The organism is Pseudomonas neuropathica, from assembly GCF_051174785.1.
GTDB lineage: Bacteria > Pseudomonadota > Gammaproteobacteria > Pseudomonadales > Pseudomonadaceae > Aquipseudomonas > Aquipseudomonas neuropathica_A.
Genome location: NZ_CP195111.1, coordinates 1885872 through 1942676, shown reverse-complemented (window position 1 = coordinate 1942676; position 56805 = coordinate 1885872). Strand labels below are relative to the sequence as shown.

At 58.9% G+C, this 56805-nt stretch carries 54 protein-coding genes, 1 tRNA gene and 1 pseudogene (2 of these 56 running past the window's edge); 32 read left to right on the top strand and 24 right to left on the bottom strand.

From position 1 onward, the window contains the following. Together purU and ACRRSD_RS08850 are read left to right on the top strand one after the other, a co-directional pair. On the top strand, positions 1-400 hold the 3' portion of the coding sequence (purU, locus tag ACRRSD_RS08855; protein WP_007912774.1) for a formyltetrahydrofolate deformylase. 449 nt of this gene lie to the left of the window's left edge; 400 of the gene's 849 nt are visible here — the last part of the coding sequence; the start codon falls outside the window, past its left edge; the stop codon is at positions 398-400. A gap of 85 nt (positions 401-485) precedes the next feature. Continuing rightward, positions 486-665, top strand: coding sequence for a hypothetical protein (locus tag ACRRSD_RS08850; RefSeq protein ID WP_034153438.1), 180 nt, complete (start codon positions 486-488; stop codon positions 663-665). Here ACRRSD_RS08850 and ACRRSD_RS08845 read toward each other — a convergent pair. From ACRRSD_RS08845 to ACRRSD_RS08825, 5 genes and pseudogenes are all read right to left on the bottom strand, one after another. After that, entirely contained in the window at positions 649-1647 is a 999-nt protein-coding gene (locus ACRRSD_RS08845; protein WP_435037828.1) for a lysylphosphatidylglycerol synthase transmembrane domain-containing protein, read from the bottom strand. The two genes, ACRRSD_RS08850 and ACRRSD_RS08845, sit on opposite strands and share 17 nt — an antisense overlap. Continuing rightward, entirely contained in the window at positions 1644-2420 is a 777-nt protein-coding gene (locus ACRRSD_RS08840; RefSeq protein ID WP_435037827.1) for a DUF2334 domain-containing protein, read from the bottom strand. The genes ACRRSD_RS08845 and ACRRSD_RS08840 overlap by 4 nt, the downstream gene beginning before the upstream one ends. Continuing rightward, complete coding sequence (locus ACRRSD_RS08835; RefSeq protein ID WP_435038489.1) at positions 2413-3525, bottom strand: glycosyltransferase family 4 protein; 1113 nt, start codon at positions 3523-3525, stop codon at positions 2413-2415. The genes ACRRSD_RS08840 and ACRRSD_RS08835 overlap by 8 nt, the downstream gene beginning before the upstream one ends. A 512-nt stretch (positions 3526-4037) precedes the next feature. After that, positions 4038-4802, bottom strand: a complete 765-nt coding sequence (locus tag ACRRSD_RS08830; RefSeq protein WP_371043227.1) for a methyl-accepting chemotaxis protein — start codon at positions 4800-4802, stop codon at positions 4038-4040. A gap of 93 nt (positions 4803-4895) precedes the next feature. After that, positions 4896-5927, bottom strand: a pseudogene (locus ACRRSD_RS08825) (HAMP domain-containing protein); the annotation flags it as partial. A gap of 189 nt (positions 5928-6116) precedes the next feature. Between ACRRSD_RS08825 and ACRRSD_RS08820 the strand changes: the two are divergent. Continuing rightward, complete coding sequence (locus tag ACRRSD_RS08820; RefSeq protein ID WP_435037826.1) at positions 6117-7604, top strand: helicase HerA-like domain-containing protein; 1488 nt, start codon at positions 6117-6119, stop codon at positions 7602-7604. A gap of 123 nt (positions 7605-7727) precedes the next feature. Here the strand turns inward: ACRRSD_RS08820 and ACRRSD_RS08815 are convergent, their stop codons facing one another. After that, positions 7728-8183 (bottom strand): DUF721 domain-containing protein, encoded by a 456-nt coding sequence (locus ACRRSD_RS08815; protein ID WP_435037825.1) that lies wholly within the window; start codon positions 8181-8183, stop codon positions 7728-7730. Between the two features lie 308 nt (positions 8184-8491). Here ACRRSD_RS08815 and secA point away from each other — a divergent pair, with 308 nt between their 5' ends. From secA to ACRRSD_RS08795, 4 genes are all read left to right on the top strand, one after another. After that, positions 8492-11227, top strand: a complete 2736-nt coding sequence (gene secA / locus ACRRSD_RS08810; protein WP_435037824.1) for a preprotein translocase subunit SecA — start codon at positions 8492-8494, stop codon at positions 11225-11227. Positions 11228-11349: 122 nt separating this feature from the next. Continuing rightward, on the top strand, positions 11350-12567 hold the full coding sequence (gene argJ / locus ACRRSD_RS08805) for a bifunctional glutamate N-acetyltransferase/amino-acid acetyltransferase ArgJ (RefSeq protein WP_435037823.1): 1218 nt from the start codon (positions 11350-11352) through the stop codon (positions 12565-12567). Between the two features lie 153 nt (positions 12568-12720). Continuing rightward, on the top strand, positions 12721-13353 hold the full coding sequence (locus tag ACRRSD_RS08800) for a glutathione S-transferase family protein (RefSeq protein ID WP_435037822.1): 633 nt from the start codon (positions 12721-12723) through the stop codon (positions 13351-13353). Continuing rightward, positions 13350-14297 carry a Nudix family hydrolase gene (locus tag ACRRSD_RS08795; RefSeq protein ID WP_435037821.1) on the top strand — a complete coding sequence of 316 codons (948 nt, stop codon included), beginning with the start codon at positions 13350-13352 and terminating at the stop codon, positions 14295-14297. The genes ACRRSD_RS08800 and ACRRSD_RS08795 overlap by 4 nt, the downstream gene beginning before the upstream one ends. Positions 14298-14410: 113 nt before the next feature. Here ACRRSD_RS08795 and ACRRSD_RS08790 read toward each other — a convergent pair whose 3' ends face one another. From ACRRSD_RS08790 to ACRRSD_RS08780, 3 genes are read right to left on the bottom strand one after another with little or no spacing between them, the layout of a single operon-like run. Beyond that, the gene (locus ACRRSD_RS08790; protein WP_435037820.1) at positions 14411-14995 is read right to left on the bottom strand and encodes a cob(I)yrinic acid a,c-diamide adenosyltransferase; all 585 of its coding nucleotides are present in this window, start codon (positions 14993-14995) and stop codon (positions 14411-14413) included. A gap of 3 nt (positions 14996-14998) precedes the next feature. Beyond that, positions 14999-17035, bottom strand: a complete 2037-nt coding sequence (locus ACRRSD_RS08785) for a sensor histidine kinase (protein WP_435037819.1) — start codon at positions 17033-17035, stop codon at positions 14999-15001. A 45-nt stretch (positions 17036-17080) separates the two neighbouring features. After that, a complete protein-coding gene (locus ACRRSD_RS08780) occupies positions 17081-17998 on the bottom strand; it encodes a putative 2-dehydropantoate 2-reductase (protein WP_435037818.1) in 918 nt (305 codons plus the stop codon). 140 nt (positions 17999-18138) lie between these two features. On the opposite strand from ACRRSD_RS08780, the gene ACRRSD_RS08775 reads away from it, so the two are divergent. Together ACRRSD_RS08775 and ACRRSD_RS08770 are read left to right on the top strand one after the other, a co-directional pair. Then, complete coding sequence (locus ACRRSD_RS08775; RefSeq protein WP_008080210.1) at positions 18139-18624, top strand: YajQ family cyclic di-GMP-binding protein; 486 nt, start codon at positions 18139-18141, stop codon at positions 18622-18624. A 181-nt stretch (positions 18625-18805) separates the two neighbouring features. Next, positions 18806-19648, top strand: a complete 843-nt coding sequence (locus ACRRSD_RS08770; protein WP_034153426.1) for a mechanosensitive ion channel family protein — start codon at positions 18806-18808, stop codon at positions 19646-19648. A gap of 119 nt (positions 19649-19767) precedes the next feature. On the opposite strand, the gene ACRRSD_RS08765 is transcribed toward ACRRSD_RS08770, so the two are convergent. Further along, on the bottom strand, positions 19768-21132 hold the full coding sequence (locus ACRRSD_RS08765; RefSeq protein ID WP_435037817.1) for an OprD family porin: 1365 nt from the start codon (positions 21130-21132) through the stop codon (positions 19768-19770). An 892-nt stretch (positions 21133-22024) separates the two neighbouring features. Here ACRRSD_RS08765 and ACRRSD_RS08760 point away from each other — a divergent pair. Together ACRRSD_RS08760 and ACRRSD_RS08755 are read left to right on the top strand one after the other, a co-directional pair. Further along, complete coding sequence (locus tag ACRRSD_RS08760; protein WP_435037816.1) at positions 22025-22450, top strand: HIT domain-containing protein; 426 nt, start codon at positions 22025-22027, stop codon at positions 22448-22450. A 3-nt stretch (positions 22451-22453) separates the two neighbouring features. Then, positions 22454-22660 (top strand): SlyX family protein, encoded by a 207-nt coding sequence (locus ACRRSD_RS08755; RefSeq protein ID WP_038366649.1) that lies wholly within the window; start codon positions 22454-22456, stop codon positions 22658-22660. 71 nt (positions 22661-22731) lie between these two features. Here the strand turns inward: ACRRSD_RS08755 and ACRRSD_RS08750 are convergent, their stop codons facing one another. Then, positions 22732-23334, bottom strand: a complete 603-nt coding sequence (locus ACRRSD_RS08750; protein WP_008080216.1) for a cold-shock protein — start codon at positions 23332-23334, stop codon at positions 22732-22734. Between the two features lie 311 nt (positions 23335-23645). Here ACRRSD_RS08750 and ACRRSD_RS08745 point away from each other — a divergent pair, with 311 nt between their 5' ends. From ACRRSD_RS08745 to nadA, 19 genes are all read left to right on the top strand, one after another. After that, positions 23646-24116 (top strand): Dps family protein, encoded by a 471-nt coding sequence (locus ACRRSD_RS08745; RefSeq protein WP_435037815.1) that lies wholly within the window; start codon positions 23646-23648, stop codon positions 24114-24116. Between the two features lie 185 nt (positions 24117-24301). Beyond that, the gene (locus ACRRSD_RS08740; RefSeq protein ID WP_435037814.1) at positions 24302-24640 is read left to right on the top strand and encodes a ribbon-helix-helix domain-containing protein; all 339 of its coding nucleotides are present in this window, start codon (positions 24302-24304) and stop codon (positions 24638-24640) included. A gap of 131 nt (positions 24641-24771) precedes the next feature. Beyond that, positions 24772-24993, top strand: coding sequence for an FmdB family zinc ribbon protein (locus ACRRSD_RS08735; protein WP_007912741.1), 222 nt, complete (start codon positions 24772-24774; stop codon positions 24991-24993). 99 nt (positions 24994-25092) lie between these two features. Next, entirely contained in the window at positions 25093-26868 is a 1776-nt protein-coding gene (gene aspS, locus ACRRSD_RS08730) for an aspartate--tRNA ligase (RefSeq protein ID WP_160041557.1), read from the top strand. Between the two features lie 128 nt (positions 26869-26996). Continuing rightward, positions 26997-27743 (top strand): YebC/PmpR family DNA-binding transcriptional regulator, encoded by a 747-nt coding sequence (locus ACRRSD_RS08725; protein WP_007912738.1) that lies wholly within the window; start codon positions 26997-26999, stop codon positions 27741-27743. A 159-nt stretch (positions 27744-27902) separates the two neighbouring features. Beyond that, positions 27903-28430 carry a crossover junction endodeoxyribonuclease RuvC gene (gene ruvC / locus ACRRSD_RS08720; protein WP_007962095.1) on the top strand — a complete coding sequence of 176 codons (528 nt, stop codon included), beginning with the start codon at positions 27903-27905 and terminating at the stop codon, positions 28428-28430. A gap of 114 nt (positions 28431-28544) precedes the next feature. Beyond that, positions 28545-29153: a Holliday junction branch migration protein RuvA gene (ruvA, locus tag ACRRSD_RS08715; RefSeq protein ID WP_003227522.1), complete on the top strand. Its 609-nt coding sequence runs from the start codon at positions 28545-28547 to the stop codon at positions 29151-29153. Then, positions 29154-30215 carry a Holliday junction branch migration DNA helicase RuvB gene (ruvB, locus tag ACRRSD_RS08710; protein ID WP_435037813.1) on the top strand — a complete coding sequence of 354 codons (1062 nt, stop codon included), beginning with the start codon at positions 29154-29156 and terminating at the stop codon, positions 30213-30215. 127 nt (positions 30216-30342) lie between these two features. Next, the gene (gene ybgC, locus ACRRSD_RS08705; RefSeq protein ID WP_435037812.1) at positions 30343-30810 is read left to right on the top strand and encodes a tol-pal system-associated acyl-CoA thioesterase; all 468 of its coding nucleotides are present in this window, start codon (positions 30343-30345) and stop codon (positions 30808-30810) included. After that, positions 30800-31495 carry a protein TolQ gene (tolQ, locus tag ACRRSD_RS08700; protein WP_008080223.1) on the top strand — a complete coding sequence of 232 codons (696 nt, stop codon included), beginning with the start codon at positions 30800-30802 and terminating at the stop codon, positions 31493-31495. Before ybgC ends, tolQ begins: the two co-directional genes overlap by 11 nt. A 23-nt stretch (positions 31496-31518) precedes the next feature. Next, positions 31519-31971 (top strand): protein TolR, encoded by a 453-nt coding sequence (gene tolR / locus ACRRSD_RS08695; RefSeq protein ID WP_161806672.1) that lies wholly within the window; start codon positions 31519-31521, stop codon positions 31969-31971. Next, positions 31971-33050 (top strand): cell envelope integrity protein TolA, encoded by a 1080-nt coding sequence (tolA, locus tag ACRRSD_RS08690; protein WP_435037811.1) that lies wholly within the window; start codon positions 31971-31973, stop codon positions 33048-33050. Before tolR ends, tolA begins: the two co-directional genes overlap by 1 nt. Positions 33051-33067: 17 nt before the next feature. Beyond that, entirely contained in the window at positions 33068-34348 is a 1281-nt protein-coding gene (gene tolB / locus ACRRSD_RS08685; protein WP_016983828.1) for a Tol-Pal system beta propeller repeat protein TolB, read from the top strand. Positions 34349-34400: 52 nt separating this feature from the next. Beyond that, entirely contained in the window at positions 34401-34898 is a 498-nt protein-coding gene (pal, locus tag ACRRSD_RS08680) for a peptidoglycan-associated lipoprotein Pal (protein ID WP_003178634.1), read from the top strand. Between the two features lie 6 nt (positions 34899-34904). Then, a complete protein-coding gene (gene ybgF, locus ACRRSD_RS08675; RefSeq protein ID WP_435037810.1) occupies positions 34905-35738 on the top strand; it encodes a tol-pal system protein YbgF in 834 nt (277 codons plus the stop codon). A gap of 166 nt (positions 35739-35904) precedes the next feature. After that, positions 35905-36552, top strand: a complete 648-nt coding sequence (gene queE, locus ACRRSD_RS08670) for a 7-carboxy-7-deazaguanine synthase QueE (protein WP_008080230.1) — start codon at positions 35905-35907, stop codon at positions 36550-36552. Position 36553: 1 nt separating this feature from the next. Beyond that, entirely contained in the window at positions 36554-37246 is a 693-nt protein-coding gene (gene queC, locus ACRRSD_RS08665; protein WP_435037809.1) for a 7-cyano-7-deazaguanine synthase QueC, read from the top strand. 62 nt (positions 37247-37308) lie between these two features. After that, a tRNA-Lys gene (locus ACRRSD_RS08660) sits at positions 37309-37384 on the top strand. Positions 37385-37655: 271 nt separating this feature from the next. Next, on the top strand, positions 37656-38714 hold the full coding sequence (gene nadA / locus ACRRSD_RS08655) for a quinolinate synthase NadA (protein WP_003227499.1): 1059 nt from the start codon (positions 37656-37658) through the stop codon (positions 38712-38714). 134 nt (positions 38715-38848) lie between these two features. Here the strand turns inward: nadA and ACRRSD_RS08650 are convergent, their stop codons facing one another. The 12 genes from ACRRSD_RS08650 to arcD (ACRRSD_RS08595) form a co-directional block, all read right to left on the bottom strand. Then, positions 38849-39337 carry an RDD family protein gene (locus tag ACRRSD_RS08650; RefSeq protein ID WP_435037808.1) on the bottom strand — a complete coding sequence of 163 codons (489 nt, stop codon included), beginning with the start codon at positions 39335-39337 and terminating at the stop codon, positions 38849-38851. Positions 39338-39433: 96 nt separating this feature from the next. Continuing rightward, complete coding sequence (locus ACRRSD_RS08645) at positions 39434-39646, bottom strand: cold-shock protein (protein WP_003227496.1); 213 nt, start codon at positions 39644-39646, stop codon at positions 39434-39436. A 403-nt stretch (positions 39647-40049) separates the two neighbouring features. After that, complete coding sequence (gene gcvT / locus ACRRSD_RS08640; RefSeq protein ID WP_435037807.1) at positions 40050-41174, bottom strand: glycine cleavage system aminomethyltransferase GcvT; 1125 nt, start codon at positions 41172-41174, stop codon at positions 40050-40052. 51 nt (positions 41175-41225) lie between these two features. Continuing rightward, positions 41226-42602, bottom strand: a complete 1377-nt coding sequence (locus tag ACRRSD_RS08635; protein WP_435037806.1) for an L-serine ammonia-lyase — start codon at positions 42600-42602, stop codon at positions 41226-41228. 205 nt (positions 42603-42807) lie between these two features. Continuing rightward, complete coding sequence (gene gcvP / locus ACRRSD_RS08630; protein ID WP_435037805.1) at positions 42808-45660, bottom strand: aminomethyl-transferring glycine dehydrogenase; 2853 nt, start codon at positions 45658-45660, stop codon at positions 42808-42810. An 11-nt stretch (positions 45661-45671) separates the two neighbouring features. Further along, positions 45672-46055: a glycine cleavage system protein GcvH gene (gene gcvH, locus ACRRSD_RS08625; protein ID WP_435037804.1), complete on the bottom strand. Its 384-nt coding sequence runs from the start codon at positions 46053-46055 to the stop codon at positions 45672-45674. Positions 46056-46492: 437 nt separating this feature from the next. Then, positions 46493-48001, bottom strand: coding sequence for a sigma-54-dependent transcriptional regulator (locus ACRRSD_RS08620; RefSeq protein ID WP_435037803.1), 1509 nt, complete (start codon positions 47999-48001; stop codon positions 46493-46495). Positions 48002-48406: 405 nt separating this feature from the next. Then, positions 48407-48769 (bottom strand): DUF5064 family protein, encoded by a 363-nt coding sequence (locus ACRRSD_RS08615; RefSeq protein ID WP_435037802.1) that lies wholly within the window; start codon positions 48767-48769, stop codon positions 48407-48409. 62 nt (positions 48770-48831) lie between these two features. Further along, complete coding sequence (arcC, locus tag ACRRSD_RS08610) at positions 48832-49761, bottom strand: carbamate kinase (protein WP_034153407.1); 930 nt, start codon at positions 49759-49761, stop codon at positions 48832-48834. Positions 49762-49952: 191 nt separating this feature from the next. Then, positions 49953-50963, bottom strand: a complete 1011-nt coding sequence (locus ACRRSD_RS08605; protein WP_008086805.1) for an ornithine carbamoyltransferase — start codon at positions 50961-50963, stop codon at positions 49953-49955. 69 nt (positions 50964-51032) lie between these two features. Next, positions 51033-52289: an arginine deiminase gene (gene arcA / locus ACRRSD_RS08600; protein ID WP_095112273.1), complete on the bottom strand. Its 1257-nt coding sequence runs from the start codon at positions 52287-52289 to the stop codon at positions 51033-51035. A gap of 33 nt (positions 52290-52322) precedes the next feature. Continuing rightward, entirely contained in the window at positions 52323-53750 is a 1428-nt protein-coding gene (arcD, locus tag ACRRSD_RS08595) for an arginine-ornithine antiporter (RefSeq protein ID WP_435037801.1), read from the bottom strand. A 427-nt stretch (positions 53751-54177) separates the two neighbouring features. On the opposite strand from arcD (ACRRSD_RS08595), the gene arcD (ACRRSD_RS08590) reads away from it, so the two are divergent. Beyond that, entirely contained in the window at positions 54178-55605 is a 1428-nt protein-coding gene (gene arcD, locus ACRRSD_RS08590) for an arginine-ornithine antiporter (protein ID WP_122606648.1), read from the top strand. Beyond that, a complete protein-coding gene (locus ACRRSD_RS08585) occupies positions 55602-55796 on the top strand; it encodes an AlkA N-terminal domain-containing protein (RefSeq protein ID WP_435037800.1) in 195 nt (64 codons plus the stop codon). The genes arcD (ACRRSD_RS08590) and ACRRSD_RS08585 overlap by 4 nt, the downstream gene beginning before the upstream one ends. A gap of 354 nt (positions 55797-56150) precedes the next feature. Here the strand turns inward: ACRRSD_RS08585 and ACRRSD_RS08580 are convergent, their stop codons facing one another. Beyond that, on the bottom strand, positions 56151-56805 hold the 3' end of the coding sequence (locus ACRRSD_RS08580) for a CoA transferase (RefSeq protein ID WP_435037799.1). The gene runs 695 nt beyond the window's last position; the window shows 655 of its 1350 coding nt (coding positions 696-1350); its start codon lies off the right edge, out of view; it ends in the stop codon at positions 56151-56153.

Sequence of the window (56805 nt, the reverse complement as noted above, 5' to 3'; positions counted from 1 at the left end):
CTTCGACGAAGTGTCGCGCCTGGTCAAACAGCACGATGCCGAAGTGGTGGTGCTGGCGCGCTACATGCAAATCCTGCCGCCGGACATGTGCCGCGAATACGCGCACAAGGTCATCAACATTCACCACAGTTTCCTGCCGTCGTTCGTCGGCGCCAAGCCGTATCACCAGGCGTCGCTGCGTGGCGTGAAACTGATCGGTGCGACCTGCCACTACGTGACCGAAGAGCTGGACGCCGGCCCGATCATCGAACAGGACGTGGTCCGCGTCAGCCACAGTGACAGCATCGAAGACATGGTGCGTTTCGGCCGTGATGTCGAGAAGATGGTGTTGGCTCGGGGCCTGCGTTATCACCTCGAAGACCGCGTGCTGGTACACGGCAACAAGACTGTGGTGTTCTGATTCAAATCACGCAGGCTTGAAAAACCAAGGGTCTGGGCGTTCAATCGTCCAGGCCCTTGTTCGTTCAAGCCCCGAGGAAACCTTCATGAGTGATCCACTGGACAAAGCCACTTCCAAAGCACCGGCGACTTTGGGCGAGGGGTGTTTGAGTCGATATGATCCCGAGGACATGAGCCCGGAGGATGGTACCGAGTTTCCCGGCGCTGCCGAGTTGTGGGAACAACTCAAAGAACAGGAGCAGGACGACGTCAAGAAGCCTGTCTGACGTTCATCAGCTTCTTCAACAGCGGCCGCCCCAGCATCAATAGAAACACCGGGCCACCCACCAGCAGGTAAAAGTAATACGTCACCACCCGCCAGATCAGGATCGCCGCCGCTGCGGTGGATTTCCCCACCATCGGCGCCAATAAGGCCGCCGATGTCAGCTCCGCCGCCCCCGCACCGCCCGGTAGCAGACTGAATTGCCCGGCGCCCAGCGACAGCATCTGCACCAGAAAACTCCAGGCCCATTGCAAGTCTGCGCCCAGGCCGCGCAACGCCAGATACAACACGCTGTAACGCAGCAACCAATGCACACACGTCAGGGCGAAGACTTTGCTCAGCGTCTGCCAGGGCAACTTCAGCGTGTCGGTGAACGCGGCGAGAAAGTGCAGCAACTTGCGCGCCCAGCGGCGTCGGGTGCTGGCCTTGACGTTCATTCTGGCTAACAGGCGCCCGCTCAGGCGAATCAATGCGCGGTGATAACGCGCGAGCAATACACAACTGAACAAGCCACCGAACAACGAAACGGCGCTGACCGTCAGCAGCCACTCCAGCCGATCGCTGAGGTGTTGAAACAACGCATAAATCAGGATACCGCTGAGGGCACAGAGAAAAAACAGCAGGTCACTCAGCTGATCCATGGCAAACACTGCGCTGCCTCGCGCCGGGCGCACACCTGATCTGGCCAGCAGGGCCATGATCGTCAGTGGTCCGCCGCTGCCACCGGGTGTCGCGCAATAGGCGAATTCGGCGGCCATGACCACGCCAAGACTCTTCATCGGCGTGACGCGATCGCACTGATCGCCGAGCAGCAAACGTAAGCGCAAGGTATTGATGCCCCAGCACAGCAGGATCATGCCGAACATCACCAGCAGCCAGTGCAGCGGAAAGCTTTGCAGGCGCGCCCAGGTTTCGCTGCCGCCGAGCACCACCGGAATCAGCACGGCCGCGAGCAGGCCGATCAGCAGCAGAATGCCGCGACTCATGCGGCGCGCTCCCATTGGCTGCGCTGTTGCGCCAGCCAGTCGATTTTAGTCATCGGTACGCGTCCTTCCGCCAGCAGTCGTTCAAGGGTTTTCAACCAGTAATCACGGGAGAAACGGTGGCGCATGTCCACCGGGTGCAAGCCTAGACGAATCACCGGCGCCTGGCACCAGCGCTGTTCCCGCTGCTCGCAGACTAACTTTGACAAGCCTCGGCGCCAGGCACTGCGGGCACTCCAGACCAGACCTGGAGCATTGATGGCGGTGAACTCCGGCAACCGATACAGATGCTGCGGATCACTGGTATAGCTCAGCGGCAACTCACTCAGGGCCTGGCGGGTGCCGTCACTCATCAGCCAGGCAGGGGCGACGAAACCGTACAGGGGCCAGTTGTAGCGCTGGAATACATCGATACCCGCGCGCAGACGGGTGAAGGCGGACTCGCGGGACAAACGGTAGAACTCGCCTTCATGGGTGTAGACCCGGCGCATGAACCAGTCGCGCGGAGATGTCGGGCCGGGCTCCTGATCATCATGGAAGTAACCGTGCAGAGCCAGTTCATCGCCACGGGCAACGCGTTCATCGAGCAATCGGCGAAACGCCGGGTGAGCATTGAGGGCGTTTTGCCGATGGAAATCCGGCACCACCAGCCACGTCATCGGCACTTGTCCCAATGCGTCGACCGCTGCGACAAACGGTTGGTAATCCGCCCAAGTCGAGGGCGCCACGTCGTGCAGCACCAGCAGCACAGCCGGGAGATTCGTCGATTCAGCCATTGGCGACTCGTGGCAGTGTGTGGCCGAGGACGGCGTGATAGTGATCGAGCAGACTGTCGACCACCGTGTCCCACGCGTAATGCTGTTCAACATGCTCGCGCGCCTGTTGGCCGAGTTTCACGCAGCCGCGACTAAACAGTTCGCGCACGGCATTGGCCATCGCTTGCGGGTTGTTCGGCGCGCAGAGCAAGCCACAGGACTCGCTGATGATTTCCTCGAAGGCACCCGCGGCCACGGCGACCACCGGAATGCCACAGGCCATGGCCTCAAGAATCACCAGGCCGAAGGTTTCCTGATCACCGGCATGGACCAACGCGTCTGCGCTGGCCATCAATTGCGCGACTCTGTGTGGTGGGCAGAACTCATCGATCACACTGACGTTGTCCGGTACGGCGGCGGGCATTGATGAGCCGACCAACAGCAGGTGATAACGCGGGCCAAGGCGTTTCATGCAATTGAGCAGTACTGGCAGGTTTTTCTCTTTCGAACCGCGCCCGGCGAAAATCAACAGGCGCGTCTCTTCGGCGATGCCCAGTTCCGCGCGCAGATTGCGGTTGCCCGCGTCTGGATGAAAGGTCTGCAGGTCCACGCCCAATGGCTGCACGAAAACATTGCGCACGCCGAGTCCGCTGAGCTTGTCAGCCATGACCTGACTGGGCGCCAGGACCCGGTCGAAGTTGCCGTAGAGCCGGGTGACATAGGCCTCGATATTCGGCTTTACCCAATGGCCCATGCGATTGCCGACCAGCAAGGGCAGATCCGAGTGATAGAAACCGATCACCGGCACGTCCAGCTGCCGCCGCGCATCCAGCGCAGCCCAGGCGGTCAGATAAGGATCGCCGACTTCGATCAGATCGGGCTGCAAATCCTGCAGGACATTGCGCCATGGCGCGAGGCGTACAGGGAAGCGGTAACCTTTGCCGAACGGCAGGGCAGGGGCGGGAACCGTGTAAATACCGTCGTGTTCGCCGAAATGCGCGCCGGGAATCAACAGACTGTGGCGAATGCCGGTTTTGACCCCGAGCCGGCGGTGTTTTGCATCCAGATAAGTGCGCACGCCGCCGCTGGCCGGGGCGTAGAACATGGTGATGTCGGCGATATGCACAGTGATCAACCCTCCGCTGCGTGGTTCTCCCTTGGTTGACCTTTATCAAGAATAGATGTTCGGTCGGAATTGCGCGCTAAAGCAGAAGAGCGCCCTCACCCTAGCCCTCTCCCGGAGGGAGAGGGGACTGACCGAGGCGTTTGGGCTTGATACATCGACCTGAAAGTCTTCAGTCGAACTCAGGTTCTGAACAGCATGAAGATCGGCTCCCTTTCTCCTTCGCCCTTTTGAGGGAGAGGGGACTGACCGAGGCGTTTGGGCTTGATACATCGACCTGAAAGTCTTCAGTCGAACTCAGGTTCTGAACAGCATGAAGATCGGCTCCCTTCCCCCTCGCCCTTTTGAGGGAGAGGGGACTGACCGAGGCGTTTGGGCTTGATACATCGACCTGAAAGTCTTCAGTCGAACTCAGGTTCTGAACAGCATGAAGATCGGCTCCCTTCCCCCTCGCCCCCTTGGGGGCGGTCCGACGTTTCGGGAGGGCTGGGGTGAGGGGGTAACGCTCTTGATCTTCAGATCCGGAAACTACCCACAAGCTGTTTCAGACGCGAAGCCTGCTGCTCCAGATCCGAACACGCCCGCAACGTCGCCTGCAAGTTCTCCACGCCTTCCTGGTTCAGCGTATTGATCTCGGTAATATCGACGTTGATCGATTCCACAACAGCGGTCTGCTCCTCGGTCGCCGTGGCCACCGACTGGTTCATCCCGTCGATCTCGCCAATGCGCTGCGTCACGCTGTTCAGGCGCTCCCCGGCGAGGTTGGCAATCTCGACGCTGTCCTGACTGTGGCGCTGGCTGTCGCTCATGGTACTCACCGATTCTCGGGCGCCGACCTGTAGCTCCTCGATCATCGTCTGCACTTGCTGCGCCGATTCTTGCGTGCGGTGCGCCAGATTGCGCACCTCATCCGCGACCACGGCAAACCCACGGCCGGCCTCACCGGCACGCGCCGCTTCAATCGCCGCGTTGAGCGCCAGCAGGTTGGTTTGCTGGGAAATGCTGGTGATCACTTCGAGAATCTGGCCGATGTTCACGGTTTTGCTGTTCAGCGACTCGATGTTGCTGCTTGACGCGCTGAGCATGCTCGAGAGTTGGTTCATCGCCTTGATACTGCGATCCACCACTTGCTGGCCGTCTTCAGCCAGACCCCGTGCGTCGCTGGCCTGATTCGAAGCCTGGGCGGCGTTGCGGGCGATTTCCTGCGCGGCGGCACCGAGCTGGTTGATCGCCGCGGCCACGCTGCTGGTGCGCGAGGCTTGCTGATCGGAGTTGTACATCGACGAGTTCGACGCAGCGACCACGCGCAGGGCGACTTCGTTGACTTGTCCGGTCGCCGAAGACACTTCGCGGATCGAACCGTGAATACGCTCGACGAAACGGTTGAACGCGGTACCGAGGATGCCGAATTCATCGTTATTGACGATGGTCAAGCGTTTGGTCAGGTCGCCCTCGCCATCAGCGATATCTTCCATGGCGCGGGTCATCACGTGCAGCGGCTGGATCAGCAGGCGGATCAGCATGCCGAGCAGGGCAATAATGATCGCCACGGCAATCACGGTCGCGATCACTGCCGAGGTGCGGAATTCGCTGAGCATCGCAAAGGCCTGATCCTTGTCCACCGACAGGCCGATGTACCAGTTCACCGACGGCAGGCCTTTGATCGGCGCGAAGGTGACGATGCGGGTCTTGCCGTCGACGGTGACTTCACTGAAGTCGCTGCTGATGCGCGGGGTGTCCTGCGGATAGGCTTCTTTCAGTGATTTCATTACCAACGCCTTGTCCGGATGCACAAGGATCTTGCCGTCGGCGCTGACCAGGAACACATAACCCATGCCGTCGAAATCGCGGGCGGCGAGGGTGTCGACCAACGATTGCAGGCTCAAGTCGCCGCCAACCACACCCACGCTCTGACCGGCCTTTTTCGAGGCGGTGGCGATGGAAATGATCAACTGGCCGGTGGCGGCGTCGATGTACGGCTCGGTCAGGGTCGAGGTGCTGCTGCTTTCGGCACCTTTATACCAAGGGCGCACCCGTGGATCGAAACCGTCCGGCATCTTCGCATCCGGGCGGATGGTGAAGTGGCCGGTGGCATCACCGAGGTAGGAAGCCATGAACGTCGACGTCAGGGCTTTTTGTTCCAGCAAGCTGGCGACGTTGGCAGGTTCGGGATTGATAGCGATGTTCTGGGCGGCGTTCTCGATCAGCAGAATGCGGCCGCTGAGCCAGGTCTGGATATTGCCGGCAGTGACCTCGCCCATCTCGTTGAGGTAGTTGTTCAGGTCATCGCGGATCGCATTGCGCTGCAACCAGTCGTTGTACAGCGTAAACGAGGCGAAGGCAGCGATGACGATGAGGGCGGCGGCAAGCAAAATTTTATGGCTGAAGCGCAGATTTTTGTTCATGGCTTGGGGTTCCGCTAAGGTCTTAATGTCCAGGGCGTGCTTTTATAGAAGCGCGCAAAATGGGCAAGGGTGAAAACAAGCTGATATTTCCGTCTCTCCTTAGGGAAATGTCCGGCCTGACTTGTGGTCGGGTCTCTCACTCTTCTTTATCGGCCATGCAGAATCAAAGATTAACCATTGGGTGACAAAATGCCTGACTCCTCGCAACTCGTAATTGGCGCTGATCTCGCAGGCCAGCAGATTGCTCAGGCCATGCGCCTGGCGAACCGCCACGGACTGGTCGCCGGCGCCACCGGTACCGGTAAAACCGTCACCTTGCAGCGTTTGGCCGAGGCGTTCAGCGACGCCGGCGTCGCGGTGTTTGCCGCTGACATCAAGGGCGATCTGTGTGGCCTCGGTGCCGCAGGCAATCCGCAGGGCAAGGTGGCCGAGCGCATTGCCGGAATGCCGTGGCTCAACCACAAGCCGCAAGCCTATCCGGTGACCTTGTGGGATATCCACGGTGAGTCCGGTCATCCATTGCGTACCACGTTGAGCGAAATGGGCCCGCTGCTGATCGGCAGCCTGCTGGAGCTGACCGACAGTCAGCAGTCTGCGCTCTACGCAGCGTTCAAAGTCGCCGACCGCGAAGGCCTGTTGCTGCTGGATCTGAAAGACCTGAAAGCGCTGCTCAATCACCTCAAGGACAATCCGCAGCTATTGGGTGATGACGCGGCACTGATGACCACCGGCTCCAGTCAGGCGCTGTTGCGCCGCCTGGCGATCCTCGAACAGCAGGGCGCGGAGGCCTTGTTTGGTGAACCGGCCCTGCAACTCGAAGACATTCTGCAACCGACTGCCGATGGCCGTGGGCGCATTCATTTGCTTGATGCCAGCCGTCTGGTGCATGAAGCGCCGAAGGTCTATGCGACGTTCCTGTTGTGGCTGCTGGCTGAGTTGTTCGAACAGTTGCCGGAGCGCGGCGATGCCGATAAACCGCTGTTGGCACTGTTTTTCGATGAGGCGCATTTATTGTTTGGCGATACGCCCAAGGCCTTGCAGGAGCGCCTCGAGCAAGTGGTGCGCCTGATCCGCTCCAAAGGCGTTGGCGTTTATTTCGTCACACAGTCGCCGGCGGATTTGCCCGATGACGTGCTGGCGCAGCTTGGCCTGCGCATCCAGCATGGCTTGCGCGCGTTTACCACCAAAGAGCAGAAATCCCTGCGCGCGGTGGCCGACGGCTTCCGGCCGAATCCGGCGTTCGACAGTCTGTCGGTGTTGACTGAACTGGGGATTGGCGAGGCGCTGGTGGGGACGCTGACGGAGAAAGGTACGCCGGAAATGGTCCAGCGCGTGCTGGTGGCGCCACCGCAATCGCGGATCGGGCCGCTGACCGAGACCGAACGCACGCTGCTGATCGCGGGGTCGCCGTTCAAGGGCCGCTATGACAAGCCGATTGATCGCGAGTCGGCGTATGAAATTCTGATGGGGCGCAAGGGCCTGGCGCCTGAAGCCGAGGCACCCGCCGGAAAGCCTGCGCCTGAAGAGCCGAGTCTGGCCGACAGGGCTGGGGAGTTCCTCGGCACCGCCGCCGGCCAAGCGCTGAAATCGGCGATGCGCCAGGCTGCCAATAACCTTGGCAAACAACTGGTGCGCGGCTTGATGGGCTCTTTACTCGGTGGCAGCAAACGCCGCTAAACCCTGTGGGAGCGAGCTTGCTCGCGAAGGCGGCCAGTCATCCGACATTGATGTCGTCTGACACGACCTCTTCGCGAGCAAGCTCGCTCCCACATTGGAAATGTGTACACATTTATCTAGAAGTCAGGTTTTGTTTTTGGCGTGCGCCGCCAGTCGTTCGAGCGCCGCGCGCAACCCCGGATCAGTGATCCCGTCTGCCGTCGCCTGAATCGTCGCCGCCGCATCCGTGGACAAATCCATCGTGTGCCCGGTTGCCCCGCGCTGTACTGTCGGTGGCTGCACCTTGAACAGAATCCGCGTCAGACTGGCGAACTCGTCGAACATCTGCAATTGCCGCTGCAAGCGTTTTTGCTGGTAACGCAGGCGTGTGGCCCAGTGGCCATCAGTGACAATCAGCAACAGACTGCCCTCACGCCATGAAGCGACATGGCAGTGTTCGCGGGCGGCAGGTTGCAGTTGGCTTTCGAGCAGGCGTTGCAAATGCCCCAGTCGCTGGGCATGGCCGAGGATGGCTTTGAGCGGCTTGGCTTCGCGCAGGAGAACGGCGGGTGCTCTGGCCGTAAGAGGGCGGAATGCCATGATCGAACACCTGAAGTAACAGAAACGCCATGGTAGCAGAAAGGCCGAAATCACTCGCCCATTGCTTTTGCCCCCGCTTTACCCATTAAATCAACGACTAACTTCTGCCTTGTATGACTTGAAGTTGAGCAAAACGCCCCTATTTTAAGTGAGCCCCGTCAAAGCGCAGTGCCAGCATCGTGGAACATCGCCACTTTCCTCACTTCCGTTTCCGGGTAGAATGCTCGTTCGCATGCGGCCATGAGGGCTGCACGGGCGACGCTCACGGGGCCGCCCTCCATCCCTTTAGTGTGGAAGATCCTGCCGATATGTTTGCGCCTTTGTTAAAGAAACTTTTTGGAAGCAAGAACGAGCGTGAAGTCAAACGCATGCTCAAGACGGTGCAGCTCGTCAATGCCTTCGAAGAGCAAATGGTGGCCCTTTCGGACGATCAGTTGCGCGCCAAGACCGATGAGTTCAAGGCTCGCATCGCCAAAGGGGAAACCCTCGACAAGCTGTTGCCAGAAGCCTTTGCGGTCGCCCGCGAAGCCGGCAAGCGCATCATGGGTATGCGCCACTTCGACGTGCAACTCGTCGGTGGCATGACCTTGCACGAAGGCAAGATCGCCGAAATGCGCACCGGTGAGGGTAAAACCCTCGTAGCGACCCTGGGTGTTTACCTCAACGCACTGTCCGGCAAGGGCGTGCACGTTGTGACGGTGAACGACTACCTGGCGCGTCGTGACGCCAACTGGATGCGTCCGCTGTATGAATTCCTCGGCCTGACCGTCGGCGTCGTGACGCCGTTCCAGCCGCCGGAAGAGAAACGTCAGGCCTACGCCGCCGACATCACCTACGGCACCAACAACGAATTCGGCTTCGACTACCTGCGCGACAACATGGCGTTCAGCATGGAAGAAAAATTCCAGCGCGAACTCAACTTTGCCGTGATCGACGAAGTCGACTCCATCCTTATCGACGAAGCCCGTACCCCGCTGATCATTTCCGGTCAGGCCGAGGACAGCTCCAAGCTGTACATGGAGATCAATAAACTGATCCCGCAGTTGGAACTGCACGTCGAAGAAGTCGAAGGCGAAGTCACCAAGGCTGGCCATTACACCGTCGACGAGAAGACCCGTCAGGTCGAACTCAACGAAGCCGGTCACCAGTTCATCGAAGACATGCTCACCCGCGTTGGCCTGCTGGCTGAAGGCGAGAGCCTGTACTCGGCGCATAACCTGGGCCTGTTGACCCACGTGTATGCCGGTCTGCGTGCGCACAAGCTGTTCAATCGCAACATCGAATACATCGTGCAGGACGGCCAGGTCGTACTGGTCGACGAACACACCGGTCGTACCATGCCCGGCCGTCGTCTGTCCGAAGGCCTGCACCAGGCCATCGAAGCCAAAGAAGGTCTGAACATCCAGGCCGAGAGTCAGACCCTGGCCTCGACCACGTTCCAGAATTACTTCCGTCTCTACACCAAGCTGTCCGGCATGACCGGTACCGCTGATACCGAGGCGTTCGAATTCCACCAGATCTACGGTCTGGAAGTCATGGTCATCCCGCCGAACAAACCGTTGGCGCGTAAAGACTTCAACGACCTGGTGTTTCTGACCGCCGAAGAGAAGTACGCGGCGATCGTTGCGGACATCAAGGAAAGCATGGCGGCCGGTCGTCCGGTGCTGGTGGGTACTGCGACCATCGAAACCTCCGAGCACATGTCCGCATTGCTCGTGAAGGAAGGCATCGAACACAAGGTTCTCAACGCCAAGTTCCACGAAAAAGAAGCCGAGATCATCGCGCAGGCCGGTCGTCCGGGCGCGCTGACCATCGCTACCAACATGGCCGGTCGTGGTACTGACATTCTGTTGGGCGGTAACTGGGAAGTGGAAGTCGCGTCGCTGGAAAACCCGACCCCTGAGCAGATTGCCCAGATCAAGGCCGACTGGCAGAAGCGTCACCAGCAAGTGCTGGAATCCGGCGGTCTGCAAGTGATTGCGTCCGAGCGTCACGAATCGCGCCGTATCGACAACCAGCTGCGTGGTCGTGCCGGCCGTCAGGGTGACGCCGGTTCGAGCCGCTTCTACCTGTCGCTGGAAGACAGCCTGATGCGCATTTTCGCCTCTGACCGGGTGAAGAACTTCATGAAAGCCCTGGGCATGCAGCCAGGCGAAGCGATCGAGCACCGCATGGTGACCAACGCGATCGAGAAGGCGCAGCGCAAGGTTGAAGGCCGTAACTTCGACATCCGTAAGCAACTGCTCGAGTTCGACGACGTCAACAACGAACAGCGTAAAGTGATCTATCACATGCGTAACACGTTGCTGGCCGCCGACAACATCGGTGAAACCATCGTCGATTTCCGTCAGGACGTGCTCAACGCTACCGTCAGCGCGCACATTCCGCCGCAATCGCTGCCAGAGCAGTGGGACGTGGCCGGTCTGGAAGCGTCGATTGCCAGCGATTTCGGCGTGACACTGCCGATCCAGCAATGGCTCGACGAAGACGATCACCTGTACGAAGAAACCCTGCGCGAGAAGCTCATGACCGAGCTGATGGCGGCGTACAACGAGAAAGAAGACCAGGCCGGTGCCGAAGCACTGCGCTCGTTCGAGAAACAAATCGTGCTGCGCGTGCTGGACGATCTATGGAAAGACCACCTGTCGACCATGGACCACCTGCGTCACGGCATCCACCTGCGTGGCTACGCCCAGAAGAACCCGAAGCAGGAATACAAGCGCGAGTCGTTCACGCTGTTCTCCGAGCTGCTCGATTCGATCAAGCGCGACTCGATCCGTGTGTTGTCGCACGTTCAGGTGCGCCGCGAAGATCCGGAAGCCGAAGAGCAACGTCTGCGTCAGGAAGCCGAAGCACTGGCCGCCCGCATGCAGTTCGAGCACGCCGAAGCGCCAGGTCTGGAGCAGCCGGAAGTACTCGGTGAAGAGGTCGATGTGGCCCTCGCCACTGCCCCGGTTCGCAACGAGCAGAAGCTGGGCCGCAACGAACTGTGCTACTGCGGTTCGGGCAAGAAATTCAAGCATTGCCACGGGCAGATCCAGTAAAACCCGTTTCAACTGCTGAAATACCCGCGCCGCGACCGGCTTCTGCCGTCGCGGCGTTTTGCCATTTAAACCACCGTTGCTGCGCGTGACGGTGCTGACATCATTGAGTAAGGAGCGCATTCATGGCTGTTGGTCTTGGTCCTTTGCCAACGTTGTACCCGGTTGCCGGTTTTGAACTCGGTATCGCCTCCGCCGGCATCAAGCGCCCGGGGCGCAAAGATGTCGTTGTGATGCGCTGCGCCGAAGGCTCGACCGTGGCGGGCGTGTTCACCTTGAACGCCTTTTGCGCCGCGCCGGTGATCCTGGCGAAGAAGCGCGTACAGAATGCCGTGCGTTATCTGCTGACCAACACCGGTAATGCCAACGCCGGCACTGGCGAGCCGGGCCTGGCCGCTGCCGAGCGCACCACCGCCAAATTGGCCGAGCTGACCGGCGTCGATGCCAGCCAGATTCTGCCGTACTCCACAGGTGTGATCGGCGAGCCATTGCCGGTCGAGAAGATCGAAAGCGCGCTGCAAGCCGCGCTGGACGACCTCTCGGAAAACAACTGGGAAGCCGCTGCCACCGGCATCATGACCACCGACACCCTGCCGAAGGGTGCCAGCCGCCAGTTCGAGCATGACGGCGTGACCATCACCGTCACCGGTATCAGCAAGGGCGCAGGCATGATCCGTCCGAACATGGCGACTATGCTCGGCTACATCGCCACTGACGCCAAAGTCTCCCGTGACGTCCTGCACAATTTGATGCTCGATGGCGCGAACAAGTCGTTCAACCGCATCACCATCGACGGCGACACCTCGACCAACGACTGCTGCATGCTGATTGCCACCGGCAAAGCTGCACTGCCGGAAATCACCCGTGCCGAAGGCGAGCTGTTCGCCAAACTGAAGCAAGCGGTGTTCGAAGTGTGCATGGACGTGGCCCAGGCCATCGTGCGCGATGGCGAAGGCGCGACCAAGTTCGTGACGGTTGAAGTGAATGGTGGTGGCAATCATCAGGAATGCCTCGACGTCGGCTATACCGTGGCGCACTCGCCGCTGATCAAGACCGCGCTGTTCGCCTCCGACCCGAACTGGGGCCGTATCCTCGCCGCTGTCGGCCGTGCTGGCGTGCCGGATCTGGACGTGAGCAAGATCGACGTGTTCCTCGGCGAAGTGTGCATCGCCAGCCGTGGTGCCCGTGCTGCCACCTACACTGAAGCGCAGGGTTCGGCAGTGATGCAGCAGGAAGAGATCACCATCCGCATCGAGCTGGGTCGCGGCGATTGCAGCGAAACCATCTGGACCACTGACCTGTCGCATGAATACGTGAAGATCAACGCTGAATACCGCACCTGATCCAAGACCGGGTCGCTTCTTTCGCGAGCGGCTCGCTCCCACAGAGGATTTGTGGCAACACGATCCAATGTGGGAGCGAGCCTGCTCGCGAAGACGGCAGCTCAAAGAATGTAAGTCTCCAGGTTTCTCCACTGACGAAAAGGCGCCACACCCATGTCCCTGCACCTGATCATCGGCGACAAACTGCTTTCCTCCTGGTCCCTGCGTGCCGCCCTGGCGCTCGAACTGACCGGCGCACCCTACAGCGAAGAACTGATCAAACTCGGCAAGCCCGACACCCGCGAGCTGTTGCTCAAGCATTCACCGACCGCCAAAGTCCCGCTGCTGCAAACGGCGCGCGGCACCATTGCCGACTCACTGGCAATTGCCGAATACCTCGCTGAACAGTTTCCGTCCGAGCAGCTCTGGCCGAGCGATATTTTCGCCCGTGCCCAGGCACGATCGGCCTGCGCACAAATGCACAGCGGCTTCTTCGCCATGCGCAATCACATGCCGTTCAACCTCAACCATGACGCACCGCTGAACCCGGTACCGCCAGAGGTGAAGGTCGACATCGAGCGCATGCTCGCGCTGTGGGCCGAATGCCGTGCCGCCGCGACCGAAAGCGGGCCGTATCTGTTTGGTCGTTTGAGTCTGGCCGATGCCTTCTTCGCGCCGATTGCCGTGCGCCTGCGCACCTATCAGGTGAAACTGCCGGCCGCCGACGAAGCCTATGTTGAAACCGTCTACCAATGGCCCGCCTTCAAAGCGTGGCAAAAGGCTGGACTGGAGGAGTTGAATCCGTGAAACGTGTACACGTCGCCGCAGCAGTCATTCGTGATGACAGTGGCAAAATCCTCATCGCCCGCCGTGCCGACACCCAGCATCAGGGCGGTCTGTGGGAGTTTCCCGGTGGCAAGGTCGAGGCTGACGAGTCGGTTGAAAGCGCGCTGGCACGTGAGCTGCACGAAGAGTTGGGCATCGTCGTTGGCGCCGCCCGACCGCTGATCAAAGTGCGTCATGATTACCCGGACAAACAGGTGTTGCTGGATGTCTGGGAAGTCTCGGCATTCACCGGCGAACCGCACGGTGCTGAAGGGCAGCCGTTGGCCTGGGTCTCGGCGAAGGAACTGGCGAGCTACGAATTCCCGGCCGCGAACCAGCCGATCGTTGCGGCGGCGCGTTTGCCGGCGGAGTACCTGATCACTCCTGAAGACCTGGAAACCCCGGCTCTGCTGCGCGGAATCCAGAAGGCGATTGCTGGCGGGATCAAACTGATCCAGCTGCGTGCGCCGAACGGCTATGACCCCAAGTATCGCGATCTGGCCGTCGATGCGGCCGGCCTGTGTGCCGGCAAAGCGCAGTTAATGATCAAAGGGCCGTTCGAATGGCTCGGTGATTTCCCGTCTGCCGGTTGGCACATCACCTCTGCACAATTGCGCAAATACGCGGCGGCTGGGCGTCCGTTGCCGGCGGAGCGCTGGTTGGCGGCGTCGTGTCACAACGCTGAAGAGCTGGCGTTGGCCGAGCAGATGGGCGTGGATTTCGTCACGCTGTCACCGGTGCAGCCGACGCTGACTCACCCGGAGGCGCAGCCGCTGGGCTGGCAGCAGGCTGAGGAGTTGATTGAAGGCTTCAGTAAACCGGTGTTTCTGTTGGGCGGGGTTGGTCCGGCTGAGCGGGACAAGGCCTGGAATGTTGGCGCGCAGGGTGTCGCGGGGATTCGCGCGTTCTGGCCGGATTCTATGTAAAGGCTGCTGGCCTCATCGCGAGCAAGCTCGCTCCCACATTTGACTGCATTCCAACTGGATGAACCCAATCAACTGTGGGAGCGAGCTTGCTCGCGAAGGCGGACTGTCAGGTGCTACTTTTCTGCAGGCTTGACCGCCGGTTGCCAAAGAATCTCCGCAACCCCCTGCCGCCGCGCAATCAACCGCGCCGCGACAAACAGCAAATCCGACAACCGATTGATATACGCCAGCCCAACCCCGGCCAACGGCTCGATCGCATTCAAATGCTGACAACGCCGCTCGGCACTCCGCGCCAGGCTCCGGCATACATGTGCCTGCGCAATCAACATCGAACCACCCGGCAAAATGAAGTTCTCCAGCGGCCCCAATTCCTCGTTCCACACATCGATCGCGGCTTCCAGTCGGTCGATCTCAGCCGCATTCAACGCCTGATACTCCGGCATCGCCAACTCGCCACCCAGATCAAACAAGCGGTGCTGACAAGGCGCCAACACCTCGATCAGTTCATTCAACCCCGGATAGACCTCACGCTCGGCAATCAATCCGGCCAATAGCACGCCGACCTGACTGTTCAGCGTATCGACCTCACCAATCGCTTCGATGCGCGGGTGATCCTTGGGCACGCGGCGGCCGTCACCCAGGCCGGTTTCACCTTTGTCGCCGGTGCGGGTGTAGATTTTCGACAGGCGAAAGCCCATGGGTTACCTCGATAATTGATTGGTTTCGGCAGCGATGGGCAGCGGTTGCGACAACGGCAGGCGCAAGGTGAAACACGTGCCTTGGCCCGGTGCTGACTGCACCTCCATCTGCCCTTTGTGATTATTGGTGATGATGAAGTACGACACCGACAAGCCCAGCCCGGTGCCCTGGCCGATTTCCTTGGTGGTGAAGAACGGCTCGAAGGTACGCTTGCGCACGTTCTCGCTCATGCCGATGCCGTTATCCTCGACCTGAATCTCGGCCCACGGTGGATTGAGTCGGGTGCGCAGAATGATTCGCCCCGGCTCGCTGTCGTCTTCACGCTGATGGATGGCCTGCGCGGCGTTTTTCAGCAGGTTGAGCAGCACTTGCTCAAGTTCGTTGGCGGTGCCTGGCACCGGACCGAGCGCCGGGTCGAACTGGCGGATGATCGCCTGGCCCTTGAAGTCGAAACCGATGGCCAGATCGAAGTCGTTGCCAGCGATTTCTACGGCTTGATCGATCAGCGCCGGCAAGTCGCACGGCGCCATTTGTCGGGTGCTGCGACGGCTGAAGCTGAGCATGTGGGTGACGATTTTCGCCGCGCGAGCGCCGGCCTGTTGAATACCATCGAGCAATTGCGGGACTTCGCGGCCCTGCAAGTAGCGGTTCACGGTGTCCAGCTCGATGCCCAGTTGCTCGGCGGTTTCGAGGTTCTTTGGCAAATCTGCGGACAGGCGTCGGCGGATGTTCTGCACGTTGTGCAGGATCGCCCCCAGCGGGTTGTTGATTTCATGGGCCATGCCGGCGGCGAGGCCACCGACGGAGAGCATTTTTTCCGATTGCACCATCATTTCTTCCAGCGACAGGCGCTGGGTGATGTCATCGATACGGATCACCACACCACGCCCGGCGCCGCCCATCAACGGGTAGAAGGTCAGCGCGTAATGCTTCGGTTCATCGTCCTTGAACCACGTCACTCGCTCGATTTTCGCCACGGTGTGCTGTTCGACGGTCTGCTTGAGCTGCGGCAGAAACGGCTTGAGCGGTTCGAAGGCGAGAAAGATCGGCTGATTCAGCGCCTCGTCCAGCCGAGTGCCGGAAAGGGCGCTGGCCTCCTGGTTCCACTGGGTGACGTAGAGCTGCTCGTCGAGAGCGATCAGCGCCGAGGGCATTGAGTCGATGATGCTGTTGAGGTAGTTCTGGAAACCGGTGAGCTTCTTCTCGATCTTGCTGCGCACCTGGACTTCCAGTTCCAGCTTGCGGTTGGTGTGGCGCGTTTCCTCGGCCAGCCCCTGGGCCTGATCGTAGGCGGCTTGCGAGTCATCACGGGCGCGTTTGAGCTGCTGCTCGCGAGCTTCGATGCGCGACAGCATGGTATTGAACGCCTCGGCGAGGCTGCCGATTTCGTCGTGGTTGCCGCGTGAGGCGCGCAGGGCGTAGTTCTCCTCGCGGGTGACCTGACGCGAGAGCTCTTCCAACTGATGAATCGGCCGGGTAATCAGACGTTTGATCTGCCGGGCAATCACCAGCCACAACAGCACGCTGAAAATCAGAATGCCGAGGCTCGCAGTCAGGGTGCCGGTGTAGAAGGCCATCGGCAGTTCGCTGCTGGCCACCAGCAACAGATGGCCCGGCGCAGTGCCGGGGCGGGGCAGGGTGATCAACTGGTTGCTGCGAAACTCGGTCAGTTGCCACGCCTCGATGTGCCGATAACGTTCCGGCAGGCTGAGTTTTTCACCGCGCTGCACTTGCGCCAGGCGTTCGCCCTTGCCGTCATACAGTGCGGCGGCGCGCAGCGGTGAGTAGCTGTCGAGTTCTTTGAGCAGGCGCTCGGCGCTTTGCGGCGATTGCAGGGCTTCGCTGACCAGACTCGGGTTGGCAATCAATCGGCCGATGGTCTGCAAGGCCTGCGGCGCCATGCTTTCCTGGGAGATGTAATAGGCGGCGCTGATAAAGGTCAGGTTGGCGACCAGCAGAACCGTGGTCAACAGCACCAGCAGGGCGGCCAGCAGTTTCTGGCCGACCGGCAGGTTTTCGAGGCGCTGGCGCAATGGCATCAGGTTTATCGCAGCAAAGGAACAAGAGGCCAGCGTAGCCGCTGCTCAGTCGCTGGGCAATCCGAGGTTGCGCAGATGAGCGACCAGTCGTTGCTGCAATTGACTGAGGTGCGGCAGGTTCAACTGATGGCGCGCTGCGACTTTGCAGGCGTGGCCCAATAGATAGCTGATTTCTGTACGGCGCTGGTTGGCGACGTCCTGGTACATCGATGAGTAATTGGCGGCGGTGGCGTGGATCACCCGTTCGACTTCCTGCTGCAGATTGTCGGCGGCGTCGGGTTGACCGCAACGCTCGAGTAACTCGGCCAGCTCAGCGCACAACGTAGCGACTTCGCAGTGATGCTCCTGCAGTCCGCCATTACGGCAGTCATGCAGCACGGTGAGCGGATTGATCGCGCAGTTGAGTGCGAGTTTGCGCCACAGACGCGTAAGGATATCGGTGCTCCATTCGTGGGGGATTTTCGCCGCATCCAGATCGTCCAGCCAGATCGGCGCGACCGGATGGCCCGCATCGCCTAGCCAAGTGAATCCGTGACCGGCGAACACCACACGCCAGTCGCCATCGCGAAACGCACCCTCGGTGCTTGAAGCGCTGATGCACCGTGCCAGTGGTACCCGGTTGGCGACGGCGTCCTGACTGCCGAGGCCGTTTTGCAGAAGGATCAGTTCGGCGTCCGCTGTCAGTCGTGGGGCGAGGCGGGCGACGGCGTTTTCGGCATCGTAAGCCTTGCACGCCACCAGCAAGCGGCGAATCGGCTCGGGGCTGTCGGGCGTTTCCCCCGGCACCGCGTAGGTGCTGGCCTGGCCTTGTTCAACCAGCGTCAGCCCGCCCGCAGCCGTATAGCTGCGCAAGCGCTCGGCGTCACGCACGATCAGCCTGACCGGCAGACCCGCGCGGGCCAGACGTGTGGCCCACAGCGTGCCGAGACTACCCGCGCCAAGTACATGCCAGGTGGTGGCCATCAGTTTTTTGCTCGATTGCGTACAGGCATGTGCGGCTCGCCGTGTCGGTAGGAAAAGACCCGTTATAATGAGCCCGATTTTAACCGCAAGCCAAGCGCGCTCCATCCACATCGAGCGCGCCTTTTTATTGGAGAGATTACATGCCGTCGTTCGACGTGGTATCCGAACTGGACAAACACGAACTCACCAACGCGGTCGAGAACGCCGTGAAGGAACTCGATCGTCGTTATGACCTGAAAGGCAAAGGCAGCTTCGAGTTCAAGGAAAAGGACCTCACCGTCAGCCTGACCGCTGAAGCCGGGTTCCAGCTCGAAGCAATGATCGAAATCCTCAAGCTGGCGCTGGTCAAGCGCAAGATCGACGTGCAGTGCCTTGAGGTCAAGGACGCCTACGCATCGGGCAAGCTGATGAAACAGGACGCCATCCTCAAGGAAGGCATCGACAAGGAACTGGCGAAGAAAATTGTCGGCCACATCAAGGACGCCAAACTGAAAGTGCAGGCCGCCATTCAGGGCGAGCAAGTGCGCGTGACCGGCAAGAAGCGTGACGACCTGCAAGAGGCCATCGCTGCGCTGCGGGCCAAAGAGTTCGGCATGCCGCTGCAGTTCAACAACTTCCGCGACTAAACTCGGTCAGATGACCTGTGGGAGCGAGCCTGCTCGCGAAGGCGGTGTGTCAGTCAACTCATTGCTGAATGACACGGCGCCTTCGCGAGCAGGCTCGCTCCCACATTGTTTTGTGTACACCCGGCGGATTTTTGCCGCTTATTTTTCGCGTGCCGAATGGCCGGAAATCAGGAGATAGAACATGGATTTGAATGCTGAGGTGGACAACCTGGTCAAGGCATCCCAGGCGTGGATCCCGATGATCATGGAATACGGCAGCCGCGTTTTGCTGGCGGTCATCACCCTGGCCATAGGCTGGTGGCTGATCAACAAGGTCACGCAAAAGCTCGGCGGTCTGCTGGCCCTGCGCAATGCCGATCTGGCCCTGCAAGGCTTTATCAGCAGCCTGGCGAACATCATTCTCAAAGTGCTGCTGATTGTCAGCGTCGCGTCGATGATCGGTGTTGAAACCACCTCGTTCGTTGCTGCGATCGGTGCTGCCGGTCTGGCCATCGGTCTGGCCTTGCAAGGCAGCCTAGCGAACTTCGCCGGCGGCGTGCTGATTCTGCTGTTCCGTCCGTTCCGTATTGGTGACTGGATCGAAGCGCAAGGCGTATCGGGTACGGTCGACAGCATCCAGATTTTCCACACCGTACTGCGTACCGGCGACAACAAAACCATCATCGTACCGAACGGCAACCTGTCGAACGGCATCATCACCAACACCAACCGTCAGCCGACTCGCAAGGTTGTGTTTGATGTCGGTGTGGATTACGAAGCTGACCTGCAGAAGGCGCGTCAGGTGCTGCTGGATCTGGCCAAGGATGAGCGCGTGTTGCAGGATCCTGCCCCGCAGGCAGTGATTTCGACCTTGGGCGACAGTTCGATCACTGTTTCCCTGCGTGTGTGGGTTAAAACTGCAGATTACTGGGACGTGATGTTCATGTTTAACGAACAGTCGCGTGATCGTTTAAAGACTGCCGGCATTGATATTCCTTTTCCGCAACGCGTGATTCGCGTGGTGCAGGAATCGGCAACACAATGATAGGTTGCTAATTAATTGCCTGACTTGTCGGTCAGGCAACTATTGCAAGTGACAGGTAATAAAAAAGGCCCATCGCAAGATGGGCCTTTTTGTTGTTACCGCAAACTAGTGTTTGGCGATTACAAGATCGACAGTGGGTAGTCGACGATCAGGCGGAACTCTTTAACGTCGCCTTCACCCTCGTCGGCGTTAGCAGTGTGCCAAGCTTGACGAATGCGGAACGAAAGATCCTTGGCCGGACCATTCTGAACTACGTATTTGACTTCCAGGTTGGTCTCGTGGTGTTTGCCATCTTCGCCGTAGAGCGGATTGCCATCCCTATCACGATACCGGCTGTTAGCTGCCAAGCCGGTGCCGTCGATGTCCCAGCCTTTAACGTAGCGAGTCATGAAGCTCAGGCCCGGCACGCCGTATTCAGCCATCTTCAGGTCGTAACGGATCTGGGCGGATTTCTCGTTTGGACCGTTGAAGTCAGAGTACTGAATGGAGTTGGCAAGGAAGATCGAGTCGCCACCACGGTTGTTCTTGCCCACACCGATGTAGTCGAATGGTGTGTCGCCGTTGACCTTCTGGAAGGCCAGGGTAATGGTGTGTGCTTTCAGGAACGAGAGCGCGGTTGCCAGGGAGAACGTAGTGTTGCTGATGTCGCCTACGTTTTTGTCACCGGTATCGGTGGTGCGGTAGATGTTGAAGTCAGTGTTCAGCGACGTGTCACCACCGAATGGCGTGGTGAGGTTCACGTTGGCGTAGTACTGGTTCCAGATATCTTCCAGCTTGGCACCGTACAGCGATGCGCTCAGGTTCTCGGTGATGCCGTACTTGCCACCGAAATAGTCGATGGAGTCGGCGTCTATACCCGCGTAGTTGGCATACAGCTCGCCATCACGGGAGTTCTTGTCCTGGCTGGTCGACGAGTAGAAGTGGCCGGCCTCGAGGTCAAGATCTTTGATTTCGCTGCTCTGCAGCTGGAAGCCGCTGGCAGATTGAGGAAGGATGCGCGAGCCACCCACAGCGAATACCGGTGCGGTGCTAGGCTGCATGTCGCCGACTTTCAGCTCGGTTTTGGAAATGCGGAATTTGACCGCTGCACCGGCTTTGCCTTGGCTGTCGTTGACATCACGAGAACCGTTCTCCGGATCGACAAAGTCGCTACGGCTCATGTTGCCCGAACCGGAAGTACCGTCACCGCCGTCGAGTTTGATGGCCAGATAACCGAACGCATCGATACCGACACCAACAGTACCTTGGGTGTAGCCAGAGCTGAAGTTGCCCAGCAGACCTTGAGTCCAGTCTTTTACGTCAGCATTACGGTTCTTGTTATCGCGGTTGAAGTAATAGTTACGTACCAGCAGGTCGAGCTTGGCGTCTTCAACAAAACCTTTGGCTTCAGACTGGTCACTTACAAACGGTGCGGCCGTAGCCACTTGAGTACTGGCGGCTGCTGCAACTGCCAGTGCGATCATGCTCCACTTCATCACGCGCATCGTGATTTGCTCCTTTGGTTTTAGAAGAGTACTGCCGTCCCACCTGTTTTATTATCTGGGCGGCTCTTTCTTTTTGTGTCGGCGCAAACTTATATCACGCCGACAATGTTGGCGATACTTGCTATTCCAACCTTTCAGCTTCTTTACGACGGTGTCGTAAATGGCGTGGTGGATGTCGCAAATTCACAGTACCGACGCAGCCGGACTGACAACTTTCTCGCTGTTTATGGGCCTTTTTGCATCGGTAAAAAAGAGTCCCTGGCAAAACACTTGAATCTCCATCGGGCAACCCTGCCACTGTTCTTATGGGGCTTAAGGCATCCACTTCCCGTGGTGCGCTTATAGTCCATATGGGTACGAATGCAACAAGCGTGCACAAACCGCATTTTCGCTGCGGTTATTTTTCTGAACACCTGCCTGTCACTGTAAAAACCTCATAAATGCTGGACGCCAAGCCCCTTTTTATCAGGGCTTGACGCCATTCCTTCTATGGTGTTGCCACACGCAGGATCGAGCGTGACAACCAAAAACGTTACCGGTTCACCCCGCGAGTGAGTATTTGGCGGATGCCTGACGCAGTGAGCGTAGACGTACTGTGCGTTTTTGGTGCAAAAAATTTTGCAGCTGTTCGGTATTCGTACAGTTGAGAGCTGGTGGGATGCTGAACGAGTCAGTCTTTCTCGGTCATTTCTCCACGTTAGAGGTTTGTCCGGGTGCTGTGTTGGTGCGTGGCGCGAGTAAATGTCCCATCCGGGGGCATTTGCAGTGGTTCGTAATCAAGCCTTCGTGAAGGTTGGCGCATTCGCAGGTATGCTGCCGTCCTGTCGCTTGGTGCGCCGTCCATAAGGATCGCCGCTAAGCTGAATAATGAAGATCAGCCGGGAGTGCGCCAGTGTTTGCTTTAGATTCACGACTTCAACAGGACACGCTAACGATCGGTGATTTCCCTCTCTGCCGACTGCTGCTGTCCAATGATGCCAACTACCCTTGGTTCATTCTGGTGCCTCGTCGCGACGATATCAGTGAGTTGTTTCAGTTGAATGTCGCCGATCAACAGCAGCTGTGGCAGGAAACCACTGCGCTCGCGGAGCTGCTCAAGGACCTGTTCGATGCCGACAAAATGAACGTCGCGACCTTGGGTAACGTTGTCAGCCAGATGCACATGCATGTGATCGTGCGCAAACGCGACGACGCAGCCTGGCCGGCACCGGTCTGGGGCAAGCACCCGGCCAAGCCATATAGTGCCGAGCAGGTCGCCGCCATTCGCGAGCGGTTGCGACTGGTCCTGACCGAGCATTTCACCTTTGTGGAGGGCTGAGTCATGAGCCTGGAAGAACGCGTTACCGATCTGGAAAGCCGTCTGGCGTTTCAGGATGACACCATTCAGGCGTTGAACGACGTGCTGGTGGCCCAGCAGCGTGTGGTCGAGCGTCTGCAATTGCAGATGGCGGCCCTGCTCAAGCGTCAGGAAGAGATGGTCGGCCAGTTCGAGTCCTTCGAGGATGAGGCGCCACCGCCGCACTACTGAGGGGGGCACTTTTCATCAGGCGAAAAAAAAACCGCGAACAGCACGCTGTTCGCGGTTTTTTCATGCCTGGATCAGCGTCGCGGCAGAGCGGCGATCACGTCCTCGGCTTGCAGGCCTTTGTCCCGGTTCATCACCGAGAACTCCACGCGCTGGCCTTCGACCAGGACGCGATGACCTTCGCCACGGATCGCGCGAAAGTGCACGAAAATATCATCGCCGGAATCCCGCGAGATAAAACCGAAGCCTTTGGAAGTGTTGAACCACTTGACGGTACCGGTATCGCGATTGGTCATGTCATAGCTGGTTGGAGCGGCAGCCGGAGAAGAACGATAGAAGCTCACGGCCAGGTGCAGGACCACGGCAACCAGCGCGATCACCAGGGTGAACAGCACGGCTGGCTGGCCGGCGATGACGGGCATCGGGGCGATCAGGGTCAAGGTTTGCAGGACGACGGTCAGTACCAGAAGAGCGCTGACCAGGTTTTGCAGATGCTGACGAGGGCCTTTGTTCCAGTAAGGAATCACTGGGGCAATCACCAGGTTCAGCAGGCCGAAAAAGGCCAGGTAAAGTGCATCGGGTTGTTGCAGGTAGGGAACGGCTTCGGATTTCAAGCTGGGTATGAACGACAGCAGCAAGGCTGCTGCGCCCATTAGCAGGTGGACGATTTTCAACATTTTGATTGGCTCACGTTTATGACGGCTCACAAGGAAGAGCTGAAGGCGCACGGTTCGCTTCGGAACAAAATAAGAGGCGGTGGACACGTTCACGGCATCAGCCTATGCGCAACGCCCCGAAAAATGGGGCATGGCGACACACTGCCTATTTAACAGCAAAGCCTGCGGCTACTCAAATCAGCCCGGCCAGCGGCATGCGTCGGTCGATTTGTCGCAGCACCTGCATACGATCCGGGCTGCGGGGTGTCGGCAGGCTTGCTAGAGTGGCTCTGCATCTGTTGGATGAATTCAATCGCCGTTAGGGGGTAAACATGGCAATCGATATCGGTATCAGTGAGGAAGATCGCAAGTCCATCGTCGAAAGTTTGTCGCGTCTGCTGTCGGACACCTACGTGCTGTATCTGAAAACCCATAACTTCCACTGGAACGTCACCGGCCCGATGTTTCGCACGCTGCACTTGATGTTCGAAGAGCAATACAACGAACTGGCGCTGGCCGTGGATTCAATCGCCGAGCGGATTCGTGCGCTCGGCTTTCCCGCGCCGGGCGCCTATGCCACGTACGCACGCCTTTCTTCCATCAAGGAGGAGGTGGGGGTACCGAGTGCTGAAGACATGATCAAGCAATTGGTCGATGGCCAGGAGGCCGTGACCCGCACGGCGCGCGGCATTTTTCCGCTGCTCGACAAGGTCAGTGATGAGCCGACTGCAGACCTGCTGACCCAGCGCATGCAGGTTCACGAGAAAACCGCCTGGATGTTACGCGCGCTACTGGAGACGTAATCATCCGGACGCGCGGGCCTGCGGTGTCAGGCTCGCGCGCTGTCCGAAGTCTTACCTGTATCGTTGGCTTATCCTACGGTGACGGTCAATAAGTCGTCTGGATATAACTTTGTGTCTGCGCTTTTATGAAAGCCACAGGATGTGACTTTTCAAACAAGCAGAGATGGCAAAGGAGTGTCACCGATATGGTAGAGGAAGACAGGCGAGGCGACAGGATTGTCGGCTTGCCGAATGAATTCAAAGTTGACCCGTTCGTCCACGAATTCGACATGGCATTGGTTCAGCCATCGTCGCGATCCGTGCGTCTGAACGGTTATGCGACCTGCCTGCGGCTGGAGCGGGTCTACTGGAACATTCTCGGCAATATGGCCGCAGACAACTGCTGTTCGATCAGTTCGCTGTTATCCCACGTCGACCGTGAAGTGCATTTGCGTCACGGCGGGGTGAAAAATTTCAGCGCGCTGGTGCGGGTTGTCTGCGTCATGAATGGCGTAAAGGAGACAGCACCGGCCGAATCGCTCTGAAGCGCCGGTTGCAAACAAGGGTGCGGCCTGTGCAGTCTTACGGCTGCACAGGCCGCATTTAATCGATATAATCCCGCTCTTTCGCCGCAAAGCCCTGCGCGCGGTGGCAATCTGATCGCCGAGACACCTCCATGCCGATGTACGATTATCAATGTGCTTCCTGTGGTCATCAGTTGGAAGCCATTCAAAAGATCAGCGAGGCACCGCTGGTCGACTGCCCTGCCTGTCAGGCACCAGAACTCAAGAAGCAGCTGTCGATGCCAGGCTTTCGCCTCAGTGGCGGTGGCTGGTACGAGACTGATTTCAAGACCGGCGCCAAGAAGAATCTGGCCGGTGGCGACAAATCTGACTAGGGTTCAACCCCAGGTTGAACGACACGCGTGAGTTTCCGCATTGCTTGAGAGCAACGGGATCTCCACCGAATATCGAATGACGAGAAGCGAACCATTATCATGATGCGCAGCCACTATTGCGGCCAACTGAACGAAAGCCTGGAAGGTCAGGAAATTACCCTTTGCGGATGGGTTCACCGTCGCCGCGACCACGGCGGGGTGATTTTCCTCGATATCCGTGATCGTGACGGTCTGGCCCAGGTGGTATTCGATCCGGATCGCGCCGAGAGCTTCGCCGCTGCCGATCGCGTGCGCAGCGAGTACGTTGTGAAGATCACCGGCAAGGTGCGTCTGCGTCCGGCCGGTGCCACCAACGCCAACATGGCGTCGGGCATGATCGAAGTGCTGGGTTACGAGCTGGAAGTGCTGAACGAGTCGGAAACCCCGCCGTTCCCGCTGAACGAGTTCTCCGACGTTGGCGAAGAAACCCGTTTGCGTTATCGCTTCCTCGACCTGCGTCGTCCGGAAATGGCCGAGAAGCTGCGTCTGCGTTCGCGCATGACCACCAGCATCCGTCGCTTCCTCGACGAGAACGGCTTCCTCGACGTTGAAACGCCGATCCTGACCCGTGCTACCCCTGAAGGTGCGCGTGACTATCTGGTACCAAGCCGTACCCACGCCGGTTCGTTCTTCGCCCTGCCGCAATCGCCGCAGCTGTTCAAGCAACTGCTGATGGTTGCCGGTTTCGACCGTTACTACCAGATCGCCAAGTGCTTCCGCGACGAAGACCTGCGCGCTGACCGTCAGCCAGAATTCACCCAGATCGACATCGAGACCAGCTTCCTCGATGAAAAAGAGATCATGGGCCTGACCGAAGAAATGATCCGCAACCTGTTCAAGGAGGTGCTGGGTCTGGAATTCGGCGACTTCCCGCACATGACTTTCGAAGAAGCCATGCGCCGTTACGGTTCCGACAAGCCAGACCTGCGTAACCCGCTGGAACTGGTCGACGTTGCCGATCAACTGAAAGAAGTCGATTTCAAAGTTTTCAGCGGCCCGGCCAACGATCCGAAATGCCGTATCGCCGCACTGCGCGTACCTGGCGGGGCGAGCATGCCGCGCAAGCAGATCGACGACTACACCAAGTTCGTCGGCATCTACGGTGCCAAGGGCCTGGCGTACATCAAGGTCAACGAGCGCGCTGCCGGTGTTGACGGCCTGCAATCGCCGATCGTGAAAAACATCCCGCTGGAAAACCTCAACGCCATCCTCGATCGCGTGGGTGCTGTTGACGGCGACATCGTGTTCTTCGGCGCCGACAAGGCCAAGATCGTCAGCGAAGCGCTGGGCGCACTGCGCATCAAGCTCGGTCACGACCTCAAGCTGCTGACCTGCGAGTGGGCGCCAATGTGGGTCGTCGACTTCCCGATGTTCGAAGAAAACGACGACGGCAGCTTCTCCGCGTTGCACCACCCGTTCACCGCACCGAAGTGCACGCCGCAAGAGCTCGAAGCCAACCCGGCTGGCGCTCTGTCCCGCGCGTACGACATGGTGCTGAACGGCACCGAGTTGGGTGGCGGTTCGATCCGTATTCACCGCAAAGAGATGCAACAGTCGGTATTCCGTCTGCTGGGTATCGATGAAGCGGAACAGGAAGAGAAATTCGGCTTCCTGCTCGACGCGCTGAAGTACGGTGCACCGCCGCACGGTGGTCTGGCCTTCGGTCTGGACCGTCTGGTGATGCTGATGACTGGCGCCCAGTCGATCCGTGAAGTGATCGCTTTCCCGAAAACCCAGAGTGCTGCCGACGTGATGACGCAAGCGCCGGGTGTGGTGGATGCCAAGGCACTGCGTGAGCTGCACATTCGTTTGCGCGAAACGCCAAAGGCTGAGTAAGACGGGCCTGAAGGCGCATCTTCGGATGCGCCTTTTTTCTATCCATAGAGAGCAGGTCAAGATTTTTTGTTTGCTGGCCACTGCATGAGCGGGGCGGGCAACGTTTCAAAGAGAATTCGGAGCGAGTTATGGCAGGTCATTCCAAGTGGGCGAACATCAAGCACCGCAAAGAACGTCAGGATGCCAAGAGAGGCAAGATCTTCACCAAGTGGATCCGTGAACTGACCGTTGCGGCCCGTCAGGGCGGCGGTGACCCGGGCTCCAACCCGCGTCTGCGTCTGGCTCTGGACAAGGCGCTGAGCGCGAACATGAGCCGCGACATCATCGACCGTGCCGTCGCGCGCGGTGCTGGTGCTACCGAGGCGGACAACGTTGAAGAGCTGACCTACGAAGGTTACGGCCCGGGCGGCGTGGCGGTGATGGTCGAGTGCATGACCGACAACCGCAACCGTACCGCAGCTGCTGTGCGCCATGCGTTCAGCAAATGCGGTGGCAACCTCGGTACCGACGGTTCGGTCGCCTATCTGTTCGAGCGCAAGGGGCAGATCAGCTTCGCGCCGGGCGTCGATGAAGATGCGCTGACCGAAGCGGCGCTGGAAGCCGATGCCGATGACGTGGTTTCTCACGAAGACGGTTCGATCGACGTGTTCACCTCGTTCACCAGTTTCTATGCCGTGCGTAACGCGCTGGAAGCCGCTGGATTCAAGGGTGATGACGCGGAGATTGTCATGCAGCCGACCACCAGCGCCGAACTGGATCTGGAAGGGGCGGAGAAGGTGCTCAAGCTGATCGACATGCTTGAGGATCTGGATGACGTGCAGAACGTCTATTCCAACGCGGACATTCCGGAAGACGTGGCCGCTCAGCTCGGTTAAGAGCGGCTAGGCTTCAATGTGGGAGCGAGCCTGCTCGCGAATGCGGATTTTCAGGCAACATCGTTGCTGATGATGAAACCGCTTTCGCGAGCAGGCTCGCTCCCACATTTGTTATGGGTTGATTTTGAAAATCGTGCTTTTACCGAATCTGCAGGCGTTATGACTTTAATTCTTGGTATCGACCCCGGTTCACGCATCACCGGTTACGGGATTGTTCGCGATACCGGGCGCGGCGGCTGTATCTATGTGGCATCCGGCTGCATCCGTACCGGTGCGGGCGAGTTGCACGAACGCCTGCAAATCGTCTATCGCGGCGTACGTGAAATCATCCAGACCTACGGTCCGGTGACCATGGGCATCGAAAAGGTGTTCATGGCAAAAAACGCCGATTCGGCGCTTAAGCTCGGGCAGGCGCGCGGTGCGGCGATTGTCGCTGGTGCGGAAGAGTGCCTGGAGATTGCCGAATACACGGCCACTCAGGTCAAACAGGCAGTGGTCGGCACCGGCGCCGCCAATAAAGAACAAGTGCAGATGATGGTCATGCACATGCTCAAACTGACCAGCAAACCGCAAATCGATGCTTCGGACGCCCTGGCCATTGCCATTTGCCATGCGCACACACGCTCCAGTCTGCTGCCGCACGGTTTGGGAACCGCACGCAGTCGTGGCGGGCGCCTGCGTCTCTGATAGCATCAGCATCAAATTTATGGAGTGTGGACTTTCGCGCCTGTGTCGTCGGCCTGAGTCTTTCGCTCCGATTGTCGCCAGCCCACGGCTGGTCAACGCTCAAGGATCTTAAACGTGATTGGACGCTTGCGCGGCACCCTGGCTGAGAAGCAGCCGCCGCACCTGATTCTGGATGTAAACGGCCTCGGGTATGAGCTGGAAGTGCCCATGACCACCCTTTATCGTCTGCCGTCGGTCGGTGAACCGCTGACCCTGCACACCCATTTGGTCGTACGCGAAGACGCGCAGTTACTCTATGGTTTTGCTGGCAAGCGTGAGCGAGACTTTTTTCGCGAGTTGATCCGTCTCAATGGTGTCGGGCCAAAACTGGCGCTGGCCTTGATGTCGAGCCTGGAAGTCGACGAGCTGATCCGCTGCGTGCAGTCGCAGGACACCTCGGCGTTGACCAAAGTGCCGGGTGTCGGCAAGAAAACTGCCGAGCGTCTGCTGGTCGAGCTGAAAGACCGCTTCAAGGCCTGGGAAACGTCGCCGGCCATGTTCGCGTTGGTACCGAATCAGCCGGACGGCCCGGCACCGGTCAATACCGCCGAGAACGATGCGGTCAGCGCGCTGATTTCCCTGGGCTACAAGCCGCAGGAAGCGAGCAAGGCGATTACCGCCATCAAGGACAAGAATTTGAGCAGTGAAGACCTGATCCGCCGCGCCCTGAAGGGAATGATTTAAGTGATTGAAGCTGATCGTCTGATCACCGCCGCGCACAGCCCGCGCGAGCGCGAAGAAGTCCAGGACCGGGCCATTCGCCCGGTCAGTCTGGCCGACTATATTGGCCAGCCGACCGTGCGCGAGCAGATGGAGCTGTTCATCCAGGCCGCTCGCGGCCGTAGCGAATCCCTCGACCACACGCTGATCTTCGGCCCTCCGGGGCTTGGCAAGACCACGCTGGCCAACATCATTGCCCAGGAAATGGGCGTGTCGATCAAGAGCACATCCGGTCCGGTGCTTGAGCGTCCGGGTGATCTGGCGGCGTTGCTGACCAATCTTGAACCGCATGACGTGTTGTTCATCGACGAAATCCATCGCCTGTCGCCGATCGTTGAAGAAGTGTTGTACCCGGCGATGGAAGATTTCCAGCTCGATATCATGATCGGTGAAGGGCCGGCCGCGCGTTCGATCAAACTCGATCTGCCTCCGTTCACTTTGGTGGGCGCAACCACTCGCGCCGGCATGCTGACCAATCCGTTGCGTGACCGCTTCGGTATCGTCCAGCGTCTCGAGTTCTATAGCACGGCCGATCTGGCGACGATTGTCAGCCGTTCGGCGGCCATTCTCGGCCTGCCGCTGGATCCGGAAGGTTCGTTCGAGATTGCCCGACGCGCCCGTGGCACGCCGCGGATCGCCAACCGTTTGCTGCGCCGGGTGCGCGACTTCGCCGAAGTGCGCGCCAAGGGTCACATCACCAAAGCGGTGGCGGATCTGGCGCTGAACCTGCTGGATGTCGACGAGCACGGTTTCGATCATCAGGACCGGCGTCTGCTGTTGACCATGATCGAGAAGTTCGATGGCGGCCCGGTCGGCATCGACAGTCTGGCAGCGGCCATCAGCGAAGAGCGCCACACGATTGAAGATGTGCTGGAGCCGTACCTGATTCAACAGGGCTATATCATGCGCACACCACGGGGCAGGGTGGTGACGCGGCATGCGTACCTGCACTTCGGTTTAAACATTCCGTCACGAATGGGTGAAATGCCCGTGGCAGACGAGTTTTTCGATGCCGTGGATGACTGATACACATTTGTTGTCGATTTATTCAGGGTTTGTACTGTCAGAGGACGGTACTTTTGCAGTAATGCCCCGAAACCATGAAAAACAGTTGCCTGGCCGGATTGGCAACCTGAGGAGTAAGCACTAGAGTATGCGCGCGCAAAACGGGCTTGGGCCGTTCGCACATCGTTGTCGCGTTTATTACGAGGACACCGATGCGGGCGGCATCGTGTATTACGTTAATTACCTCAAGTTTATGGAACGGGCTCGAACCGAGCGGCTCCGCGAGCTGGGCTTTGCCCAATCGCAGTTGGCCGGGGAGGACCTGTTGTTTGTCGTGCACTCCAGCGAAGCGCGCTATCACGCGCCGGCGCGACTGGACGACGAACTGCTGGTAAGCGCTGATGTAATCGAATTGAACCGGGTCAGCCTGCGCTTCAAACAGCAGGTCAGGCGGGCAACGGATAATGTGCTGCTCTGTGAAGGGCAGTTTTTGGTGGCCTGTGTGCGCACTAACAGTTTGAAACCCCGGGCCCTTCCCGAAGACTTGCGTGCGGCCTTCGCCGACGCGGTCGGCCCGGGTACACACTCAAAGCAGGAGATAAAGCGTGGAAGCTAACGTCGTCGACCATTCCTCCATGTGGAGCCTGGTCAGCAATGCCAGCATCGTGGTGCAGTTGGTAATGTTGACCCTGGTGGCCGCATCGGTGACCTCATGGATCATGATCTTTCAGCGCAGCAATCTGCTGCGCGCCGGTCGACGCGCCCTGGAGAGCTTCGAAGAGCGCTTCTGGTCGGGTATCGACCTGTCCAAGCTGTACCGTCAGGCGGGCAGCAACCCTGACCCGGATTCGGGCGTCGAGCAGATCTTCCGCGCTGGCTTCAAAGAGTTCTCCCGTCTGCGTCAGCAGCCAGGTGTCGACCCTGAAGCGGTAATGGAAGGCGTGGCCCGTGCCATGCGCGTAGCCATCTCCCGGGAAGAAGAGAAGCTGGAGCAGAGCCTGCCGTTCCTCGCCACTGTTGGTTCGGTCAGCCCGTACATCGGTCTGTTCGGTACCGTGTGGGGCATCATGAACTCCTTCCGCGGTCTTGCCAGCGCCCAGCAAGCGACTCTGGCCACTGTGGCCCCGGGTATTGCCGAAGCCCTGATCGCTACCGCGATCGGTCTGTTCGCCGCGATCCCTGCGGTTATCGCTTACAACCGTTTCGCCGCTCGCAGCGAAACCTTGCTGGGCCGCTACTACACCTTCGCCGATGAATTCCAGGCGATCCTGCACCGCAAAGTGCACACCAGCGAAGAATAAGCAGGTAATTTCCAATGGCTTTAATCGCTCGAGCTCGCAAAAAGCGCAAGCCGGTCGCCGAGATGAACGTGGTGCCTTACATCGACGTGATGTTGGTACTGCTGGTCATTTTCATGGTGACCGCGCCGATGCTCAATCAGGGCGTGAAAGTTGATCTGCCCAAGGTTTCCAGCGAAGCCTTGCCGCAGGACAACAACACTCAGGTCCTGACCATTTCGATCAAGGCTGACAAGACCTATTACTGGAACCTTGGCAGCGAAGTCGATACCGAGAAGCAACAGGACAGGGCCATGACCCTGCCGCAAATGACCGACGCGGTGACCAAGATCATTCGTGCCGGCACTGAAGGCGGCAAGCGTACCCAGGTCTTCATCCGCGGTGACAAGACCGTCGACTACGGTTCCGTCATGGGCGCCATGGGCGGGTTGCAGAAAGCCGGGGTCGGTAATGTTGGTTTGATTACCGAGGCCCCCTGATGCAGCAACAGCGAGAGCCGTCCGCCTCGGAAAGCTACTTCTGGCCTAGTGTTCTGGCAATTGTCCTGCACGTGCTGGTGTTCGGCATGCTGTTCGTCAGTTTTGCCTTTACACCAGAGCTGCCGCCGGCCAAACCGATTGTCCAGGCGACCCTCTACCAGCTGAAATCGAAAAGTCAGGCAACCACCCAGACCAATCAGAAGATTGCGGGTGAGGCGAAGAAATCCGCCGCGCGCCAGACCGAAGTCGAGCAGATGGAGCAGAAAAAGGTCGAGCAGGAAGCGGTGAAGGCTGCGGAACAAAAGAAAGAAGAAGCGGCTCAAAAGGCCGAGGAAGCCAAGAAGGCCGACGAGTCAAAGAAAGCAGACGAGGCGAAAAAGGCTGATGAAGCCAAGAAAGCCGACGAAGCCAAGAAGACCGCCGAAGCCAAAAAGGCCGAAGAGAAACAATTGGCTGATATAGCCAAGAAGAAATCTGAAGAAGAAGCGAAAAAGGCTGCTGAAGAAGAGGCCAAGAAAGCCGCTGCTGAAGAAGCCAAGAAGAAGATCGTCGAAGACGCGAAGAAGAAAGCCGCCGAAGACGCCAAGAAGAAAGCTGAAGCTGAAGAGGCGAAGAAGAAAATCGCCGACGAAGCGAAGAAGAAAGCTGCTGCCGATGCTGCGAAGAAGAAAGCGCAGGATGCGGCACGTAAATCGACCGAAGACAAAAAGGCTCAGGCCTTGGCCGATCTGCTTTCCGATACGCCGCAGCGCCAGCAGGCCTTGGCCGATGAGCAGGGTGACGAAGTCGCGGGCAGTTTCGATGACCTGATTCGTGCGCGAGCGGCAGAAGGTTGGGCCCGTCCTCCTTCAGCACGCAAAGGCATGACAGTTGTACTGCAGATCGGCATGTTGCCGGACGGTACGGTGACTTCGGTCAGCGTGGCCAAGTCCAGTGGTGATGGTCCGTTCGATGCGTCGGCAGTCGCGGCAGTGAAGAATATTGGACGTTTGACAGAAATGCAGGGAATGAAGCCGAGCGATTTCGCTCCGTATCGTTCATTCAAGATGACATTCACACCTGAGGATCTAGCCTTGTGAGAAACCTTCTTCGAGGAATGCTGGTCGTGATCTGCTGCATGGCAGGGATCGCGATGGCGGATGAGAAAAACATTCTGGTTACCAGCGGCAGCGATCGGGCTACCCCGATCGCCGTTGTACCGTTCGGCATGCAGGGCGGTGCCGTGCTGCCGGATGACATGGCTGAAATCATTGGTAACGATTTGCGTAACTCGGGCTACTACTCGCCGATTCCAAAGCAAAACATGATCAGCCAGCCAAGCCAGCCGAGCGAAATCATCTTCCGTGACTGGAAGGCGGTGGGTGCTCAATACATGATGGTCGGCAGCATTGCCCCAGCCGGCGGTCGCCTGCAAGTGCAGTGGGCACTGTTCAACGTGGCCACCGAACAGAAAGTGGCTGACGGCAGTGTGTCCGGTACTACCGAGCAGCTGCGTGACATGGCGCACTTCATCTCCGACCAGTCGTTCCAGAAATTGACCGGTATCGAAGGTGCGTTTTCGACTCGCCTGCTGTATGTGACGGCTGAGCGCTTCTCCGAGAAGAACACCCGTTACACCCTGCAGCGCTCGGACTATGACGGTGCTCGTGCGGTAACTCTGCTGCAATCGCGTGAGCCGATCCTGTCGCCGCGTTTCGCACCTGATGGCAAGCGCATTGCCTACGTGTCGTTCGAGCAGAAGCGTCCGCGTATCTTCATGCAGAACATCGACACCGGTCGCCGTGAGCAGATCACCAACTTCGAAGGCCTGAACGGTGCACCAGCCTGGTCGCCGAATGGCGATCGCCTGGCGTTCGTACTGTCGAAGGACGGTAACCCGGACATCTACGTGATGAACCTGGCTTCGCGCCAGATCACCCGCGTGACTGCAGGTCCTGGCATCAACACCGAACCGTACTGGGGCAAGGATGGTTCGACCATCTACTTCACCTCGGACCGCGGCGGCAAGCCGCAGATCTACAAAACCAGCGCCAGTGGCGGTGGTGCCGAGCGTGTGACGTTTGTAGGTAACTACAACGCCAACCCGAAACTTTCGGCAGATGAAAAGACTTTGGTGATGATCCACCGTCAGGATGGCTTCACCAATTTCAAGGTGGCAGCACAGGATCTGCAGCGAGGTAGTGTAAAGATCCTCACTGATAGCACTCTGGACGAGTCACCTACTGTTGCGCCCAACGGCACCATGGTAATCTACGCCACCCGCCAACAGGGCCGGGGAGTCTTGATGCTCGTGTCCATTAATGGACGCGTTAGGCTCCCGCTTCCTACCGCTCAAGGCGAAGTCAGAGAACCGTCCTGGTCCCCTTACCTGAAGTGAGCGGGCGCTACACGTTTTACTTAACACACTGGGGTTCATTAGGAGTTTCACGATGGAAATGCTGAAGTTTGGTAAATTTGCTGCGCTGGCTCTGGCCATGGCTGTAGCTGTAGGTTGCTCGTCCAAAGGCGGCGACAACGCCGGTGAAGGCGCTGTTGATCCAAACGCTGGTTACGGCGCAAACACTGGTGCCGTTGACGGTTCCCTGAGCGAAGAAGCTGCTCTGCGCGCAATCACCACCTTCTACTTCGAATACGACAGCTCGGACCTGAAGCCAGAAGCCATGCGCGCTCTGGACGTTCACGCCAAAGACCTGAAAGCAAACGGCGCTCGCGTTGTTCTGGAAGGCAACACCGACGAACGTGGTACTCGTGAGTACAACATGGCACTGGGCGAGCGTCGTGCGAAAGCCGTTCAGCGCTACCTGGTACTGCAAGGTGTTTCCCCAGCTCAGCTGGAACTGGTTTCCTACGGCGAAGAGCGTCCAGTTGCTACCGGCAACGACGAGCAGTCCTGGGCTCAAAACCGTCGCGTCGAACTGCGTAAGTAATTCGATATGCGAACGTGCCGTCGTGCTGTAACTGTTCTGGCTCTCAGCCTCGCGCCGCTTGCGGCGTGGGCTGCGGTTCCTGTGGTCGATGACAACTCCGGTTATAACAATAGCGGGAGCAGTTATCCGCCTGCGGGTTACGGTACGAACGGCGCCTATGCCGGGGGAGCGGCTTCGGCCCCTGCCTCGGCACAAGGCATGCTGTTCAACCAATTGCAACAGATGCAGGATCAGATATCGCGCCAGCAAGGTGTGATCGAAGAACTGCAGAATCAGGTTGCGCGCATGAAGCAGGAATCCCTGGAGCGATACCAGGATCTTGATCGGCGCATAGGATCCGGTGCTGCACCTGCCGTGACTCCTGAGAATTCTTCTGCCGGTGGCGATGCAAGTGCTGCTGCCGGTGCTGGCGCTGGCGCCGGGGCTGCTGCCCAGGCACCTGCTGCAAGTAGTGAACCGGGTGATCCGGCCAAGGAAAAGCTGTATTACGATGCCGCTTTCGACCTGATCAAAGCCAAGGATTTCGACAAGGCCAGTCAGGCTTTTGCCGCTTTCCTGCGCAAATACCCGAACAGCCAGTACGCGGGCAACGCCCAGTACTGGTTGGGCGAAGTCAATCTGGCAAAGGGCGATCTGCAAGGTGCAGGTCAGGCTTTTGCCAAGGTTTCGCAGCTCTATCCCAAGCACGCCAAAGTGCCGGATTCGCTGTACAAGCTGGCTGATGTAGAACGCCGCCTCGGTCATACCGACAAGGTCAAAGGCATTCTGCAGCAGGTGGTGGCCCAATACCCGGGCACTTCCGCCGCTCAGTTGGCCCAACGCGATCTGCAACGCATGTAAGCAAGCTTGACCCGTTTAGAAGAAACCCGCGCTTGTCGCGGGTTTTTTCGTTAGAATTCACGCCCTTTTTCTGAAACACGCTTCTTGCGGTCTACGCGTTGGCGGGATTGCCTGAAGTGCCTGACGGAGGCGGACAGCCTGTTTAGCTGTTACGCCCGTGGCGACTATGCAAGACACATTGAGAATCACCGAAGTTTTCTACTCGTTGCAGGGGGAAACGCGGACTGCCGGGCTGCCCACGGTTTTTGTGCGCCTGACCGGTTGCCCTTTGCGTTGCCAGTACTGCGACAGCGCCTATGCATTCAGTGGCGGCACTGTGCGCACCCTCGACGATATCCTTGAGCAAGTGGCCGGATTTCGTCCGCGCTACGTCTGCGTCACCGGCGGTGAGCCGCTGGCACAGCCGAACGCCATTCCCTTGCTCAAACAGTTGTGTGATGCCGGTTACGAGGTCTCGCTGGAAACCAGCGGCGCCCTCGACGTCTCGGCTGTCGATCCGCGCGTCAGTCGTGTCGTCGATCTGAAAACCCCGGGTTCGAAAGAAGCCCATCGCAACCGCTACGAGAACATTGAGCTGCTGACCCCCAACGATCAGGTGAAGTTTGTCATCTGCTCGCGGGAAGATTATGACTGGGCGGTATCCAAGCTGATCCAGTACGGTCTTGATCGACGTGCCGGCGAAGTGCTGTTTTCCCCAAGCCACCATGACCTCAATGCTCGCGATCTGGCGGACTGGGTGGTAGCGGATAACCTGCCGGTACGTTTGCAATTGCAGTTGCATAAATATCTTTGGAACGACGAGCCGGGGCGCTGAGATGACTGAACAACTGAAGACTAATGAAAAGCGCGCCGTCATCCTGCTGTCCGGCGGCCTCGATTCGGCCACCGTCGTGGCCATGGCTCGCGCCGAAGGTTATACCTGCTACACCATAAGCTTCGATTACGGTCAGCGTTCGCATGCCGAACTGCACGCCGCTGCCCGCGTCGCCCGCGACTTGGGTGTGGTTGAGCACAAGGTGATCGGCCTGAATCTGAATGGCATGGGTGGCTCGGCCCTGACCGACAGCAGCATCGACATTCCAGAGGAGCAGGGCGAAGGCATTCCAGTCACTTACGTGCCGGCGCGCAACACGGTGTTCCTGTCACTGGCGTTGGGCTGGGCAGAAGTGCTCGGTGCACGTGACATCTTTATTGGTGTTAACGCCGTGGACTATTCCGGTTACCCGGATTGTCGTCCCGAGTTCATCGAGTCGTTCGAGCGCATGGCCAATCTGGCGACCAAAGCTGGCGTGGAAGGCAATGGCTTCCGCATTCAGGCGCCGTTGCAGAGCCTGAGCAAGGCGCAGATCGTTCAGGCAGGCGTGAAGCTCGGCGTTGATTATGGCCTCACCGTTTCCTGCTATCAGGCCGACGATGACGGCCGCGCATGCGGTAAATGCGATAGCTGCCGCCTGCGCGCAGAAGGCTTCGCGGCAGCTGGTGTGGACGATCCAACACCTTATTTTTGATTATTTTCAAAAAGGTGTTGAATAGTCCTTAAAAATCAGTATTATACGCGCCACCACACAGCGGGTCGTTAGCTCAGTTGGTAGAGCAGTTGGCTTTTAACCAATTGGTCGTAGGTTCGAATCCCACACGACCCACCATATTTGGCGGTTTAGAAAATCCGGAAGGCCCACGAAAGTGAGGATTTCCGGGTTTTTTTTTGCCTGCAATTTCGCCATGGGTTGTTTCAGCACTCGCAGCGCTGACGCAGGTCAGAATGATCTTTTGTATCAACGGGATATTCTGTAGCCTTGCGCAGCTTCAATGCTGTCCGTGCCTGATAATACTCACTCTCCCGGCGGTACCCTCAAGCGGTCCGGAGCCGGGTGTATACTCGACTTTCGCGCGAACGCGCCTGCAGGTCTTGCGAACATGACGCAGATTTCCGAACGCCTTCTGGTTCAAGCCCACCTCGATGCCAAGCAGCCCAAACCGCTGACTGCTGAGGAAGAGGCTTATTACCGTTCCGCCATCGCCGCCGAGCTCAAGGCTCAGGACGCGGTGCTGGTGGCTCACTTTTATTGCGATCCGGTGATTCAGGCTCTGGCCGAAGAAACCGGTGGCTGTGTCTCTGACTCCCTGGAAATGGCCCGCTTCGGCAACGCTCACCCGGCGAAGACTGTGGTGGTTGCCGGCGTGAAGTTCATGGGCGAAACCGCGAAGATCCTCAACCCGGAAAAACGCGTGCTGATGCCGACGCTGGACGCGACCTGCTCGCTGGACCTGGGTTGCCCGGTCGATGAGTTCTCGGCGTTCTGTGATCAGCACCCGGAGCGTACGGTGGTGGTTTACGCCAACACTTCAGCTGCTGTGAAGGCTCGGGCTGATTGGGTAGTGACATCCAGTTGCGCACTGGAAATCGTCGAAAGCCTGATGGACAACGGCGAGACGATCATTTGGGGCCCGGACAAGCACCTCGGCACCTATATTCAGCGCAAGACTGGCGCCGACATGCTGCTCTGGGACGGTGCCTGCATCGTTCACGAAGAGTTCAAGTCCAAGCAGCTCGAGGACATGAAGGCGCTCTATCCGGACGCTGCGATTCTGGTACACCCGGAATCGCCAACGTCGGTGATCGAGCTGGCGGACGCCGTCGGTTCCACCAGCCAGCTGATCGCGGCTGCGCAGTCTCTGCCGAACAAGACCCTGATCGTCGCCACCGACCGTGGCATCTTCTACAAGATGCAGCAGTTGTGCCCGGACAAGGTCTTCATCGAAGCGCCAACCGCCGGTAACGGCGCCGCGTGCCGCAGTTGCGCACATTGTCCGTGGATGGCCATGAACACCCTTGAGCGCACGCTCAAGAGCTTGAAGGAAGGGACGAACGAGATCTTTGTCGATCCAGCGTTGATTCCGCAGGCGATCCGTCCGCTCAAGCGCATGCTGGATTTTACCCAGGCCGCACGGATGAAGCTGGCCGGTAACGCCTGACATCTAAACGCAAACACGAACCCTGTGGGAGCGAGCTTGCTCGCGAAAGCGGTATATCAGTCACCATTGGAGTCGACTGATACGACGCCTTCGCGAGCAAGCTCGCTCCCACAGTGGTTTTTGGCGTCTGGAAGTTATTTGGTCTTTTTCGGGATCCGCACGACGCGGGTATCCGAGTAGATGTCATGCCACGTGCGCTTCTGCTTGTCATACAGCGACCAGAAGAATCCCAGCCCTACGCACGCCCACGACGCAATCGACACCATAAACCGCAACAGCGCCTGCCACAGGCTGATTGCCGTGCCATTGGCGTTCTGTACGCGAATGCCCCACACCTGCATGCCCAGTGTTTGCCCGCCATGGGTCCAGAATTTTGCAAAGAATGCGAACAGCACCAACACCAGCACCGTCGAGTAGAGCGGATCACCATCCAGTTGCCCGGCATCGGTCATCACCCGCAGACGCTCTTCGCCGATGATGGCGGCCTGGATCATCTTGTAGATGCCGCCTGTGACGATCAGCAGCGCCGTGCATAGCAGAAAGTCATAGAACATCGCAGCCAGACGCCGGCCGAAGCCAGCGGGAGGAAAATCGCCCTGTGGGATGAGCAGGTTTTTCGACATGGCAGCCTCTGGACGCAAATTGAAGCGCCATTTTACGGATTCGCGCGCACAAAAAAGCCCCTGATATCAATATCAGGGGCTTTTTCGTAACAGAAATCAGGCTTCTGCTTGTACTTCGTCAGCCTGCATGCCTTTCTGGCCCTGCACAGCAACGAAGGTCACTTTCTGGCCTTCTTTCAGGCTTTTGAAACCGTTGCCCTGAATGGCGCGGAAATGCACGAACAGATCCGGACCGCTTTCTGGAGTGATAAAACCAAAACCTTTCTCGTCGTTAAACCACTTGACGGTACCGCTCTGACGTGTGGACATTTCTTATTTCCTTTGACGCAAAAATTGATGACAGCCTCTTTCTCATGAAAGAGTACTGGGGCTGGTTGCAGGAGAGTAAGAAGACGTCGAACGGGATGTAGCTAACTTGTAGGCTACTGCCCAGGTCACGATTCCAAGCTGACCCATGCAAACACAGTGGACAAACTCTACGCCAACTACGGGAGAAAAAACAAGCCCTGCGAAGCCCCCGGTTTTACTGAGCTTGAGCAAGTTAATCCATTCACTAGTGCGGGCTTAGACGATTCGCTTGTTCAATTGTTTTCGAACGTTATAAGCAAAGTTCATATTCGAATCGATTGTTAGAAAATGCACTTTTTTGTGGCGATTGCGTTACACATTAGTGCACGCATAACGCAATCGCGTTACTTATAGAAACAGTCAATCAACCGCGATAGTAGCGTTGTGGAACAAATGGCATTTTGCTTACAAGCATTTGCACCTTTTTCCCACGGACGATTGCCCAAACCGGTGTATCGATGGCGATATAGGCGCTATCGAGGTAACCCATTGCCAGCGGCCCACCCAGCGTTGGGCCGAAGCCGCCGCTGCACACGCTGCCGATGATTTCGCCGGCTTCGTTGACGATTTCTGCGCCTTCACGCACTGGCGTACGTTCTTGTGGCAGCAGGCCGACGCGTTTGCGTGCGACGCCATTCTGTTGCTGGGCGAAAACATTCTCCGCGCCCGGGAAACCGCCGCCCCGCGCGCCATCAGCGCGACGTGGCTTGGAGATTGCCCACAGCAGACTGGCTTCGATCGGTGTGGTATCAGTGTTCATGTCGTGGCCGTAGAGGCACAGACCGGCCTCCAGACGCAGCGAATCGCGGGCACCGAGGCCGATGGCCTGAACTTCCGGCTCGGCGAGCAGGGCGCGTGCGAGTTTTTCAGCATCAGCGGCAGGCACCGAGATTTCGAAACCGTCTTCACCGGTGTAGCCCGAACGGCTGACAAAGCAGTCGATCCCCAGCAGATTCACGCGGGCGAACTGCATAAAAGTCATTTTTTCAACGGAAGGTGCCAGCCGCGCCAGCACGGTGATCGCCGCCGGACCTTGCAATGCGAGCAGTGCGCGCTCTTCGAACAGCGCCGTAATGGTGCATTGAGCGCCGATGTGTTTTTGCAGGTGGGCCAGGTCCTGCTCCTTGCACGCGGCGTTGACCACTAGGAACAGTTCATCATTGCCAAGGTTGGCGACCATCAGGTCATCGAGGATGCCGCCGTTGTCGTTGGTGAACATCGCGTAGCGCTGCATGCCCACCGGCAGGTCGATGATGTCCACCGGTACCAGGGTTTCCAGGGCTTTGGCGGCGTTGGCGCCCGTCAGGCGGATCTGGCCCATGTGCGAGACGTCGAACAGCCCGGCCTGCTCACGGGTGTGCTGGTGTTCTTTCATCACGCCGAGCGGGTATTGCACCGGCATGTCGTAGCCGGCGAACGGCACCATGCGGGCGCCGAGTTCGAGGTGCAGAGCGTGAAGCGGGGTTTTCGACAGTTGTTCGGTGGACATGCGGAGCTCCTTGATTCACACCAACCCTCTCCCGGTGGGAGAGGGGGCTAATTAGCATTCGATAATGTTGACCGCCAGACCGCCACGGGCGGTCTCTTTGTATTTGCTTTTCATGTCGGCGCCGGTCTGGCGCATGGTGCGGATGACTTTGTCGAGGGAGACGAAATGCTGGCCGTCGCCACGCATGGCCATGCGCACCGCGTTGATGGCTTTTACCGAGCCCATTGCATTGCGTTCGATGCACGGCACCTGCACCAAGCCGCCAATGGGATCGCAGGTCAGGCCGAGGTTGTGTTCCATGCCGATTTCCGCCGCGTTCTCGACTTGCTGAACGCTGCCACCCAGTACTTCGCACAACGCGCCAGCCGCCATCGAACAGGCCACGCCGACTTCACCCTGACAACCGACTTCGGCGCCGGAGATCGAGGCATTTTCCTTGTAGAGAATGCCGATGGCTGCAGCGGTCAGTAGGAACCGTACGACGCCATCGTCATTCGCGCCGGGGATAAAGCGCATGTAGTAATGCAGCACTGCCGGAATGATCCCCGCCGCACCGTTGGTTGGCGCGGTGACCACGCGGCCACCATTGGCGTTTTCTTCGTTGACCGCCAAAGCATAAAGGTTGACCCAATCAAGCACTGACAGCGGGTCACGCAAGGCCGATTCCGGGTTCTTGCACAGTTGCCGATGCAGTGCTGCCGCCCGGCGTTTGACCTTCAAACCGCCGGGCAGGATGCCTTCGTTACGACAACCCGCCGCAACGCAGTCCTGCATCACTTGCCAGATTTTCAGCAGCCCGGCACGGGTTTCCGCTTCCGGGCGCCAAGCGCTTTCATTGGTCAGCATCACCTGACTGATCGACAGGCCGTAGGTGGCGCAATGACCGAGCAAGTCCTTGGCGCTTTTGAACGGGAAGGTCAGTGGCGTGGCGTCTTCGACAATGCGATCGGCACCGGCTGCGTCCTCATCGACAACAAAACCGCCACCGACCGAGTAGTACTCGCGGCTGCGAATCTGAATCCCCGCCGCATCGAAGGCGCGGAAGATCATGCCGTTGGGGTGATAGGCCAGCGGCTTGCGGATCATCGCCAGGTGTTCTTTCTCGTTGAACACGATGCTGTGTTCGCCGAGCAGATTCAGTCGGCCATTGCCGCGAATCTCTTGCAGGCGCGCGGCGACGGTTTCGGTATCGACGGTGTCCGGATGTTCGCCTTCGAGGCCGAGCAACACGGCTTTGTCGCTGCCGTGACCTTTACCGGTAGCGCCTAGGGAGCCGTAGAGTTCGACGCGAACGCTGGCGGTGGTGGTCAGCAGACTTTCACGTCGCAGGCCTTCGGCGAAACGCGCAGCGGCACGCATCGGGCCAACGGTGTGGGAACTGGAGGGGCCGATGCCAATCTTGAACAGGTCGAACACGCTTAACGACATGAGTGGTTCTCCGGTTTCTTGTTATAGGAATTGGCGAAAGTCCGAAATCGGTTGCAGATCCCTTGTGGGAGCGAGCCTGCTCGCGAAAGCGCTGTGTCAGCCAACCTTTCATTGACTGACACTACGCTTTCGCGAGCAGGCTCGCTCCCACAGGGGAATCTGTGCTGTTGCAGAAATCGGGGCGATTAAAACGCCCCTCATTCGTTTAAGCGTAGCTTTCGATCGACGGGCAGGCGCATACCAGGTTGCGATCGCCGAAGACGTTGTCGACACGACCGACCGGCGGCCAGTATTTGCCTTCGATCAGCGACGCTACCGGATAAACGGCCTGCTCGCGGCTGTACGGGTGAGTCCACTCGCCAACCAGTTCTGCCGCCGTGTGCGGCGCGTTCTTCAGCGGGTTGTCGTCCTTGTCCAGCGTGCCGTTTTCCACCGCGCGGATTTCTTCGCGGATGCGAATCATGGCGTCGCAGAAGCGATCCAGTTCTTCCTTGGATTCGCTTTCGGTCGGCTCGATCATCAGCGTGCCCGCTACCGGAAACGACATGGTCGGCGCGTGGAAGCCGAAGTCGATCAGGCGCTTGGCGACGTCATCAACGCTGATGCCGCTGCTGTCTTTCAATGGACGCAGATCGAGAATGCACTCGTGCGCCACCAGGCCATTGCTGCCGGTGTACAGCACGGGATAGTGCTCCTCGAGACGACGGGAAATGTAGTTGGCGTTGAGGATCGCCAGCTGCGAAGCACGCTTAAGACCCGCGCCACCCATCATGCGAATGTACATCCAGGTGATCGGCAAAATACTTGCGCTGCCGAACGGTGCTGCGCAGACCGCGCCCTCTTTGCGTTCCATCTGGCCGTGGCCCGGCAGGAACGGGGTCAGGTGCGACTTGACGCCAATCGGGCCAACGCCCGGGCCGCCACCGCCGTGGGGGATGCAGAAAGTTTTGTGCAGGTTCAGGTGGGAAACGTCGCCGCCGAACTTGCCCGGTGCGCAGAGGCCAACCATCGCGTTCATGTTGGCACCGTCGATGTACACCTGGCCGCCGTTGTCATGAATGATGCCGCAGATTTCGCGAATGCCTTCTTCGAACACGCCGTGGGTCGACGGGTAAGTGATCATCAGTGCGGCGAGGTGTTCGCGATGCTCGATGGCTTTGGCGCGCAGGTCTTCGATGTCGACGTTGCCGCGCGCATCGCAGGCCGTCACAACAACGCGCATGCCAGCCATGTTGGCGGTGGCCGGGTTGGTGCCGTGGGCCGACGAGGGGATCAGGCAGATGTCGCGACGCTCATCGCCACGGCTCTGGTGGTAGGCGCGGATCGCCAGCAGGCCTGCGTATTCGCCTTGCGAACCGGCGTTCGGTTGCAGTGAGATCGCGTCGTACCCGGTGGCGGCGCAGAGCATCGCTTCCAGTTCGTCGGTCAGTTGCTGGTAACCGGCACTTTGTACGGCCGGGGCGAACGGGTGCAGCGCACCGAACTCAGCCCAGGTCACCGGGATCATTTCGCTGGCGGCGTTGAGTTTCATGGTGCACGAGCCCAGCGGGATCATGGTGCGATCCAGTGCCAGATCCTTGTCGGCCAGTTTGCGCAGGTAGCGCATCAGCTCGGTTTCCGAGTGATAACGGTTGAACACCGGGTGGCTGAGGATTGGCGACTGACGTACCAGCGAGGCTGGAATGGTGCTTTTTACGGAGGCGGCGAGAGCAGCGAAGTCCGGCAGGGTCTTGCCATCGGCGAACAGGCCCCACAGGGTTTCGATATCAGCCTGGGTGGTGGTTTCGTCGACCGACAGGCCCAGACGCTGAGCGTCGATCACGCGCAGGTTGATCTGCGCAGTGTATGCCTTGTCGTGCAGCGCGGCGGTTTGTGCGCCGGTGGCCACGGTCAGGGTGTCGAAGAAGCTCGCTTGTTCGACTTTCGCGCCCAGTGCGGTCAGGCCCTTGGCCAGAATCGCGGTCAGGTGATGCACGCGGTTGGCGATCTGCGTCAGGCCTTTCGGGCCGTGGTAGACGGCGTACATGCTGGCGATGTTGGCCAGCAGCACTTGCGCAGTGCAGATGTTCGACGTGGCCTTCTCGCGGCGGATGTGTTGCTCGCGGGTTTGCATCGCCAGACGCAGCGCCGGCTTGCCAAAACGGTCAACCGAAACGCCGACCAGACGGCCCGGCATGTCGCGCTTGAACGCATCTTTGGTGGAGAAGTAAGCCGCGTGCGGGCCACCAAAGCCCAGCGGCACGCCGAAGCGTTGCGCGGAACCGATGGCAACGTCTGCGCCGAACTCGCCTGGGGCGGTCAGCAGGGTCAGGGCCAGCAGGTCAGCGGCCACGGCCACCAACGCATTGGCGGCGTGGAAGCGTTCGGTCAGTTCGCGGTAGTCGAACACATCACCGTTGCTCGCCGGGTATTGCAGCAGTGCGCCGAAGAACGGCGTCACGTCCGTCAGTTCACGCTCATCGCCGACGACAATTTCGATGCCCAGCGGCTCGGCACGGGTGCGCAGCACGTCGAGGGTTTGCGGGTGGCTGTGGATCGAGGCGAAGAATTGGTGGCTGCCCTTGTTCTTGCTCAGGCGTTTGCAGAAAGTCATGGCTTCGGCAGCAGCGGTGGCTTCGTCGAGCAGGGAAGCGTTGGCGATCGGCAGGCCGGTGAGGTCGCTGATCATCGTCTGGAAGTTCAACAGCGCTTCGAGACGGCCCTGGGAAATCTCTGGCTGGTATGGGGTGTACGCGGTGTACCAGGCTGGATTTTCCAGCAGATTACGCAGGATCGGCGACGGCGTGTGGCAGTTGTAGTAGCCCTGGCCGATGTAGGTCTTGAACAGCTGATTTTTGCCGGCGATCGATTTGATCATCGCCAGGGCATCGGCTTCGCTCAAACCGTCGTCCATGCCGAGCACGCTGGTGCCCTTGATGCTTTCCGGGATGACACTGGCGCTCAGCGCTTCGAGCGAGTCGAAGCCGAGGCTGTTGAGCATGGCTTGCTCGTCACCGGCGCGCGGGCCGATATGACGGGCGATGAATTCGTTGGCGGTGCCAAGGTTTACTTGAGTCATGTCGGTGTTCCTCAGGCTTCGGCTTGGGCTTTGATCAGACGGTCGTATGCGTCCTGGTCGAGCAGTTTGCCGACGGCGGCGGCGTCAGTTGGCTGAAAGCGGAAGAACCAGCCTTCGCCCAGCGGATCTTCGTTGACCAGTTCCGGCGCGTCTTCGAGCGCCGGGTTGACGGCCAGTACTTCGCCGTCGAGGGGCATGTACACGCCGCTGGCGGCTTTCACCGATTCCACGGTGGCGGCTTCGGCGCCTTTGTCGTAGGCCTGCAGCTCAGGCAGTTGCACGAACACCACGTCGCCCAGGGCGTTCTGCGCGAAAGCGGTAATGCCGACAGTAACGCTGCCGTCAGCTTCGGTGCGCAGCCATTCGTGATCTTCAGTAAAACGCAACTCGCTCATGGAAACTCCTCAGGGGGCCAGACTCGTCTGGTGGACGCGATGGAATAGTCGGGCGCGGAGGCCCTTATTTATGAGGGGTTGATTAGCAAGAACGCGGCCAATGTTGATTTATCTATATAAATCAACAAGTTATCTTTTTTGGTGAGATGGCTTGAGCTGGGGTGTGTAGCGAAATCGCTACAGGCTGGAGCGAGGAAAAAAGCTGAACGGGATCAAAGCCTTGAACAGCGGTGATTGGAGGTGTGTGTAGCGATATCGTTCCGCTGTAGCGCTTTCAGTACAGATGGAGGTCGTTTTTAAACTGGGAACCCTGATTTTTTGAATTGGAAACCCGGACTGTAGGAGCTGCCGAAGGCTGCGATCTTGACCCGGGCAATACACATCCAAAGTCAAAAGATCGCAGCCTACGGCAGCTCCTACAAGGGGATTTGTGGTGTTCAGGGTTTGTTGGGTATGCCGTACTTGCGCAGGCGATGGGCGATCGCGGTGTGCGAAGTCTGCAGGCGGCTGGCCAGTTGCCGGGTCGAGGGATAGCTGACGTAGAGTTTTTCCAGCAGCGTTTTTTCGAAGGACTCGACGGCTTGTTCGAGGCTGTCGACGTCGCTGTCCGTCTGCCGGGCGACGGAGGTGCCAGCAATGTCGAGATCACCAATATCCACCAGGCTGCTCTCGCAAATCGCCGCCGCACGGAAGATCACGTTCTGCAATTGCCGCACGTTGCCCGGCCAGCGATTGCCGAGCAGCGCCGGGTAGGTTCCCGGGGCGAGGCGGCAGACCGGGCGCTGGATCTGCGCACAAGCTTGCTGCATGAAATAGCGCGCCAATAGCAGAATGTCCTGCCCGCGCTCACGCAGCGGCGGCACTTCAACGTTGAGCACATTGAGGCGATAGAACAGGTCTTCACGGAACAACCCTTCGCTGACCATTTTTTCCAGATCACGGTGGGTCGCGCTGAGTATGCGCACGTTGACCTTCACCTCGCGATCACCGCCCACGCGGCGGAAACTGCCGTCGTTCAAAAAGCGCAGCAACTTGGCTTGCAAGTACGGCGACATCTCGCCGATTTCATCGAGAAACACCGTGCCCTGGTTAGCCAGTTCCATCAGTCCCGGTTTGCCGCCACGCGCCGCACCGGTGAAGGCGCCGGGGGCGTAGCCGAACAGTTCGCTTTCGGCGAGGTTTTCTGGCAACGCTGCACAGTTCAGCGCCAGAAAAGGAGCGCTGTGGCGAGTGCTGATCGCGTGGCAGGCGCGGGCGACCAGTTCTTTGCCGGTGCCGGTTTCGCCTTGAATCAAAAGCGGTGCATCGAGGGCCGCCACCCGTTGAGCGCGCGCCTTGAGGGTGCGGATCGCCGGGGATTCGCCGAGCAATGCATCGAAACCTTCGGCATGGTCGTGGTGCAATGCCGAGAGTTGTTCGCCGATGCGGTTCGGTTGATACAAAGTGAGCAGGGCGCCCGCGTCAGTGATTGGCGTGGCGTCGAGCAACAAGGTCTGACCGTTGACGGTGATCTCGCGCAGTGGCAAACGAAAGCCGTGTTCGAGCAACGTATCGAGCAGGCCGGGATCGTTGAACAGTTCAGCGACACTTTCCCCCGCTGGTTCACGACCGTACAAGGCGATCAACGCCGGGTTGGCCAGCAGTACCTTGCCGACACTGTCGAGGGCGAGCACCGGGTCGGTCATCGCCGCGAGCAGTGCATCAAGCTGCAAGTGCCGACGCTGACCGGGGAGGATGTCGACCACGGTCACCGCTTCCACGCCGAGAACGCGAAACAGGGCATCTTTCAGCTCTTCGAGCACTTGCGGGCTGAGGGTCGGCGCGTCGATGTAGACGTTCGGCGGGATCATCTCCACCGCATCCAGATTGAGATTGCGCCCACCGAGGATAGCCAGGACTTCCTGGGTGATGCCGACGCGGTCGATGAAACTGACGTGGATACGCATGGGGCGGTTCAGTGATCTGCAGAGCGGAGGGTGGCAAGTATGCCTTGGGCTTGAAGGGAGGTGAAAGCAAAAGCACCCTCACCCCAGCCCTCTCCCAGGGGGAGAGGGAGCCGACCGAGGTGTCTGAGGTTTGACATCGACCTGAAAGAACCAGTCGATTATGAATTCGGTAAAGCAAGGTCAGGTCGGCGTGATTCCGGAGCATCCCCCAATCATCCCCCTCACCCCAGCCCTCTCCCGGAGGGAGAGGGGGCTGACCGAGGTGTCTTGGGTTTGACATCGACCTGAAGTAGCCAGTCGATTATGGATTCGGTAGAACTGGATCAAGTCGGCGTAACTCTGAAGCATCCCCCAATCAGTCCCCTCTCCCTTTGGGAGAGGGCTAGGGTGAGGGGCTTTTGCGGGTTACTCGAAATGCTCAAGATTGACCGCATCCCCGGATTGCATATTCAACTTCTGCCGAATGTCTTCAAACATCAGGTCGTAATGCTTGTGCACCGAACCGATCTGGCTGTGATCCTTGGGAATTCCGTATTTTTCGGCGATCCGGGTCACGTCGCGAGCAAAGTTGTAAGCCTCTTCCTTGGGCAGGAAAAACGTTTCCTTCATGTCTTTGCCTTGCATGCTGCCATGCATCGTGAACTGGATGCCTTTGCCTTTCTGCGGGTCGGTGAACACTTCATAGTCGAGGTGCACGTTGTAACTCACGTCATCCGGAGTCAACGCGTGCCGCTCAATATGCAGATGACCGGGTTCAAACTGGGCCATGGGTTTCTCCTTTCAAGGCATGGGAGAAGGGCAGACCTCGGGCCTGCCCCCGGAGTTTCTAATTATCGGTAAGTGATGCCCGGCTTCGCCGTGGTCACTCGAGTACCGGCAGTACCCTGGACAATCGCTTCGATATCCGCCAGCGAACCGATCACCGCAACTTTGCCAGTATGGCGCGCAAATTCGCAGGCTGCCTGCACCTTCGGCCCCATGGATCCAGCGGCAAAGCCGAGGCGCTCCAGTTCATCCGGATGCGCTTCGGCAATGGCTTTCTGCGTCGGTTTGCCGTAATCGATGAACGCCGCGTTGACGTCGGTGGCGATCACCAGCAGGTCGGCTTCCAGTTGCTCGGCGAGCAGCGACGAGCACAGGTCCTTGTCGATCACCGCCTCGATGCCTTTGAGGTTGCGGTTCTCGTCGTACATGGTCGGAATCCCGCCGCCACCGGCGCAAATCACGATGCTGCCTTTGTCCAGCAGCCACTTGATCGGGCGGATTTCGAAGATGCGTTTTGGTCGTGGACTGGCCACCACACGACGGAATTTGTCGCCGTCCGGGGCAATTGCCCAGCCTTTTTCGGCGGCGAGTTTTTCCGCTTCGGCCTTGTCGTAGACCGGGCCGATCGGTTTGGTCGGGTTCTGAAAGGCCGGATCCTTGGCGTCGACTTCAACCTGGGTCAGCAGGGTGGCGAAGGGCACCTCGAAATCGAGCAGGTTGCCCAGTTCCTGTTCGATGATGTAACCGATCATGCCTTCGGTTTCGGCACCGAGCACGTCCAGCGGGTAAGGGGTGACGGACGTGTAGGCCGCCGCTTGCAGCGACAGCAGGCCGACTTGCGGGCCATTGCCGTGGGCGATGACCAGTTGGTTGCCGGGATGGATCTTGGCGATTTGCTCGGTGGCGATGCGGATGTTGGCGCGCTGATTGTCAGCGGTCATCGGTTCACCACGGCGGAGCAGGGCGTTACCGCCCAGCGCTACGACGATACGCATGGTGCATGTCCTTCTAATCAGAGGAGAGGCAAACAACTCGATATTCCTGTCGGAACCGGGATCCCCTGTGGGAGCGAGCCTGCTCGCGAAGGCGTCAGATCAGTCGACATCTCTGTTGAATGATCCACCGCTTTCGCTAGCAGGCTAGCCCCCACCTTTGGTACCGGTTCCTTCAGTGGGAGCTGTTTCAGTTACAGATCAGCCAGGGTCGAGACCAGAATCGCCTTGATCGTGTGCATGCGGTTTTCCGCTTGCTCGAAGGCGATGCAGGCTGGGGACTCGAACACGTCGTCGGTCACTTCGATGCCGTTTTTCAAATGCGGATACTGCTCGGCAATCTGTTTGCCGACCTTGGTATCACTGTTGTGGAACGCCGGCAGGCAGTGCATGAACTTGGTGCGCGGGTTGCCGCTGGCTTTCATCAGTTCAGCGTTGACCTGATACGGCAGCAGTTGCTGGATACGCTCGGCCCAGGCTTCCACCGGTTCGCCCATCGATACCCAAACGTCGGTGTGGATGAAGTCGACGCCTTTGACGGCGGCTTTCGGGTCTTCGGTCAGGGTGATGCGCGCACCGCTTTCTTCCGCATATTTGTGGCAGCGCTCGACCAGATCATCCAGTGGCCACAGCGCTTTTGGCGCGCAGATACGTACGTCCATACCAAGCTTGGCGCCGACCAGCAGCAGCGAGTTGCCCATGTTGTTGCGCGCATCGCCGAGGTAGGCGTAGCTGATTTCATGGATCGGCTTGTCGGCGTGTTCACGCATGGTCAGCACGTCGGCGATCATCTGAGTCGGGTGATATTCATCGGTCAGACCGTTGAATACCGGCACGCCGGCGAACTTGGCCAGCTCTTCGACGATTTCCTGTTTGAAGCCACGGTACTCGATGGCGTCGTACATGCGCCCCAGCACGCGGGCGGTGTCCTTCATGCTTTCTTTGTGGCCGATCTGCGACGAGTTCGGATCGATGTAGGTGACGTTGGCGCCTTGGTCATAGGCCGCCACTTCGAAGGCGCAACGGGTGCGGGTCGAGGTTTTTTCGAAGATCAGGGCGATGTTGTTGCCCTTCAGGTGTTGCTGCTCGGTGCCGGTGTATTTCGCGCGTTTGAGATCGCGGGACAGGTCGAGCAGGTAACGCAGCTCACGTGGGGTGTGGTGTTCCAGGCTGAGCAGGTTACGGTTGTGAATGTTGAACGCCATGATGATTCTCCTTGGATTCGGTAATCGGCCCGGCCGCTACGGGATGGGTGCGGCCGGGGAGATGGTCGTTTAGTAATCGATTGGGTCACGCACGATCGGGCAGGTCATGCAGTGGCCGCCGCCACGGCCTCGGCCGAGTTCACCGGCGCTGATGGTGATGACTTCCACGCCTGCCTTGCGCAGCAGGGTGTTGGTGTAGGTGTTGCGGTCATAGCCGATGACCACGCCGGGCTCCACGGCTACCACGTTGTTGCCGTCGTCCCATTGCTCGCGTTCGGCGGCGAAGCTGTTGCCGCCGGTTTCCACCACGCGCAGCTTCGGCAGGTTGAGGGCTTTGGCCACGGTGTCGAGGAAGGTGCCTTCCTCGCGGCGGATGTCGATGCCGCCCTGTTTGCTTTCGTCAGGGCGCAGGGTGAACGCGACGATCTGATTCACTACTTCCGGGAAAATCGTCACCAGGTCGCGGTCGCAGAAGCTGAACACGGTGTCGAGGTGCATCGCGGCGCGGGACTTCGGCAGGCCGGCGACGATGACTTTTTCCACGGCCTTGTTCTTGAACAGGTTCAGCGCCAGTTGGCCGATGGCCTGACGCGATGAGCGCTCGCCCATACCGATCAACACCACGCCGTTGCCGATCGGCATGACATCGCCGCCCTCAAGGGTGGAGCTGCCGTGATCCTTGTCCGGGTCGCCGTACCAGATCTCGAATTCGGCGTTGGTGAACTGCGGGTGGAATTTGTAGATGGCGGTGGTCAGCAGGGTTTCCTGCCGACGCGCTGGCCAGTACATCGGGTTCAGCGTCACGCCACCATAGATCCAGCAGGTGGTGTCGCGGGTGAACTGGGTGTTCGGCAGCGGCGGCAGAATGAAGCTGGAGTGGCCGAGGAAGTCGCGGAACATCTGGATGGTCTTGCCACCGAAGCTGTCCGGCAGATCATCGGCAGACACGCCGCCAATCAGGAATTCGGCGATGTGCCGTGGCTCGAGGCTTTTCAGCCAGGACTTCACTTCGTTGATCAGGCCCAGGCCCACCGAATCGGCGGTGACCTTGCGCTCGAGAATCCAGTCCAGCGCCTCAGGGATGGCGACGATGTCGGTCAGCAAGTTGTGCATTTCCAGCACGTCGATGCCGCGCTCGCGCATTTTGGTGACGAAGTCGAAGTGGTCGCGCTTGGCCTGAGCCACCCAGAGCACGTCATCGAACAGCAGTTCATCGCAGTTGTTCGGGGTCAGCCGCTGATGGGCCAGACCTGGGGAGCACACCATGACTTTGCGCAGTTTGCCGGCTTCGGAATGGACGCCGTACTTAACTTTTTCCGTGGTCATTTCAGATCCTCCAGATAACAAATCAATCAGGGATTACAGAGTCAGGAAGCCGTCGTAGAGACCGTAGGCAGCCACCAGGGCACCCACGACCACTGCGGCGAAAATCAGCTTCTCGACGTTAGTGAAAATCGGTTGTTTGAGTTCCAGCTTGGCTTTGGCGAACAGGATCGCGCCAGGTGCGTAGAGCAGGGCCGAGAGCAGCAGATACTTGACCCCGCCGGCATACAGCAGCCACACCGCGTAGATCAGCGCGATGCCGCCGATAATCAGATCTTTGCGCCGTTCGGCCGCAAAGCCTTCGTAGCTTTCCCCGCGCACTGCCAGCAGCAGGGCATAGGCTGCCGACCACAGGTACGGCACCAGAATCATCGAAGTGGCGAGGTAGATCAGCGACAGGTAAGTACTGGCCGAGAACAGTGTGATGATCAGGAAAATCTGCACCATCGCGTTGGTCAGCCACAGGGCATTGACCGGTACGTGGTTGGCGTTTTCCTTGCGCAAGAACTCCGGCATGGTGTGGTCTTTGGCGGCGGCGAACATGATCTCCGCACACAGCAGCACCCACGACAGCAGTGCCCCCAGCAACGAGATGATCAGACCGACGCTGATCAGCACCGCCCCCCAGTGGCCGACCACATGCTCAAGCACGGCCGCCATCGACGGGTTCTGCAGTTTCGCCAGTTCCGGTTGGGTCATGATGCCCAGCGACAGCACGTTGACCAGCACCAGAAACAGCAGCACGGTGATGAAGCCGATCACGGTGGCTTTACCGACGTCCGAGCGTTTTTCGGCGCGGGCGGAGAAGATGCTTGCACCCTCGATACCGATGAACACCCAGACGGTGACCAGCATCATGTTGCGCACCTGGTTCATCACACTGCCCAGATCCGGATTTTTGATGCCCCAGATGTCAGCGGTGAAGATGTCCAGTTTGAAGGCGAACACCGCGATCAATACGAACAGCAGCAGCGGTACGACCTTGGCGACCGTGGTCACCAGGTTGATGAACGCCGCTTCCTTGATCCCGCGCAGCACCAGAAAGTGCACGGCCCATAGCAGCACAGAAGCGCCAACCACCGCCGCAACGGTGTTGCCCTCGCCGAAAATCGGAAAGAAATAGCCGAGGGTGCTGAAGAGCAGAACGAAGTATCCGACGTTGCCCAGCCAGGCACTGATCCAGTAACCCCAAGCGGACGAGAAACCCATGTAATCGCCGAATCCGGCCTTGGCGTAGGCGTAGACACCGCCGTCCAGGTCAGGCTTGCGATTGGCGAGGGTTTGAAAGACAAAAGCGAGGGTGAGCATGCCGACAGCGGTGATGGCCCAACCAATCAGTACTGCACCGACATCGGCGCTGGCGGCCATGTTTTGTGGCAAAGAAAATATCCCGCCACCGATCATTGAGCCGACTACCAATGCAACCAGTGCACCTAGTCGTAGTTTTCCGGGAGCTTCAGACATTGCATGACTCCATTGCAGGAGAGAAGAGATCACAGCGTAGTTCTGTTGTCTGTTCAAACAGCTGACTTAGATCAGTGCATGGTCACATTCCATTGTTAATGAATGACTTAGGCTTCGGCTGAAGGCATAAAGCTATTGCCTGCAAGGCCCGTCCTAGAGGCGTTGTGGCTACATTGTTGGGAATGGCTATTATTACTTTCGAATTATCACGCTAGTTCTTTTTCAGCTTTTGGCAAATTTTCCGCCTCTGTTTTCAGTACAGAATTGAATTATCGGGATCAGCGCACAAAACTGTCTTAACGTGCTAGGCGTTAGCGTCATCGGCTATATATTTACTGGCTTTATCTGATATCCATCATCTTGCTTTATTGATTTAGTAAATAGTTGTTACAAACAACCGCTCATCACTTCATAAAGGGAAAATGAAATGTCGCAACCGACGCAAAAGCTGCGATTAGGCGCGTTGATCGCCCTGGTGGTGGGTTCGATGATTGGCGGAGGGATTTTCTCGCTGCCGCAGAACATGGCGGCGCGCGCCGATGCCGGGGCGATTCTGATCGGTTGGGGGATTACCGCGATCGGTATGCTGACCCTGGCGTTTGTATTCCAGACGTTGGCCAATCGCAAGCCGGAACTGGATTCCGGCGTGTATGCCTACGCCAAGGCCGGGTTTGGCGACTACATGGGCTTTTCGTCCGCCTGGGGTTACTGGATCAGCGCGTGGCTGGGCAACGTCGGTTATTTCGTGCTGCTGTTCAGCACCCTCGGTTACTTCTTTCCGGTGTTCGGCCAAGGCAATACGCCGATCGCCATCGGCTGCGCGTCGGTGCTGCTGTGGGCCGTGCATTTTCTGGTGATGCGCGGGATCAAGGAAGCGGCGCTGATCAATCAACTGACCACGGTGGCCAAAGTCGTGCCGCTGATCATGTTCATCGTCATCGCGGCGGTGGCGTTCAAGGCTGACATTTTTACCCGCGACATCTGGGGCACCAGCAACCCGAATTTCGGCGGGGTGATGGATCAGGTGCGCAACATGATGCTGGTCACGGTGTTCGTGTTCATCGGCATCGAAGGCGCCAGTGTGTACTCGGCGCGGGCGGAGAAACGCAGCGACGTCGGCCGCGCCACGGTGATCGGTTTTATCGGTGTGCTGGCGCTGCTGGTGCTGGTCAACGTGCTGTCGCTGGGGATCATGAGCCAGCCGGAACTGGCCAATCTGCAGAACCCGTCGCTGGCGGCGGTGCTCGAGCACATTGTCGGGCCGTGGGGTGCGTTGCTGATCAGCATTGGCCTGGCGATTTCACTGCTCGGCGCGTTGCTGTCCTGGGCCTTGCTGTGCGCGGAAATCCTCTTCGCCACGGCCAAGGACAAGACCATGCCGGCGTTCCTGAAAAAGGAAAACAAGAACCATGTGCCGGTCAACGCGTTGTGGCTGACCAACGCGATGATCCAGATTTTTCTGTTGATCACGCTGTTCTCGGCGGGCACTTACACCAGTCTGATTTATCTGGCGTCGTCGATGATTCTGGTGCCGTACCTGTGGTCGGCGGCGTACGCGGTGTTGCTCAGCGGGCGCGGCGAAACCTACGAACACGCCTCGGCCGAGCGCACCAAGGACCTGCTGATCGGCGGCATCGCCCTCGGTTATGCGGTGTGGTTGTTGTATGCCGGCGGGGTGAAGTATTTGCTGCTCTCGGCGCTCTTGTATGCACCCGGGGTGATCCTGTTTGCCAAGGCCAAGCATGAGGCGGGCGAGCCGTTGTTCACCCATGTCGAGAAGGGCATTTTCACCTGCGTGATCATCGGCGCGGGGCTGGCGGCGTACGGGTTGTACAGCGGTGTGCTGTCGTTGTGAGGCTGTCGCTTGCGTATGTGCCGCCGTATGACTGGGAGGCGATGTTGGGGTTTCTCGCGGCGCGGGCGTTGGAGGTGCTGGAAGGTGAGCGGCCGACAGCGCGGGAATTGTCGTTGCGTGCTGAGGCGTGGCGGCCGTATCGAGGATATGCGGCGCAGCTGTTGTGGACATCTTTGAGCCGGGCAGATTGATACACCATCGCTCGGCCTGAAATTGCAGCCCTCACCCCAGCCCTCTCCCGGAGGGAGAGGGGGCCGACCGAGGTGTCTTGCGCTGTCCAACGACCTGAAAGACCGAGTCGATTATGGATTCAGCGCCAAGCGTTCAGGTCGGTGAATTTATTCAATATCCCCGAATCAGTCCCTCTCCCTCTGAAAGAGGGGGCCGACCGAGGTGTTTTGCGCTGTCCATTGACCTGCAAGACCGAGTCGATTATGGATTCCGAATCAATCGTTCAAGTCGGTGAATCTCTTCAATATCCCCCAATCAGTCCCCTCTCCCTATGGGCGGTCCGACGTTTCGGGAGGGTTAGGGTGAGGGGCTTTTTAAACCCACAGTGGTCGATGGGAACCCAATTCTGTAGCTGGCAACGCCCACTGAATCGGCGTGCCGCTGATCTTCACCGGCACCTGCAAACGATGCGCCGGGCCCCACGGGGTCTGCTCTATCGACGTACTCTGATCCTGTTCATCCTCGACGCGCAACGCTTCAGTTGTCCCCGGCCCATGCTCGATCAACAACTTCGCCGTACGCGCCAGCGACAACCGCGCCGAGCCACCGCGACCCGTGTTCAAACGCTCGGTCAACAGTCGGAGCGCACTCGCCGCCAGCAAATACCCCGTCGCATGATCCAGCGCCTGCACCGGCAATGGCGTCGGCACCTCGGCCTGCTTCCAATGCTGGCCGGCTTCGGCAATGCCGCTGCTCATCTGCACCAGACTGTCGAAGCCCCGGCGGTTCTGCCACGGGCCGCTCCAGCCGTAAGCGTTGAGAGCGACATCGATCAGGCCCGGTGCCAGTTGGCGACGGCGCTCAACGCCGAAACCGAGAGTCTCCAGCGCATCGGCGCGGTAACCGTGCAGCAGAATGTCGGCGTCTTTCAACAAACCCTCGAAAACTGCACGATCAGCCGGATCCCGCAGGTTCAGCCGCGCGCAGCGTTTGCCGAGGGTCATTTCCGGGACGACACCAGGCTCATTC

Excerpts from the sequence above, each read along its gene's own strand:
- ACRRSD_RS08605 (WP_008086805.1), bottom strand. The coding sequence starts at position 50,963 with ATGGCGTTCAACATTCACAACCGTAACCTGCTCAGCCTGGAACACCAC.
- ACRRSD_RS08745 (WP_435037815.1), top strand. The coding sequence starts at position 23,646 with ATGGCAATCGATATCGGTATCAGTGAGGAAGATCGCAAGTCCATCGTC.
- ACRRSD_RS08650 (WP_435037808.1), bottom strand. The coding sequence starts at position 39,337 with ATGTCGAAAAACCTGCTCATCCCACAGGGCGATTTTCCTCCCGCTGGC.
- nadA (WP_003227499.1), top strand. The coding sequence starts at position 37,656 with ATGACGCAGATTTCCGAACGCCTTCTGGTTCAAGCCCACCTCGATGCC.
- ACRRSD_RS08735 (WP_007912741.1), top strand. The coding sequence starts at position 24,772 with ATGCCGATGTACGATTATCAATGTGCTTCCTGTGGTCATCAGTTGGAA.
- ACRRSD_RS08840 (WP_435037827.1), bottom strand. The coding sequence starts at position 2,420 with ATGGCTGAATCGACGAATCTCCCGGCTGTGCTGCTGGTGCTGCACGAC.
- ACRRSD_RS08725 (WP_007912738.1), top strand. The coding sequence starts at position 26,997 with ATGGCAGGTCATTCCAAGTGGGCGAACATCAAGCACCGCAAAGAACGT.
- ACRRSD_RS08620 (WP_435037803.1), bottom strand. The coding sequence starts at position 48,001 with ATGCGTATCCACGTCAGTTTCATCGACCGCGTCGGCATCACCCAGGAA.
- ACRRSD_RS08815 (WP_435037825.1), bottom strand. The coding sequence starts at position 8,183 with ATGGCATTCCGCCCTCTTACGGCCAGAGCACCCGCCGTTCTCCTGCGC.
- ACRRSD_RS08820 (WP_435037826.1), top strand. The coding sequence starts at position 6,117 with ATGCCTGACTCCTCGCAACTCGTAATTGGCGCTGATCTCGCAGGCCAG.
- arcC (WP_034153407.1), bottom strand. The coding sequence starts at position 49,761 with ATGCGTATCGTCGTAGCGCTGGGCGGTAACGCCCTGCTCCGCCGTGGT.
- ACRRSD_RS08740 (WP_435037814.1), top strand. The coding sequence starts at position 24,302 with ATGGTAGAGGAAGACAGGCGAGGCGACAGGATTGTCGGCTTGCCGAAT.
- arcD (WP_435037801.1), bottom strand. The coding sequence starts at position 53,750 with ATGTCTGAAGCTCCCGGAAAACTACGACTAGGTGCACTGGTTGCATTG.
- ACRRSD_RS08770 (WP_034153426.1), top strand. The coding sequence starts at position 18,806 with ATGGATTTGAATGCTGAGGTGGACAACCTGGTCAAGGCATCCCAGGCG.
- secA (WP_435037824.1), top strand. The coding sequence starts at position 8,492 with ATGTTTGCGCCTTTGTTAAAGAAACTTTTTGGAAGCAAGAACGAGCGT.
- gcvT (WP_435037807.1), bottom strand. The coding sequence starts at position 41,174 with ATGTCCACCGAACAACTGTCGAAAACCCCGCTTCACGCTCTGCACCTC.
- ACRRSD_RS08775 (WP_008080210.1), top strand. The coding sequence starts at position 18,139 with ATGCCGTCGTTCGACGTGGTATCCGAACTGGACAAACACGAACTCACC.
- ACRRSD_RS08750 (WP_008080216.1), bottom strand. The coding sequence starts at position 23,334 with ATGTTGAAAATCGTCCACCTGCTAATGGGCGCAGCAGCCTTGCTGCTG.
- tolA (WP_435037811.1), top strand. The coding sequence starts at position 31,971 with ATGCAGCAACAGCGAGAGCCGTCCGCCTCGGAAAGCTACTTCTGGCCT.
- ACRRSD_RS08800 (WP_435037822.1), top strand. The coding sequence starts at position 12,721 with ATGTCCCTGCACCTGATCATCGGCGACAAACTGCTTTCCTCCTGGTCC.
- aspS (WP_160041557.1), top strand. The coding sequence starts at position 25,093 with ATGATGCGCAGCCACTATTGCGGCCAACTGAACGAAAGCCTGGAAGGT.
- ruvC (WP_007962095.1), top strand. The coding sequence starts at position 27,903 with ATGACTTTAATTCTTGGTATCGACCCCGGTTCACGCATCACCGGTTAC.
- queE (WP_008080230.1), top strand. The coding sequence starts at position 35,905 with ATGCAAGACACATTGAGAATCACCGAAGTTTTCTACTCGTTGCAGGGG.
- ACRRSD_RS08830 (WP_371043227.1), bottom strand. The coding sequence starts at position 4,802 with ATGTACAACTCCGATCAGCAAGCCTCGCGCACCAGCAGCGTGGCCGCG.
- ACRRSD_RS08755 (WP_038366649.1), top strand. The coding sequence starts at position 22,454 with ATGAGCCTGGAAGAACGCGTTACCGATCTGGAAAGCCGTCTGGCGTTT.
- ACRRSD_RS08780 (WP_435037818.1), bottom strand. The coding sequence starts at position 17,998 with ATGGCCACCACCTGGCATGTACTTGGCGCGGGTAGTCTCGGCACGCTG.
- queC (WP_435037809.1), top strand. The coding sequence starts at position 36,554 with ATGACTGAACAACTGAAGACTAATGAAAAGCGCGCCGTCATCCTGCTG.
- gcvH (WP_435037804.1), bottom strand. The coding sequence starts at position 46,055 with ATGAGCGAGTTGCGTTTTACTGAAGATCACGAATGGCTGCGCACCGAA.
- pal (WP_003178634.1), top strand. The coding sequence starts at position 34,401 with ATGGAAATGCTGAAGTTTGGTAAATTTGCTGCGCTGGCTCTGGCCATG.
- ACRRSD_RS08615 (WP_435037802.1), bottom strand. The coding sequence starts at position 48,769 with ATGGCCCAGTTTGAACCCGGTCATCTGCATATTGAGCGGCACGCGTTG.
- ACRRSD_RS08785 (WP_435037819.1), bottom strand. The coding sequence starts at position 17,035 with ATGCCATTGCGCCAGCGCCTCGAAAACCTGCCGGTCGGCCAGAAACTG.
- ACRRSD_RS08765 (WP_435037817.1), bottom strand. The coding sequence starts at position 21,132 with ATGCGCGTGATGAAGTGGAGCATGATCGCACTGGCAGTTGCAGCAGCC.
- ACRRSD_RS08790 (WP_435037820.1), bottom strand. The coding sequence starts at position 14,995 with ATGGGCTTTCGCCTGTCGAAAATCTACACCCGCACCGGCGACAAAGGT.
- ACRRSD_RS08635 (WP_435037806.1), bottom strand. The coding sequence starts at position 42,602 with ATGTCGTTAAGCGTGTTCGACCTGTTCAAGATTGGCATCGGCCCCTCC.
- ybgF (WP_435037810.1), top strand. The coding sequence starts at position 34,905 with ATGCGAACGTGCCGTCGTGCTGTAACTGTTCTGGCTCTCAGCCTCGCG.
- ACRRSD_RS08645 (WP_003227496.1), bottom strand. The coding sequence starts at position 39,646 with ATGTCCACACGTCAGAGCGGTACCGTCAAGTGGTTTAACGACGAGAAA.
- arcA (WP_095112273.1), bottom strand. The coding sequence starts at position 52,289 with ATGACCACGGAAAAAGTTAAGTACGGCGTCCATTCCGAAGCCGGCAAA.
- argJ (WP_435037823.1), top strand. The coding sequence starts at position 11,350 with ATGGCTGTTGGTCTTGGTCCTTTGCCAACGTTGTACCCGGTTGCCGGT.
- gcvP (WP_435037805.1), bottom strand. The coding sequence starts at position 45,660 with ATGACTCAAGTAAACCTTGGCACCGCCAACGAATTCATCGCCCGTCAT.
- ybgC (WP_435037812.1), top strand. The coding sequence starts at position 30,343 with ATGCGCGCGCAAAACGGGCTTGGGCCGTTCGCACATCGTTGTCGCGTT.
- ACRRSD_RS08845 (WP_435037828.1), bottom strand. The coding sequence starts at position 1,647 with ATGAGTCGCGGCATTCTGCTGCTGATCGGCCTGCTCGCGGCCGTGCTG.
- tolB (WP_016983828.1), top strand. The coding sequence starts at position 33,068 with ATGCTGGTCGTGATCTGCTGCATGGCAGGGATCGCGATGGCGGATGAG.
- ACRRSD_RS08850 (WP_034153438.1), top strand. The coding sequence starts at position 486 with ATGAGTGATCCACTGGACAAAGCCACTTCCAAAGCACCGGCGACTTTG.
- arcD (WP_122606648.1), top strand. The coding sequence starts at position 54,178 with ATGTCGCAACCGACGCAAAAGCTGCGATTAGGCGCGTTGATCGCCCTG.